Annotated in this window: 45 protein-coding genes; 16 read left to right on the forward strand and 29 right to left on the reverse strand. The window is 52.9% G+C overall.

All coding sequences use genetic code 11. From position 1 onward, the window contains the following. Positions 1-67: 67 nt before the first annotated feature. Positions 68-634 (reverse strand): D-glycero-beta-D-manno-heptose 1,7-bisphosphate 7-phosphatase, encoded by a 567-nt coding sequence (gmhB, locus tag ACS603_RS21550; protein WP_182059675.1) that lies wholly within the window; start codon positions 632-634, stop codon positions 68-70. Between the two features lie 188 nt (positions 635-822). Between gmhB and metN the strand changes: the two genes are divergently transcribed. The 6 genes from metN to proS all read left to right on the forward strand — a co-directional run bounded on the left by metN (position 823) and on the right by proS (position 6,402). Beyond that, positions 823-1,854 carry a methionine ABC transporter ATP-binding protein MetN gene (metN, locus tag ACS603_RS21555; RefSeq protein WP_315687948.1) on the forward strand — a complete coding sequence of 344 codons (1,032 nt, stop codon included), beginning with the start codon at positions 823-825 and terminating at the stop codon, positions 1,852-1,854. Next, a complete protein-coding gene (locus ACS603_RS21560; protein WP_003856130.1) occupies positions 1,847-2,500 on the forward strand; it encodes a methionine ABC transporter permease MetI in 654 nt (217 codons plus the stop codon). The genes metN and ACS603_RS21560 overlap by 8 nt, the downstream gene beginning before the upstream one ends. A gap of 40 nt (positions 2,501-2,540) precedes the next feature. Further along, positions 2,541-3,356, forward strand: a complete 816-nt coding sequence (gene metQ / locus ACS603_RS21565; protein WP_182059669.1) for a methionine ABC transporter substrate-binding lipoprotein MetQ — start codon at positions 2,541-2,543, stop codon at positions 3,354-3,356. 106 nt (positions 3,357-3,462) lie between these two features. Then, complete coding sequence (gene rcsF / locus ACS603_RS21570; RefSeq protein WP_014068991.1) at positions 3,463-3,867, forward strand: Rcs stress response system protein RcsF; 405 nt, start codon at positions 3,463-3,465, stop codon at positions 3,865-3,867. Continuing rightward, the gene (gene tsaA, locus ACS603_RS21575; protein WP_474944917.1) at positions 3,864-4,571 is read left to right on the forward strand and encodes a tRNA (N6-threonylcarbamoyladenosine(37)-N6)-methyltransferase TrmO; all 708 of its coding nucleotides are present in this window, start codon (positions 3,864-3,866) and stop codon (positions 4,569-4,571) included. The genes rcsF and tsaA overlap by 4 nt, the downstream gene beginning before the upstream one ends. A gap of 112 nt (positions 4,572-4,683) precedes the next feature. Continuing rightward, positions 4,684-6,402, forward strand: a complete 1,719-nt coding sequence (gene proS / locus ACS603_RS21580; protein ID WP_474944918.1) for a proline--tRNA ligase — start codon at positions 4,684-4,686, stop codon at positions 6,400-6,402. Positions 6,403-6,451: 49 nt separating this feature from the next. On the opposite strand, the gene nlpE is transcribed toward proS, so the two are convergent. From nlpE to ACS603_RS21595, 3 genes are read right to left on the reverse strand one after another with little or no spacing between them, the layout of a single operon-like run. Further along, positions 6,452-7,150 (reverse strand): envelope stress response activation lipoprotein NlpE, encoded by a 699-nt coding sequence (gene nlpE, locus ACS603_RS21585; protein WP_182059662.1) that lies wholly within the window; start codon positions 7,148-7,150, stop codon positions 6,452-6,454. Between the two features lie 35 nt (positions 7,151-7,185). Then, a complete protein-coding gene (gene arfB, locus ACS603_RS21590) occupies positions 7,186-7,608 on the reverse strand; it encodes an alternative ribosome rescue aminoacyl-tRNA hydrolase ArfB (RefSeq protein ID WP_182059659.1) in 423 nt (140 codons plus the stop codon). Further along, positions 7,605-8,150: a YaeQ family protein gene (locus ACS603_RS21595; RefSeq protein ID WP_182059657.1), complete on the reverse strand. Its 546-nt coding sequence runs from the start codon at positions 8,148-8,150 to the stop codon at positions 7,605-7,607. Before ACS603_RS21595 ends, arfB begins: the two co-directional genes overlap by 4 nt. Before the next feature lie 196 nt (positions 8,151-8,346). Here ACS603_RS21595 and ACS603_RS21600 point away from each other — a divergent pair, with 196 nt between their 5' ends. Together ACS603_RS21600 and rof are read left to right on the forward strand one after the other, a co-directional pair. Continuing rightward, on the forward strand, positions 8,347-8,547 hold the full coding sequence (locus tag ACS603_RS21600; protein ID WP_006173580.1) for a YaeP family protein: 201 nt from the start codon (positions 8,347-8,349) through the stop codon (positions 8,545-8,547). Beyond that, the gene (gene rof / locus ACS603_RS21605; protein WP_010426685.1) at positions 8,534-8,794 is read left to right on the forward strand and encodes a Rho-binding antiterminator; all 261 of its coding nucleotides are present in this window, start codon (positions 8,534-8,536) and stop codon (positions 8,792-8,794) included. The genes ACS603_RS21600 and rof overlap by 14 nt, the downstream gene beginning before the upstream one ends. Before the next feature lie 29 nt (positions 8,795-8,823). On the opposite strand, the gene tilS is transcribed toward rof, so the two are convergent. The 20 genes from tilS to rpsB all read right to left on the reverse strand — a co-directional run bounded on the left by tilS (position 8,824) and on the right by rpsB (position 32,304). After that, positions 8,824-10,110, reverse strand: coding sequence for a tRNA lysidine(34) synthetase TilS (tilS, locus tag ACS603_RS21610; protein ID WP_474944919.1), 1,287 nt, complete (start codon positions 10,108-10,110; stop codon positions 8,824-8,826). Between the two features lie 58 nt (positions 10,111-10,168). Next, on the reverse strand, positions 10,169-10,558 hold the full coding sequence (locus ACS603_RS21615) for a VOC family protein (RefSeq protein WP_474944920.1): 390 nt from the start codon (positions 10,556-10,558) through the stop codon (positions 10,169-10,171). Positions 10,559-10,623: 65 nt separating this feature from the next. Further along, positions 10,624-12,756 carry a lysine decarboxylase LdcC gene (locus ACS603_RS21620; RefSeq protein ID WP_182059651.1) on the reverse strand — a complete coding sequence of 711 codons (2,133 nt, stop codon included), beginning with the start codon at positions 12,754-12,756 and terminating at the stop codon, positions 10,624-10,626. Between the two features lie 100 nt (positions 12,757-12,856). Next, positions 12,857-13,816 carry an acetyl-CoA carboxylase carboxyl transferase subunit alpha gene (gene accA, locus ACS603_RS21625; RefSeq protein WP_182059649.1) on the reverse strand — a complete coding sequence of 320 codons (960 nt, stop codon included), beginning with the start codon at positions 13,814-13,816 and terminating at the stop codon, positions 12,857-12,859. A 12-nt stretch (positions 13,817-13,828) separates the two neighbouring features. Then, entirely contained in the window at positions 13,829-17,311 is a 3,483-nt protein-coding gene (gene dnaE / locus ACS603_RS21630; RefSeq protein ID WP_182059647.1) for a DNA polymerase III subunit alpha, read from the reverse strand. Between the two features lie 38 nt (positions 17,312-17,349). Then, on the reverse strand, positions 17,350-17,946 hold the full coding sequence (gene rnhB, locus ACS603_RS21635) for a ribonuclease HII (protein ID WP_014068980.1): 597 nt from the start codon (positions 17,944-17,946) through the stop codon (positions 17,350-17,352). Continuing rightward, the gene (gene lpxB / locus ACS603_RS21640; RefSeq protein ID WP_182059644.1) at positions 17,943-19,091 is read right to left on the reverse strand and encodes a lipid-A-disaccharide synthase; all 1,149 of its coding nucleotides are present in this window, start codon (positions 19,089-19,091) and stop codon (positions 17,943-17,945) included. The genes rnhB and lpxB overlap by 4 nt, the downstream gene beginning before the upstream one ends. Further along, entirely contained in the window at positions 19,091-19,879 is a 789-nt protein-coding gene (lpxA, locus tag ACS603_RS21645; RefSeq protein ID WP_182059642.1) for an acyl-ACP--UDP-N-acetylglucosamine O-acyltransferase, read from the reverse strand. The genes lpxB and lpxA overlap by 1 nt, the downstream gene beginning before the upstream one ends. A gap of 3 nt (positions 19,880-19,882) precedes the next feature. Beyond that, positions 19,883-20,338 (reverse strand): 3-hydroxyacyl-ACP dehydratase FabZ, encoded by a 456-nt coding sequence (gene fabZ / locus ACS603_RS21650; RefSeq protein WP_007373234.1) that lies wholly within the window; start codon positions 20,336-20,338, stop codon positions 19,883-19,885. A gap of 104 nt (positions 20,339-20,442) precedes the next feature. Then, complete coding sequence (lpxD, locus tag ACS603_RS21655) at positions 20,443-21,468, reverse strand: UDP-3-O-(3-hydroxymyristoyl)glucosamine N-acyltransferase (RefSeq protein ID WP_315687946.1); 1,026 nt, start codon at positions 21,466-21,468, stop codon at positions 20,443-20,445. A 3-nt stretch (positions 21,469-21,471) separates the two neighbouring features. Continuing rightward, on the reverse strand, positions 21,472-21,966 hold the full coding sequence (gene skp / locus ACS603_RS21660) for a molecular chaperone Skp (protein WP_182059638.1): 495 nt from the start codon (positions 21,964-21,966) through the stop codon (positions 21,472-21,474). 121 nt (positions 21,967-22,087) lie between these two features. Then, positions 22,088-24,505, reverse strand: a complete 2,418-nt coding sequence (gene bamA / locus ACS603_RS21665; RefSeq protein WP_182059637.1) for an outer membrane protein assembly factor BamA — start codon at positions 24,503-24,505, stop codon at positions 22,088-22,090. 29 nt (positions 24,506-24,534) lie between these two features. After that, complete coding sequence (gene rseP, locus ACS603_RS21670) at positions 24,535-25,887, reverse strand: sigma E protease regulator RseP (protein ID WP_182059636.1); 1,353 nt, start codon at positions 25,885-25,887, stop codon at positions 24,535-24,537. A gap of 11 nt (positions 25,888-25,898) precedes the next feature. After that, positions 25,899-26,756, reverse strand: coding sequence for a phosphatidate cytidylyltransferase (gene cdsA / locus ACS603_RS21675; protein WP_182059635.1), 858 nt, complete (start codon positions 26,754-26,756; stop codon positions 25,899-25,901). A 12-nt stretch (positions 26,757-26,768) separates the two neighbouring features. Beyond that, positions 26,769-27,527 (reverse strand): (2E,6E)-farnesyl-diphosphate-specific ditrans,polycis-undecaprenyl-diphosphate synthase, encoded by a 759-nt coding sequence (ispU, locus tag ACS603_RS21680; RefSeq protein WP_182059634.1) that lies wholly within the window; start codon positions 27,525-27,527, stop codon positions 26,769-26,771. 186 nt (positions 27,528-27,713) lie between these two features. Beyond that, positions 27,714-28,913 (reverse strand): 1-deoxy-D-xylulose-5-phosphate reductoisomerase, encoded by a 1,200-nt coding sequence (gene ispC, locus ACS603_RS21685; protein WP_315687945.1) that lies wholly within the window; start codon positions 28,911-28,913, stop codon positions 27,714-27,716. 95 nt (positions 28,914-29,008) lie between these two features. Beyond that, positions 29,009-29,566: a ribosome recycling factor gene (frr, locus tag ACS603_RS21690; protein ID WP_182059632.1), complete on the reverse strand. Its 558-nt coding sequence runs from the start codon at positions 29,564-29,566 to the stop codon at positions 29,009-29,011. A 168-nt stretch (positions 29,567-29,734) separates the two neighbouring features. Beyond that, positions 29,735-30,460 carry a UMP kinase gene (gene pyrH / locus ACS603_RS21695; protein ID WP_006173609.1) on the reverse strand — a complete coding sequence of 242 codons (726 nt, stop codon included), beginning with the start codon at positions 30,458-30,460 and terminating at the stop codon, positions 29,735-29,737. A 149-nt stretch (positions 30,461-30,609) separates the two neighbouring features. Next, positions 30,610-31,461: a translation elongation factor Ts gene (tsf, locus tag ACS603_RS21700; RefSeq protein ID WP_032616612.1), complete on the reverse strand. Its 852-nt coding sequence runs from the start codon at positions 31,459-31,461 to the stop codon at positions 30,610-30,612. A gap of 117 nt (positions 31,462-31,578) precedes the next feature. Continuing rightward, positions 31,579-32,304, reverse strand: a complete 726-nt coding sequence (gene rpsB, locus ACS603_RS21705; RefSeq protein WP_003856207.1) for a 30S ribosomal protein S2 — start codon at positions 32,302-32,304, stop codon at positions 31,579-31,581. Between the two features lie 321 nt (positions 32,305-32,625). On the opposite strand from rpsB, the gene map reads away from it, so the two are divergent. The 4 genes from map to ACS603_RS21725 all read left to right on the forward strand — a co-directional run bounded on the left by map (position 32,626) and on the right by ACS603_RS21725 (position 37,516). Further along, the gene (map, locus tag ACS603_RS21710) at positions 32,626-33,420 is read left to right on the forward strand and encodes a type I methionyl aminopeptidase (protein ID WP_182059631.1); all 795 of its coding nucleotides are present in this window, start codon (positions 32,626-32,628) and stop codon (positions 33,418-33,420) included. 62 nt (positions 33,421-33,482) lie between these two features. Beyond that, complete coding sequence (gene glnD, locus ACS603_RS21715; protein WP_182059630.1) at positions 33,483-36,158, forward strand: bifunctional uridylyltransferase/uridylyl-removing protein GlnD; 2,676 nt, start codon at positions 33,483-33,485, stop codon at positions 36,156-36,158. Positions 36,159-36,190: 32 nt separating this feature from the next. Further along, a complete protein-coding gene (gene dapD, locus ACS603_RS21720) occupies positions 36,191-37,015 on the forward strand; it encodes a 2,3,4,5-tetrahydropyridine-2,6-dicarboxylate N-succinyltransferase (protein ID WP_014068967.1) in 825 nt (274 codons plus the stop codon). 111 nt (positions 37,016-37,126) lie between these two features. Further along, positions 37,127-37,516: a DUF3461 family protein gene (locus tag ACS603_RS21725; protein ID WP_010426739.1), complete on the forward strand. Its 390-nt coding sequence runs from the start codon at positions 37,127-37,129 to the stop codon at positions 37,514-37,516. A 59-nt stretch (positions 37,517-37,575) separates the two neighbouring features. Here ACS603_RS21725 and cdaR read toward each other — a convergent pair whose 3' ends face one another. The 3 genes from cdaR to dgt all read right to left on the reverse strand — a co-directional run bounded on the left by cdaR (position 37,576) and on the right by dgt (position 41,979). Further along, on the reverse strand, positions 37,576-38,733 hold the full coding sequence (gene cdaR / locus ACS603_RS21730; protein WP_014068966.1) for a DNA-binding transcriptional regulator CdaR: 1,158 nt from the start codon (positions 38,731-38,733) through the stop codon (positions 37,576-37,578). A 154-nt stretch (positions 38,734-38,887) separates the two neighbouring features. Next, on the reverse strand, positions 38,888-40,333 hold the full coding sequence (degP, locus tag ACS603_RS21735; protein ID WP_182059629.1) for a serine endoprotease DegP: 1,446 nt from the start codon (positions 40,331-40,333) through the stop codon (positions 38,888-38,890). Positions 40,334-40,464: 131 nt separating this feature from the next. Then, positions 40,465-41,979: a dGTPase gene (dgt, locus tag ACS603_RS21740; RefSeq protein WP_315687944.1), complete on the reverse strand. Its 1,515-nt coding sequence runs from the start codon at positions 41,977-41,979 to the stop codon at positions 40,465-40,467. Between the two features lie 83 nt (positions 41,980-42,062). Here dgt and mtnN point away from each other — a divergent pair, with 83 nt between their 5' ends. From mtnN to ACS603_RS21755, 3 genes are read left to right on the forward strand one after another with little or no spacing between them, the layout of a single operon-like run. After that, positions 42,063-42,761 carry a 5'-methylthioadenosine/S-adenosylhomocysteine nucleosidase gene (gene mtnN, locus ACS603_RS21745; protein WP_166717914.1) on the forward strand — a complete coding sequence of 233 codons (699 nt, stop codon included), beginning with the start codon at positions 42,063-42,065 and terminating at the stop codon, positions 42,759-42,761. Then, on the forward strand, positions 42,754-43,554 hold the full coding sequence (btuF, locus tag ACS603_RS21750; protein ID WP_474944921.1) for a vitamin B12 ABC transporter substrate-binding protein BtuF: 801 nt from the start codon (positions 42,754-42,756) through the stop codon (positions 43,552-43,554). Before mtnN ends, btuF begins: the two co-directional genes overlap by 8 nt. 36 nt (positions 43,555-43,590) lie before the next feature. Continuing rightward, on the forward strand, positions 43,591-44,214 hold the full coding sequence (locus ACS603_RS21755) for a TRIC cation channel family protein (RefSeq protein ID WP_182059626.1): 624 nt from the start codon (positions 43,591-43,593) through the stop codon (positions 44,212-44,214). A 36-nt stretch (positions 44,215-44,250) separates the two neighbouring features. On the opposite strand, the gene erpA is transcribed toward ACS603_RS21755, so the two are convergent. After that, complete coding sequence (gene erpA, locus ACS603_RS21760; protein ID WP_014068960.1) at positions 44,251-44,598, reverse strand: iron-sulfur cluster insertion protein ErpA; 348 nt, start codon at positions 44,596-44,598, stop codon at positions 44,251-44,253. 86 nt (positions 44,599-44,684) lie between these two features. Beyond that, complete coding sequence (gene clcA / locus ACS603_RS21765; protein WP_315687942.1) at positions 44,685-46,085, reverse strand: H(+)/Cl(-) exchange transporter ClcA; 1,401 nt, start codon at positions 46,083-46,085, stop codon at positions 44,685-44,687. Between the two features lie 177 nt (positions 46,086-46,262). Here clcA and hemL point away from each other — a divergent pair, with 177 nt between their 5' ends. Beyond that, entirely contained in the window at positions 46,263-47,543 is a 1,281-nt protein-coding gene (hemL, locus tag ACS603_RS21770; RefSeq protein WP_182059624.1) for a glutamate-1-semialdehyde 2,1-aminomutase, read from the forward strand. The last annotated feature ends 29 nt before the right edge of the window (positions 47,544-47,572 follow it).

Here is a 47,572-nt window from a genome sequence, read left to right on the forward strand (position 1 = left end):
GCTTCCGAGGAATGACAAGCGGAAAAATACAATTTTATTTCAACCGCTCACCTTTTAGCCAAAACGCCTATTTTTGGTGCTTTTTAATCTCTTTTGGCAGCTCTGCCAGGCTATTAATCACCCAATCCGCTGCATTCTCTGCTTCTGGCGTCACTGGCTTGCCGGTGCGAACTAATATTTTGGTGCCTACGCCGGCTGCGGTTGCGGCCTGCATATCTTCCAGTTTATCGCCCACCATATAAGAAGCAGCCATATCAATGTGCAGAAATTCCTGCGCAGAGATAAACATACCCGGATGCGGCTTACGACAGTCGCAGGTCTGACGATACTCTTCTACTGTTCCCTGTGGGTGGTGCGGGCAATAATAGATACCGTCGAGATCGACACCACGATCGGCTAACGACCAGTCCATCCATTCCGTTAGCGTTTCAAACTGCGCCTCGGTGAATTTACCGCGAGCAATACCAGACTGGTTGGTGACAACCACCAGCGCATAGCCCATCTCTTTTAACTGGCGCATTGCATCTATTACGCCTTCGATAAACTCGAACGCGTCAATCTCATGGACATAACCGTGATCCACATTAATGGTGCCATCACGATCGAGAAAAATTGCGGGTACTGATTTTGCCACCGGTTTGCTCCTGAAAAAGGCGTGTCCGGTTAGTATCTCATGAATCACAGCGCAATAAAGTGCTCATCGCACAGAGTTGGATTGATTTAGACGTCTGGATGCCTTAACATCCATTTTGTTTACGGTCATCACCCGTATCCGGCAGAATAAAATGCCACGGCTAACTTACATACGATAAAAATAATCTAATGATTAAACTTTCCAATATCACCAAAGTGTTCCAGCAGGGGAACCGAACCATTCAGGCGCTGAACAACGTCAGCCTGCATGTTCCTGCTGGTCAAATTTATGGCGTCATTGGCGCATCGGGTGCGGGTAAAAGTACGCTGATCCGTTGTGTTAACCTGCTTGAGCGCCCAAGCCAGGGCAGCGTAGAAGTTGGCGGACAAGAACTTACCGCACTCTCAGAGAAAGAATTAACAAAAGCGCGTCGCCAGATTGGCATGATCTTCCAGCACTTCAACCTGCTGGCATCCCGCACCGTGTTCGGCAACGTCGCTTTGCCGCTGGAGCTGGACAACACGCCTAAAGAAGAAGTTAAGCGTCGCGTCACCGAACTGCTGGACCTGGTTGGTCTGGCAGATAAACACGACAGCTATCCGGCAAACCTGTCCGGTGGCCAAAAACAGCGTGTGGCAATCGCCCGTGCGCTGGCCAGTAATCCTAAAGTGCTGCTGTGCGATGAAGCCACCAGCGCATTAGACCCGGCAACCACACGTTCTATTCTGGAACTGCTGAAAGACATTAACCGTCGTCTGGGCCTGACCATCCTTCTTATTACTCATGAGATGGACGTGGTTAAACGCATCTGTGACTGCGTAGCCGTGATCAGCAATGGTGAACTGATTGAGCAAGACACCGTAAGTGAAGTGTTCTCGCATCCGAAAACGCCGCTCGCGCAACAGTTTATTCAATCCACGCTGCATCTGGATATTCCGGAAGATTATCTGGCGCGTTTAAAAGCAGAGCCAGCTGCCGACAGCGTGCCAATGTTGCGTATGGAATTCACCGGTCAGTCCGTGGATGCACCACTGCTTTCCGAAACCGCGCGTCGCTTTAACGTGAACAACAACATTATTAGCGCGCAGATGGATTACGCCGGCGGCGTGAAGTTCGGCATCATGCTGACGGAAATGCACGGCACACAAGAAGAAACGCAAGGCGCAATCGCCTGGCTGCAAGAACACCATGTAAAAGTAGAGGTATTGGGTTATGTCTGAACCGATGATGTGGCTGCTGGTTCGCGGCGTTTGGGAAACGCTGGCAATGACCTTTGTATCGGGCTTTTTTGGTTTCGTCATTGGTCTGCCGGTCGGCGTACTGCTGTATGTAACTCGCCCGGGGCAAATTATTGAAAACGCGAAGCTCTATCGTACCCTTTCTGCTCTGGTGAACATCTTCCGTTCCATTCCGTTCATTATTCTTCTGGTATGGATGATTCCTTTCACCCGTGTGATCGTGGGTACCTCCATCGGCTTGCAGGCCGCAATCGTCCCATTGACCGTCGGTGCTGCACCGTTTATCGCCCGTATGGTTGAGAACGCATTGCTGGAGATCCCGACAGGTTTGATTGAAGCATCACGTGCCATGGGTGCGACCCCGATGCAGATCGTTCGCAAAGTCTTGCTGCCTGAAGCGCTGCCGGGTCTGGTGAACGCCGCAACGATCACCCTCATTACGCTGGTCGGTTATTCCGCGATGGGCGGTGCTGTCGGCGCCGGTGGTTTAGGGCAGATTGGCTATCAGTACGGTTATATTGGCTATAACGCTACCGTAATGAATACTGTTCTGGTATTGCTGGTTGTTCTGGTTTACTTAATCCAATTCTCTGGCGATCGCATCGTCCGGGCTGTTACTCACAAATAACGTTACACACAACACAAACTCGACGAGTTAAGGATATAACATGGCGTTTAAATTAAAGACCTTTGCAGCGGTAGGCGCGCTGATTGGCTCTCTGGCACTGGTGGGTTGCGGTCAGGACGAAAAAGATCCAAACCATATTAAAGTGGGCGTGATTGTGGGTGCAGAGCAGCAGGTTGCTGAAGTCGCTCAGAAAGTGGCTAAAGAAAAATACGGTCTGGACGTAGAGCTGGTTACCTTCAATGACTACGTTCTGCCGAACGAAGCGCTGAGCAAAGGTGATATCGACGCTAACGCCTTCCAGCATAAACCATACCTGGATCAGCAGATCAAAGACCGTGGTTACAAGCTGGTTGCGGCAGGTAACACTTTCGTTTACCCAATTGCCGGTTACTCCAAGAAAATTAAAACCCTGGACGAACTGCAGCCAGGCTCCCAGGTCGCGGTGCCTAACGACCCGACTAACCTCGGTCGTTCCCTGCTGCTGTTGCAGAAAGTGGGCCTGATCAAACTGAAAGACGGTGTTGGCCTGCTGCCGACCGTTCTTGACGTGACTGAGAACCCGAAAAATCTGAAAATTGTTGAGCTGGAAGCGCCGCAACTGCCACGTTCTCTGGACGACGCACAGATTGCCCTGGCTGTCATCAACACCACCTACGCAAGCCAGATTGGCCTGACGCCGGCAAAAGACGGTATCTTCGTTGAAGATAAAGACTCTCCATACGTAAACCTGATCGTGACTCGCGAAGACAACAAAGACGCGGAAAACGTGAAGAAATTCGTTCAGGCTTATCAGTCTGACGAAGTTTACCAGGAAGCCAACAAGGTGTTTAACGGCGGCGCTGTTAAAGGCTGGTAATCTCACATCAGTGTAATATCATCAGGACGGGCGAAAGCCCGTCTTGTCATTTATGCAGGCAACTGATTCAATATCTGACGATTTGATTATCCATTGAGGAACTATTATGCGTGCTTTACCGATCTGTCTTTTAGCACTGATGCTGAGCGGCTGTTCTATGCTAAGCAGATCTCCTGTTGAGCCTGTTCAAAGCACTGCAACCCCGCCAAAGGCAGAGCCAGCAAAACCGAAAGCGCCACGTCCTGCGCCGGTGCGCATTATTACTAAAGCCGACGATCTCGTGGGCAAGCCTTTCCGTGAACTGGGCGATGTGAGCGGTGAATCCTGCCAGGCAACTAATCAGGACTCTCCACCAAACATCCCAACTGCTCGTAAACGCCTGCAGATTAACGCCGCAAAAATGAAAGCCAACGCGGTACTGCTGCACAGCTGTGAAGTGACCAGCGGTACACCAGGCTGCTACCGTCAGGCGGTTTGTCTTGGTACTGCGCTTACCATTTCGGCGAAATGAGTTCATTTCAGTTCGAGCAGATAGGCATTATCCGCTCACCTTATAAAGAGAAGTTCGCCGTGCCGCGCCAGCCTGGTCTGGTCAAAAGCCGCGGTGGCGAACTTCACTTCATCGCGCCTTATAATCAGGCCGATGCGGTACGCGGGCTCGAGGCATTCAGCCACTTATGGGTTGTATTTGTCTTTCACCAGACGATGGAAGGTGGCTGGCGTCCAACCGTTCGCCCTCCGCGTCTGGGTGGAAATGCCAGAATGGGCGTGTTCGCGACCCGCTCCACCTTCCGCCCGAACCCCATTGGCATGTCTCTGGTCGAGCTGAAAGGCATTCGGACGCAGAAAGATCAGGTCATACTGGAATTAGGAAGCCTTGATCTTGTGGATGGCACCCCAGTTATAGACATCAAGCCTTACCTGCCCTTTGCTGAAGCCCTGCCGGATGCGCGCGCAAGCTATGCCCAGGAAGCACCGCAGGCAGATATGCCCGTTCGCTTCACACCAGAGTTAACCGCCCAGATAACGCTGCTGGAAAAGCACTATCCTCGCCTGCGCGATTTTATCGTTGACGTTCTGGCTCAGGATCCACGTCCGGCTTACCGTAAGGGAGAGGAAACCGGGAAAACCTATGCCGTGTGGCTGCTGGATTTTAACGTTCGCTGGCGCGTGACTGAGGCGGGATTTGAAGTCTTTGCCCTGGAACCCAGGTAATTTTATTTTCCTCTCTTTTGGCATCTTTGCCACACTGGTAAACTAAACCACTTTTTTTGTGTCAGGTTGAGCATTCAGTCTGTCCTACTCGTCGAAACGGAACCGTAACAACATGCGTACTAGCCAATATCTGCTCTCCACTCTGAAGGAGACACCTGCCGACGCCGAGGTGATCAGCCACCAGCTGATGCTGCGCGCCGGGATGATCCGCAAGCTGGCCTCCGGGTTATACACCTGGCTGCCGACCGGCGTGCGCGTCCTGAAAAAAGTCGAAAACATCGTGCGTGAAGAGATGAACAACGCCGGTGCTATCGAGGTGTTAATGCCGGTAGTTCAGCCCTCTGAGCTATGGCAGGAGAGCGGTCGCTGGGAACAGTACGGTCCTGAACTGCTGCGTATTGCCGATCGCGGCGATCGTCCGTTTGTCCTAGGCCCAACGCATGAAGAAGTCATTACCGATCTTATCCGTAATGAGCTGAGCTCTTATAAACAGCTGCCGCTGAACTTCTTCCAGATCCAGACCAAATTCCGTGACGAAGTGCGCCCGCGCTTTGGCGTAATGCGCTCCCGCGAATTCCTGATGAAAGATGCGTACTCTTTCCACACGTCTCAGGAATCTCTGCAAGAGACTTACGACAAGATGTACGAAGCGTACAGCAAAATCTTCTCCCGCATGGATCTGGATTTCCGTGCGGTACAGGCTGACACCGGCTCTATCGGTGGTAGCGCATCGCATGAATTCCAGGTACTGGCTCAGAGCGGTGAAGACGATGTTATCTTCTCTGACTCCTCTGATTACGCCGCTAACATCGAGTTTGCTGAAGCCCTGGCACCAAAAGCACCACGCGCCGCAGCTACTGAAGAGATGAAATTGGTTGATACGCCAAACGCGAAAACCATTGCCGAACTGGTGGAACAATTCAATCTGCCGATCGAGAAAACGGTTAAAACCCTGCTGGTGAAAGCGGTTGAAGGCAGCAAGAGCCCGCTGGTCGCCCTGCTGGTTCGCGGCGATCACGAACTGAACGAAGTAAAAGCCGAGAAACTGTCGCAGGTTGCCAGCCCGCTGACTTTCGCAACAGAAGCGGAAATCCGCGCGGTTGTAAACGCAGGCCCAGGTTCCCTGGGTCCAGTGAATATGCCAATCCCGGTGGTTGTTGACCGTACAGTTGCGGCAATGAGCGACTTCTCCGCTGGCGCAAACATCGATGGTAAGCACTACTTCGGCATCAACTGGGATCGCGATGTTGCGACGCCAGAAGTGGCGGATATTCGTAATGTGGTTGCCGGTGACCCAAGCCCGGATGGCCAGGGTACTCTGATGATCAAACGTGGCATCGAAGTGGGCCACATCTTCCAGCTGGGTGATAAATACTCCCGCGCGATGAATGCAGCCGTTCAGGGTGAAGATGGTCGTAACCAGGTTCTGACCATGGGTTGCTACGGTATCGGGGTGACGCGTGTGGTCGCGGCGGCGATTGAGCAGAACTACGACGAGCGTGGCATCGTCTGGCCAGATAACATCGCACCATTCCAGGTAGCGATTCTGCCAATGAACATGCACAAGTCTTACCGTGTGCAGGAGCTGGCCGAAAAACTGTACGGCGAGCTGCGCGCGCAGGGTATTGAAGTGCTGATGGACGACCGTAAAGAGCGTCCTGGCGTGATGTTTGCTGACATGGAGCTGATCGGTATTCCACATACTGTGGTTATCGGCGACCGTAACCTCGACAGCGATGATATTGAATACAAATACCGTCGCAACGGCGAGAAGCAGATGATCAAGACCGGTGAAATCCTTGATTACCTGGTAAAAGCCATCAAAGGTTAAGAAACAAAAAACCCCGCACATGCGGGGTTTTTTAATGGATTAACTCAGCTTATTTGCTGCTGCAATTTTTGCCCGCCAGGAATTTCGCGTCTTTATCCGCCACCAGCGTTTTCACCATCTCTCCGCTATCCGGGTTTGGCTCCATCGTAAAATGACCATCAACCGTCAGTAATACCGGTTTACTGTCATTGCCACGCGCTACTGCAAAATCACGCTCCAGCTGGGCATTGTTCGCCACGCTGACTTTCTTACCTGTCGCACAGTCGGTAAATATCGCCGCATCAGCCATGTAGAAATACATCCCCCGCATCGCCATCGGCGTGGCCGGGAGTGCCGCTTTTACAGGGGCCAGCGTGTAGTTGAACTGCGACTCAATCGGATTGCCTTCACGATCGAGCATCTCCATCCCTTCACCTTTAGGGCGGAACCAGGTTTTCTCGCCTGTCGTATCCGTCAGGACCAGTTTCTCAGCGGTGCGTGCCCATGTGCCATAGGTGGCGAAGGAAGAAGGACCTTTCGCGCCCTGATAGTGCTGGTTCATGACCCAGGTACCGTCTTTTTCCAGGAATAGCGAGGTTTCGATACCTTCACAATCAGCGCACGGCAGTACACCGCGCCAGCTCTGCTGCATCGGTTTTAATTCTTCAGACTGCGTTGGCTGTAATGCCTGCGTTTCCGCACGGTTGTTACACCCGAAAAGTGCAAAGAGCGTACTCACTGCCAATGCTGACAATAGTGCTTTTTTCACAATGACATCCTTATGAAAAATAATGTTCCTTTTCGTCACTCTGTGGGGCGACGAACTTTACCGCGTAGTGCCTTCACTGTGGATTTTTGCGCCTTCGACGACAACCGGCGCTCTTTTGATGCGCGGGTTGGTCGCGTAGCCCGGCGGCTTTTCTGTACTGCGGTTAACTCTTTAATAACTGCTACCAGCCTGGAGATCGCCGCTTCCCGGTTTAACTCCTGGCTGCGGTACTCCTGCGCTTTAATCACAATCACGCCATCGCTGGTAATCAGATGATGGCTGGCGGCAAGCAGACTTTCTTTATAATACTCTGGCAGGCTGGAGGCCCGGATGTCAAAGCGCAAATGGATGGCCGTTGAAGCCTTATTGACATGTTGCCCACCGGCACCCTGAGCACGGATCGCAGTGATCTCCAGCTCGTTATCAGGAATACTGACATTCCGGGATAAGACAATCATGCGGAGGGTTGCCACGCCGCGAGATGAATTTCCAGATTATTCTGAGAATCAGAAAGCCAGATTGCGCCGTCCTGAATCGTCGCCTGCAATACCATCGTACGGCTGGCAAACTCGCTCAGTTGGGCCAGTTGCTCATCATCCAGGTACCAGACAGTGAGATTTTTAAACTGTCCGCACTTATTCTTGCTTTGCTGCCACCAGATCTCCGCAGCTCGCTGATTATACGCGAACAACGCCACTTCAGCGGACTGGGTACAGGCCTTTTTCACACGACGCTCATCCGGCAGGCCGAGTTCAATCCACAAATCGATACCCAGGTGATCGTTGCGCAGCCAGGCTTCTGGCTCGTCCTCCGCGCTCAAGCCACGCGTAAATTGCAGACGCTCATCGGCATACTTAATCCATGCCAGCAGGCGCAGCATCATGCGTTCCTGAGTTTCAGAAGGGTGGCGCGCCAGCGTCAATGACGCATCGAGAAACTGGTTGCGGTCAAGATCCGCCACATTGACCACAGCTTTATAAATTGTCGCTTTCAGCGCCATGAGAGAACTCCTTTCGAATCAGGCGCACATTGTAGCGAAAATAGCGCGAAAAGGCTGTTACCAGGTGATGAATGCATCACTATCAAGGCGCTGATATTGCTTGAATGAGTATGGTATAGTCACCTTGCTAAACCGAGTTTATCTTCGTAGGCTTAATGATATCTCACAGTAAGTCAGTGCGCTGGCGGGAGGGGATGTGAATAATTATTGTGAGTTAATTCGCAAAAGGTATGCGGAAATCGCCAGCGGGGATCTGGGATACATCCCGGACGCGTTGGGCTGTGTATTGAAAGTGCTTAATGAAGTGGCCTCTGATGAGAGCCTTTCAGAATCGGTCAGGGAAAAAGCAGCATATGCTGCGGCGAATTTACTGGTGAGCGATTATGTCGATGAATGATACTTATCAACCCATCAATTGTGATGACTATGACAACCTCGAACTCGCCTGCCAGCATCATTTAATACTGACGCTGGAGCTAAAAGATGGCGAAGTATTGAAGGCGAAAGCCAGCGACCTGGTTTCACGAAAGAATGTGGAATATCTGATAGTTGAAGATGCCGGAGCAACGCGTGAGCTTCGCCTGGACAAAATTGCCAGCTTCAGCCACCCGGAAATCGGCACTGTCGTGGTGAGCGAGTCCTGATTACCCTTAACGGGCAGCCTGGCTGCCCGTTACGCGTGCCATTCAAAACGCACCCCCTCTTCTGCCCAGCCCTCTTCGGTAATAAAGACACCCGCAGCCGCAATCAGCGTTTCACCGTAGAAAAGCAAAGGCGTGGCATCACGGTGCCAGGGTGGAACATTGCACTCCTGCCATATCTTTTTCAGCTTACGCCCGCCGTTTCTTCCAACAATATGCAGCATCCCACGGGCTTTAAAGCGTACGGTAACAGGTTCATCGTTTTTCGGTAGACGCACATGGCCCGCATTCGCCAGGGAAACTTTTCCCGCGCCATAGGGCAACACCAGCACTTCGCCAGAACGTGGCCAGTCGAGCACCACATCAGACAGTGAAGGGGTTGATTTAATCCACCAGAGCTGCCCTTTATAGCGTCTTACCTCAAACCCATTCAGATGCAGACAAGGTGTGGCATCGTCACGCGCCTGAGCAACCTCGTCCCAGAGACGGTTCAGCATTGCCCGCGATGGCATTGGGGCGTTATGCGATGCCAGCCAGCGTCTCAGCAGGGCTGCACGGCGTACTGCACTCAGTGTTTCCATTGGTACGATAGACAGCGCGCCATCAGCAGAGATCAGCTCAGCCAACTCTTCACTCAGCAACTCGTCCAGCAGACTTTCCTGTTCAGCGCACAGCATCGCGCTTCGCGCCGTGGCTTCGGCAAAATGCCCCCAACGCTCAGTCAGCTGCGGCAAAACACGAAGACGCAGGAAGTTACGGTCATAGCTGTCGTCCTGATTGCTTTCATCTTCAATCCAGCGCAGGTCATTCTTTCGGGCCCAGGATTCCAGCGAGGCACGCGTCTCACCCAGTAATGGGCGAATTAACACGGTGCCAGCAAAATCCGCCCGCTCAGGCATGGCGGACAATCCCGCCGGGCCGCTTCCACGCTTAAGCGCGAGCAAAAAGGTTTCGCATTGATCGTCCAGATGCTGCGCCGTTACCAGCGCTTCACCCGGTTGAATTGCACCGGCAAAAGCAGCGTAACGGGCTTTACGCGCTTGCGCCTCGATGCCCAGCCCTTCATCCTTGAGTATCACCCGCTCAACACTCAGCGGAATCGCCCATGCTGCGCACAGCGCCTCGCAATGCGCCACCCAGGCATCCGCATGGGGGCTCAACCCATGATGAATATGTATCGCCCTGATCTGGACGTCAGGCTCTTGATCGCGCCAGCATTTAAGGCGATGAAGCAGAACGGTTGAATCCAGCCCACCGCTAAACCCCACCAGCAGCTGGCGGTACGGTGAAACAGCATGAGCGATCGCAGGTAAGGTCATAAAAGGTTTGCGCAAAAAAATGCCCGAACAAGACGGGCATTATCACACATGACGGATATTACTGCTGGTAAAGCTCCAGCGGCAGACCATCCGGGTCGTTGAAGAAGGTAAATCGCTTATCCGTAAAAGGATCGATGCGAATCGCCTCGCATTTCACACCGTGGGTTTCAAGGTGCTTCACCGCATTATCGATATCACCTACGCTAAAGGCGAGATGCCGAAGACCACAGGCCTCTGGGCGCGAGGGGCGTGCTGGCGGGAAAGGAAAAGAAAACAGCTCAATCACATACTGCCCGTTTAACGCGAGATCGCCTTTCCAGGAGTCACGCTCCTCGCGATAGGCTTCGCTCAACAGCGTAAAGCCCAGAATATCGCAGTAAAAAGACTTACTTTTCTCGTAATCGGTCGCAATGATCGCTATATGATGAACCTGTTTTAAACCCAGCATAGCTTCTCCTTTTTATGAAGCCAGAACGTTACAACCTAAAACCCGGACCACGCAAGTAGTCCCACTTATTTTAGGACTCTGACCCAGTAAACGCCCTGTTCATCACGTTTCGCACCGTGGATGTCCGTTTCAAAGCCCGGATAGTGCCGGCCTACAGAACACAGCATCAGCAGAAAATCGAGTACCGCCCGGCTCTCTTCGGTGATCATCTCACCCGGCATCAGAAGTGGAACACCCGGCGGATAAGGCAGGATCATATTGGCCGACACTCGCCCGACCAGGTTTTCCAGTTCGACGGTTTGCACCTCGCCTTTGACCTGACGCTGCCAGGCATTATGCGGCGTCAGCTTCATTTCCGGCAGAACGTCAAAAGCCTGCAACATCAGACGCGGCAGATCGTGCTGGCGGATCAGTTTGTGGATCCCCTGGGCCAGATCCTGAATACGCATATTGCGGTAGAAATCAGGATCTTCCGCGTAGAGATCCGGCAGCATGTTTTTGACCCGCAGGTTCAGATCGTAAGCGCGTTTAAACTCCATCAGCCCCCGCAGCAGCCCCATCGCGCGGGTTTTATCGATCCCTATACTGAACAGGAATAGCAGGTTATACGGCCCGGTTTTCTCTACCACCACTCCGCGCTCATCAAGGAATTTCGCCACCAGCGCAGCGGGGATCCCTTCATCGCTCATATTGCCTTGTTCATCCATACCCGGAGTCAGGATCGTCACTTTTACCGGGTCGAGGAACATGTGGTCAGCATCCGCATCGCGGAATCCGTGCCAGTTTTCGCCAGGGGAAACCGGCCAGCACTCTGCCTCCTCAATCTCCTCCGGCTGCCAGATGTCAAAGAACCAGCCATCGGCCTCCTCTTTCAGACGCTGAACTTCTTTGCGGAAATGCAGCGCCCGTTCCACCGAACGATTGATCAAACGCTTGCCCGGATTGCCACGCAGCATTGCCGCCGCCGTTTCAATAGAGGCCACCAGTGGATAGCTTGGCGACGTGGTGGTGTGCATCATAAAGGCTTCGTTGAATGTCTCTTCGTCATACTCGCCCTTGATGTGGATAAGCGAAGCCTGAGAAAACGCAGCCAACATTTTGTGGGTCGACTGCGTTTCGAAGAACACTTTCCCTGGCACACGCTCACCGCTCATTCCGCTTTTTCCCGCATAGATCGGGTGGAAGTTGGTGTAAGGCACCCAGGCGGAATCAAAGTGTATCGAGGGAACATCCAGCGTTTGCTTGATCCAGTTGGTGTTGTACAGCAGGCCGTCGTAAGTCGAGTTGGTTATCACTGCGTGAACGGGCCAGCTTGCACCGGAAACTGAGGCCACCTTGTTTTCAATGGCCGTATGACTAAATTCACGGCGCGGGATCCCCCCCAAAATACCGAGCGCATTACGCGTGGGCGATAGCCAGAGCGGGACGACATCGCTCATCATCAATAAATGGGCCAGCGATTTATGGCAGTTACGGTCAATCAGCAGCGTACTTCCGGCGGGTGCGGCATACATACCGACGATTTTATTCGACGTCGAGGTGCCGTTGGTCACCATGTAGCTCTGTTCAGCCCCAAAAGTGCGCGCAATATACTCTTCGGCCTCAAGATGCGGGCCAGTGTGATCAAGCAGAGATCCCAGTTCAGTGACCGAAATCGACACATCCGCCTTAAGGGTATTTCCACCAAAGAAATCATAGAACAGACAGCCTACCGGGCTTTTCTGATACGCCGTTCCCGCCATGTGGCCTGGCGTACAGAATGTGTATTTACCTTCTTTCACATATGTGAACAGCGCCCGGGTGAACGGCGGCGTAATGTTGTCGAGGTACTCACGGGTGTATTGCTGAATGCGGGTCGCAATATCTTCCGCAACGCCGAGTGAATACTCAAAGAACCACAAAGCCATACGCATATCATGTGCGCTGACGTCCATCGTGGAATGGGTATTGATAAAGGCATACAGCGGAAGATATTCGTTAAGCTTGTTAATTTCGCTGCACAACTCCAGGTCGTACTCATCCCAGTCAAAGATAACACCGCAGATACGCGGGTTGTGCTCAATGAACTTCAGCAGATCGGCGCTGTTATGCGGCCAGATAAGCTGGTATCCGCGAGACTGTAGTGTCTGCTCCAGCTCCTTGATGGGCTCGTCTTTATAAAAGACGCCATGTGGCCCCATGATGGCAATAATGTTCATGGTTTACCTCCTTGAAAAACATTAGCTAAGCATAGCCAGGGTAAACCGCAGGTATAAAAAAAGCCGCAACATTGTGCGGCTTTTCAGATAATTGTGAAGATTATGCGTAACCGTAGGTCATCAGACGCTGATAACGGCGGTTCAGCAGGTCTTCTTTGCTGAGCACATCGAGGTCTGCCAGGTCTGCCAGCAGCTGTGCTTTCAGGGAAGCAGCCATCACTTCCGGCTTACGGTGCGCGCCACCCAGAGGCTCTGGGATAACGGAGTCGATAAGCTTCAGCTCTTTCAGACGCGGAGCAATGATGCCCATCGCTTCGGCAGCCAGAGGCGCTTTGTCCGCACTCTTCCACAGAATAGATGCACAGCCTTCCGGGGAGATAACAGAATAGGTGCTGTATTGCAGCATATTCACTTTATCGCCCACGCCAATTGCCAGCGCGCCGCCGGAACCACCTTCACCGATAACGGTACAGATGACCGGAACGCTCAGACGAGACATTTCACGCAGGTTGCGTGCAATGGCTTCAGACTGACCGCGCTCTTCAGCGCCCACGCCAGGGTAAGCACCCGGGGTGTCGATGAAGGTGATGATTGGCATGTTAAAACGCTCAGCCATCTCCATCAGACGCAGGGCTTTACGGTAGCCTTCTGGTGCAGGCATCCCGAAGTTACGGCGAATTTTTTCTTTGGTTTCACGACCTTTCTGATGACCAATGATCATCACCGGGCGTCCGTCCAGACGGGCGATTCCACCAACGATAGCTTTGTCGTCGGCATAAGCGCGATCGCCTGCCAGTTCGTCAAACTCATCAAACGCCAGGCGGACATAATCCAGGGTGTACGGACGCTGTGGGTGACGCGCCAGCTGGGCAATCTGCCATGCGCCGAGATCGGCAAAGATTTTGCGCGTCAGTTCTACGCTTTTTTCGCGCAGACGATGCACTTCTTCGTCGATGTTAATATCCAGTTTTTCATCCTGACGGCTAACCGCGGTCAGAGAATCGATTTTCGCTTCCAGCTCTGCAATCGGCTGTTCGAAATCAAGGAAATTCAGACTCATAGTATTCCTGTATTAGTCAAACTCCAGTTCCACCTGCTCCGAACCAATGAGGCCACGGAGATCGTTAAGTAAACGATCGCTCGGAGAGACACGCCACGTTGCACCAAAGCGCAACCGCGCACGTGCATCCGCCCTCTGATAGTAGAGATGTACTGGAATGGTCCCCGAGCGGTGGGGTTCCAGAGACTGACGGAGTCGGTTTAAAAGCTGGTCATCAATTTGCCTGTCCGTCAGCGAGATAGCAAGCCCGCGAGCATATTTTTCCCGGGCTTCGTCAATGTCCATCACTTCGCGGGCGGTCATTTTAAGCCCCCCGCTGAAGTCATCAAAGCTGACCTGTCCGCTGACGATAAGTATGCGGTCTTTTTCCAGCAAATGCTGGTATTTATCCAGCGCGTCGGTGAACAACATCACCTCCAGACGCCCGGAACGGTCATCCAGCGTACAGATGCCGATTCGATTGCCGCGCTTGGTGACCATAACCCTTGCAGCAATCACGAGCCCCGCAGCCGTGGTGATTTTACCACGATCTGTCGGATGCATGTCTTTTAGCCTGTTGCCTCCGACATAGCGCTCAATTTCTTTGATGTACTGGTTGATTGGGTGACCCGTCAGGTACAAACCTAAGGTTTCACGCTCCCCATCCAGTACGACCTGTTCTGGCCACGGCTGGCAGTTGGAATACGACTGCTCAACCTGCTCTGGCTCTTCTGCCAGTACGCCAAACATATCTGCCTGGCCAATGGCTTCCGCTTTTGCGTGCTGATCGGCTGCTTTCAGCGCATCGCCGAGCGAGTTCATCAGCGCCGCACGGTGCGGCCCGAGTCTGTCGAACGCGCCAGACATGATCAGTTTTTCAAGCACGCGGCGGTTCAGTTTTTTGGTGTCGGTACGGGCGCAAAGATCGAACAACTCACGGAAATAACCGCCGTTGTTACGCGCTTCGATGATCGCCTCGATCGGGCCTTCACCCACACCTTTGATCGCGCCGATCCCGTATACAATTTCCCCGTGTTCGTTAACGTGGAAATGGTACAGACCAGAGTTGATATCCGGCGGCAGGATCTTAAGCCCCATGCGCCAGCATTCGTCTACCAGGCCAACCACCTTCTCGGTGTTGTCCATATCGGCAGTCATTACCGCCGCCATAAATTCAGCCGGATAGTGCGCTTTCAGCCACAGCGTCTGGTACGAAACCAAAGCATAGGCGGCAGAGTGAGATTTGTTAAATCCGTACCCGGCGAATTTTTCCACCAGGTCGAAGATTTTCATCGCCAGTTCGCCGTCAACACCGCGGCTTTTTGCCCCTTCTTCAAAGGTGCCGCGCTGCTTGGCCATCTCCTCCGGCTTTTTCTTACCCATCGCACGACGCAGCATATCTGCGCCGCCAAGGGTGTAGCCGGAAAGCTCCTGGGCAATCTGCATAACCTGTTCCTGATACAGGATAATGCCATACGTCGGCTCCAGTACCGGCTTCAGACACTCGTGCTGCCACTGCACGTCAGGATAGGAAATCTCTTCGCGCCCGTGCTTACGGTCGATAAAGTTATCTACCATCCCTGATTGCAGTGGGCCCGGACGGAACAGGGCCACCAGTGCGATCATATCTTCGAAGCAGTCAGGTTGCAGACGCTTGATCAGGTCTTTCATACCGCGGGATTCAAGCTGGAAAACCGCCGTGGTTTCCGAGCGCTGCAGCATATCGAAACTTTTCTTGTCATCCAGTGGGATGGCGGCAATGTCTATTGGCTCAAGACCTTGCTTTTCGCGGCGCGGGTTGATCATCTTCAGCGCCCAGTCGATGATCGTCAACGTACGCAGGCCGAGGAAGTCGAACTTCACCAGCCCCGCGTATTCCACGTCGTTTTTGTCAAACTGGGTAACCGGGTGCTGGCCAGCTTCGTCACAATAGAGCGGTGCAAAGTCGGTAATTTTGGTGGGCGCGATAACCACACCACCTGCATGTTTACCGGCGTTACGCGTGACGCCCTCCAGCTTGCGCGCCATATCGATCAGCGCTTTGACCTCTTCGTCAGCTTCGTAGATTTCCGGCAGCTGCGGTTCGGCTTCAAACGCTTTCGCCAGCGTCATGCCCGGATCGGGCGGGACCAGTTTCGAGATACGATCAACGAAGCCATACGGATGGCCCAGTACACGGCCCACGTCGCGGATAACCGCTTTCGCCGCCATGGTACCGAAGGTAATAATCTGCGATACCGCATCACGGCCATACATGTCCGCCACGTGTTCGATAACCTGGTCGCGTTTCTCCATACAGAAGTCAACGTCGAAGTCAGGCATGGAGACACGTTCCGGGTTAAGGAAACGTTCGAACAGCAGGTCAAATTCCAGCGGATCGAGGTCGGTAATTTTGAGCGCGTAAGCAACCAGTGAGCCCGCACCGGAACCACGTCCCGGACCTACCGGCACGCCGTTATCTTTCGACCACTGGATAAACTCCATAACGATCAGGAAGTAACCCGGGAAGCCCATCTGGTTGATCACCTGGAGTTCAATATCCAGACGCTCATCATAAGGCGGACGTTTCTCTTTGCGGACGGCTTCATCCGGGAACAGGAATTCCAGACGCTCTTCCAGGCCTTCTTTCGATTTCACAACCAGGAAATCTTCCGTGGTCATGTCGCCTGTCGGGAACTGCGGCAGGAAATATTCACCCAGACGCACGGTAACATTACAGCGTTTGGCAATCTCCACGCTGTTTTCCAGCGCTTCCGGGATATCAGAGAAGAGCTCGCACATCTCGTCTTCGTCGCGCATGTACTGCTGCGACGAGTAGTTACGCGGACGTTTTGGGTCGTCGAGGGTAAAACCATCGTGGATAGCGACGCGAATTTCGTGGGCATCAAAGTCACCCGGTTCAAGAAAACGCACATCGTTAGTGGCCACAACGGGCAAACCACGCTCTTCGGCAAGTGCAACCGCCGCATGAAGATAGTTCTCTTCGTCCGCACGCCCGGTACGGATCAGCTCCAGATAGTAGCGATCCGGGAAATACTCTTCATAGAATGCAACGCACTGATCAACCAGTGCAGTATTGCCACGCAGAAGGCTCTGTCCGACATCACCCATGCGGCCGCCTGAAATCAGCAGCAAACCTTCGTTCAGCTCAGCCAGCCAGTCGCGGTCAATCCATGGCCCCAACGCGCCATAACCGCGCTGATACGCTTTTGAGATAAGCAAAGTGAGGTTCTGATAACCCGTGTTGTTCATAGCCAGCACGGTTATCTGCGTCATTTCATCGCCAAGCAGTTCGCTCTGCACATGAAAATCCGCCCCGACGATAGGTTTTAGCCCTGCGCCATGCGCCGTTCCGTAGAACTTCACCAGGCCACACAGGTTGGTAAAATCGGTGATCGCCAGCGCAGGCATACCCAGAGCGGCCGCCTTTTTCACCAGCGGCCCGGTCTTTGCCAGCCCATCGATCATGGAGTAGTCGCTATGCACCCGCAGGTGTACGAAACGTGGTTCAGCCATCTTCAGATTCCGCGTTACTTAATTGCTTGCGTCTTGATTCAGGACACCAGTCCCAGCGCACGTTTCACCGGGCCAAAACTGCGCCGATGATGTTCAGTTGCGCCATGTTCAGCCAGCTTTTCCAGATGGAAAGCGGTTGGATATCCCTTGTGCTGGGCAAAACCATACTGGGGATAAGTGAGGTCCAGCGCGGCCATTTCGGCATCGCGTGTCACTTTGGCAATGATAGATGCCGCACTGATTTCTGCTACCCGGCTATCACCTTTGACGACCGCCATGGATGGCACAGGCAATGCTGGGCAGCGGTTACCGTCGATCAAAACGTATTCGGGAGCAATTTTCAGGCCTGCCACCGCACGCTGCATCGCCAGCATGGTGGCGTGCAGGATGTTCAGTTCATCGATCTCATGCGGCTCTGCGCGCCCCAGACTCCAGGCCAGCGCATGTTCTTTAATCTCGTCAAACAACGCCAACCGGCGCTTTTCAGACAGTTTTTTTGAGTCGTTCAGGCCAATAATCGGACGCGCAGGATCGAGGATCACCGCTGCGGTGACCACCGCGCCAACCAACGGACCGCGTCCGACTTCATCCACACCGGCAACGAGATGCGTGTGCGGGTAAATAAATTCCATCATTTTGCTAGCTCCAGCACCGCGTCAGCCGCTTGCTCATCGGCATTACAGCGGATCTTCTGATGCAATTCCCGGAATGTATCATGCATCTGGTGGCTGGTTTTACCGTCTGCAAGAAGCGGCAATAGCGCATCGGCCAACGCCTGTGGCTGGCACTCATCCTGCAATAGCTCTTTCACCAGCTCGCGCCCGGCAAGCAGGTTTGGTAATGAAACGTAGTCGGTTTTCACCAGACGTTTTGCCAGCCAGAAGGTGAATGGCTTCATGCGATAGCCCACCACCATCGGGCATTTCGCCAGCATACACTCCAGCGCAGCCGTGCCAGATGCCAGCAGTGCGGCATCGCTGGCGACCATCGCTTCACGCCCCTTCCCGTCCAGCATGTGAACACGGAGATCGGGCGCAACGTCGGCTTTAATGCGCTCAAACTGTTCACGGCGCTTAGCATTAACCAGTGGCACAACCACTTCAAGGTCGGGGTATGTCTGGCGAAGAATCTGCGCCGTTTTCAGGAAATCGGCACTAAGCATTTCCACTTCAGCGCCCCGGCTTCCTGGCAATAACGCCAGACAGTGCACATCATGCGCAATGCCCAGAACGTCGCGCGCCGCATTTTTATCTGGCTCAAGCGGCATAGCATCCGCCATGGTATGACCGATAAAACGACACGGGACATTAAATTTGTCATAAAACGCTTTTTCGAAAGGCAGAAAAGCCAGCACCAGATTGGTGGATCTACCAATTTTGAAAACACGTTTCTGTCGCCACGCCCAGACGGACGGACTGACATAGTGAATGGTTTTGATGCCCTGTTTTTTCAGGTTCCCTTCAAGGGTAATGTTGAAATCAGGCGCATCGATACCGACAAACACATCAGGTTTGAGGTCGGTAAAACGGCGGGTGAGATCGGCACGAATATGCAGAAGACGGCGTAAACGACCGAGCACTTCAACAATGCCCATCACCGCCAGTTCTTCCATTTCATACCAGGCTTCACAGCCTTCAGCCTGCATCAGCGGGCCAGCTACTCCAACAAAGCGAGCATTGGGTACACGCGCCTTGAGTGCGCGGATAAGACCTGCACCAAGAATATCGCCGGAGGTTTCTCCGGCGACCAGGGCTATCGTAAGCGGACGACTGTCGACCATTAACGAATCAGACCACGCGTTGAACGCTCAAAGAATTCCATGAACTCGTTCACTTCAGGGTACTTATTCGCCAGCTCGGCAATTTCCGGCTTCGCCTCTTCCAGCGTTTTACCGCTACGGTACAGCAGTTTGTACGCGTTACGGATGGCTGTAATGGCTTCGCGGCTGAAACCACGACGCTTGAGGCCTTCGATGTTAACGCCAAACGGCGTTGCATGGTTGCCCTGCGCAATTACATACGGCGGGACGTCTTGCGCCACGCCGGAGCAACCGCCGACCATCACGTGTGCACCAATGATGCAGAACTGATGAACTGCGGTCATGCCGCCAATAATTGCGAAATCATCAACCGATACGTGTCCTGCCAGCGTTGCGTTGTTGGCAAGAATACAGCGGTCACCCACAGTACAGTCATGCGCGATGTGTGCATTAACCATAAACAGGTTGTCGCTGCCCACCTTCGTCAATCCACCACCCTGTACTGTTCCACGATGAATGGTGACGCTTTCACGAATACGGTTACGATCGCCGATTTCCAGACGGGTCGATTCACCAGCATATTTCAGATCCTGGTTAACTTCGCCGATGGAGGCGAACTGATAGATCTCGTTATTGCAGCCAATAGTCGTATGACCATTCACCACAACATGAGATTTCAGTACTGTACCCTCACCAATTTCGACATGGGGTCCAACAATACAAAACGGGCCAATGTGAGCGTTAGCACCAATAATGGCGCCGACTTCCACAATAGCGGTAGGATGAATAAAGGCGGATTTATCAATCACGTATCAGGCCTCCCGGCTACGCGCGCACATCATTGTCGCTTCGCAAACAACTTTACCGTCAACCAGAGCTACACCTTTGAAGCGAGTCAGGCCGCGGCGTGTTTTTTCAAAAGTGACTTCCATGATCATCTGATCACCAGGCACGACTGGACGCTTAAAGCGTGCTTCATCGATACCCGCGAAGTAATACAGCTCACCAGGCTCCAGCTTACCAACGCTTTTAAACGCCAGAATACCAGTAGCCTGTGCCATCGCTTCCAGGATCAACACACCCGGGAAGATAGGTTTACCAGGGAAGTGCCCCTGGAAGAATGGCTCATTAACGGAGACATTTTTCACTGCGCGCAGAAAACGACCTTCTTCAAAATCCAGCACACGGTCTACCAGCAAGAATGGGTAGCGGTGCGGCAGAAGTTCTAAAATCTCTTCAATATGCAGAGTATGAGTGTCAGTAGTCAAAATACTCTTCCTGTCAAAATGTACTGAATAGCAATAATAACACGGCCTGCCGGTTTATAAGAAAGCCGACAGGCCGGGAAATTTAGCGTTTATTGGATGAACGCTTAGTCTTGTTGATCGATCTTGCGCTCAAGAGCCTTGAGTCGCTTGCTCATATCATCAATATTCATCACCAGAGCTGCGGTTTTGCGCCACACCTTATTAGGCTGTAGCGGGATACCAGAGGAATAGACGCCTGGCTCAGTGATAGGACGCATCACCATGCCCATTCCGGTCACCGTGACTTTGTCGCATATTTCCATATGCCCGTTAATCACGCTGGCACCACCAATCATACAGTAGCGACCAATTTTAAGGCTGCCCGCCATAATGACGCCACCAGCAACGGCAGTATTGTCGCCAATCACAACGTTATGTGCAATCTGACACTGGTTATCGATGATAACACCGTTACCAATAATGGTGTCGTCAAGCGCGCCACGGTCAATGGTGGTACAGGCACCGATCTCAACACGATCGCCGATAATCACGCGACCAAGCTGCGGGATCTTAACCCAGTTACCACGATCGTTGGCATAACCGAATCCGTCAGAACCGATCACGGTACTGGACTGAACGAGGCAATTTTCGCCGATCTCGACTTCGTGGTAAACGGACACATTGGCCCATAAACGGGAACCCGCACCAATTTTCGTATTTTTCCCAACGAAACAACCCGGGCCAATCACCACGTTATCACCGAGCACAACCCCGGATTCGATAACGGCGTTTGCGCCAATTGAAACGTTGTTACCCAGCTGCGCCGTTGAATCAATTGCTGCACTGGCAGCAATGTTCTGTGCCGGCTGCGGCGTGGTATCAAGAATTTGAGCCATGCGTGCATACGTCAGGTAGGGATTTTTCACTACCAGCGCAGCGCCTGTGGCAAACGGAAGATCGTCCTGCGTCAGAACAACGGCAGACGCCTGGCATTGAGCCAGATGTTCACGGTACTTAGGGCTTACCATGAAGGTAATGTTGCCAGTTTTAGCAGATTGCATGGACGCAACAGCGGTGATGACGAGATCGCCATCACCGTGTAATTCTGCATCCAACTGCTGAGCTAAATCAGCCAGTCGAATAGAAGGCATTACTTATTTAACCTGTTTCAGAACATCAGCGGTGATGTCTTTAACATCGTTGCTGTTGTAAGCAACGGCATTCGCATCCACAACCAGATCGATACCCTGATCGGCGGCAACGGCTTTAACAGCGGTCTGAATGCGAGTCACCAGTTTGCCGCGTTCTTCGTTAGAACGACGCTGACGATCCTGCTCGAAAGCTTGTGCTTTCTGGGAGAAAGTCTGGCGCTGAGCCATTACGTCTTTTTCCATTTTGCTGCGATCGGCTGCTTTCATGGTAGAACCATCACGCTGCAAACGCTGCATCTTGGACTGAAGATCGTTTTCCATACCTTGCAGTTCGCTTGCACGGCCTTTGAACTCGTTTTCCAGAGTTGCGGAAACGCCTGTTTTCTGCGCAACCTGCTGGAACAAGCTACCCATATTGACGATTGCAACTTTGTCTGCTGCCTGAGCAGAAGTTACCATCGCTAAACCGAGACCTGCAGCTAATAACCACTTTTTCACAATAAACTCCTTACCATCCCATTGGTACCTCAAGGTACCGTTCTTTGCGTGGCAAGGCGACCGTTTACCGATCGCCGGTTGTCAGCGCTACACTGCCAGTGCATTCCATTGCTGCGGATTATTACCAGGTTTTACCAATGTTAAACTGGAACTGTTCCGACTTATCTCCATCATATTTCTTAAACGGCTGGGCGTATGAGAAGACCAACGGCCCCAGCGGTGACATCCATTGTAATGCGATACCCGCAGACATGCGAATATTGCTCGGATCGCTGTAGTCCGGAATGCCTTCTGCACGCATCTGAGCGGTATTTTCCCAGTTAGTATCCCAAACTGTACCCGCATCCCAGAATACGGATGTACGTACGGAGTTTGCATACTTGTCACTGATAAACGGCGTTGGAGTAATGAACTCCAGGCTGGCAACCGCCATAGCGTTACCGCCCACCGCATCATTGGAGCTACAGACTTCCGTTGACGAGGATTTATTACAGTTATCCGATTTGTTCCCACCGTAATAGACCGCTTTCGGACCAATGTTGTTGGACTGGAAGCCACGTACGGTGCTGGAACCACCCGCATAGAAGTTTTCATAGAATGGCAGTTCTTTGCCACCTAAACCATCGCCATAACCCCAACGGGTACGACCCAGAATAACCCATTTGTGGTCGTCATCGATTGGGAAGTAAGACGCGGTATCCAGCGTTACTTTGTAGAACTCGTTATCGGAACCCGGCACGGTAACTTTACCGTTCAGGTTGACGCGAGAACCTTCCGTCGGGAAGTAACCACGGTCAAGACGGTTATATGTCCAGCCATAGTTAAAGGTGAAGTCATCTGCCGCAAAACCGTTGTTGTCACCGGTCTTGCTGGTTGACTGCCCGATGGAGTCCAGATAACGCCACATTGCCACCTGCGGTTGCATGTTAGACAGGTCGTTATGCACGTAGCCTAAACCTGTACGCAGGGTGTTGTATTCGTTGATCGGGAAGCCGAGCGTACCATCTACACCATAACTCTTGTTGGTATAGGAGGACAGGTCTGCGTTATCTGCTTTAAAGTCGTTATAGAAGATACGACCACCCAGGCTTACACCGTCAACGGTGAAGTATGGGTTAGTAACAGAGAATTCAGAATAGGTCTGGTAGTCGTTTTTGGTGCCGTTGATACCAACGGAGTAACCTGTACCCAGCCAGTTATCCTGCTGGACACCTACCTGGAAGCTCACGCCGCTTTCAGTACCGTAACCCACACCGAAGTTAAAGCTACCGGTGTTACGTTCTTTGACTTTATAGACAACATCAACCTGATCAGGGCTGCCCGGTACGCGTTGAGTATCGGTATCAACCGTTTCAAAGTAACCCAGACGGTTCAGACGCTCTTTACCCTGGTCTACCAGGTCGCTACCCAGCCATGCACCTTCCATCTGACGCATTTCGCGGCGCAGTACGGAATCTTTGGAGGTATCGTTGCCTTCGAAACGGATCTTACGCACGTAGAAACGGTTACCCGCATCCACATTTACGCGCAGTTTAACGGTCTTATCCGTGTCGTTGATTTCAGGCTGAGTTTGTACACGCGGGTACGCATAACCATAACGGCCGAGCAGCTTCTTAATGCTGTCTTCCATTTTGGTCACTTTAGCACCGCTATACAGCTCGCCCGGCTGAATTTTAGTCAGAGACTCAATCTCAGCAGAGTGCCCCGCCAGGTTCCCACTCACTTCAACACCAGAAAGCTTGTACTGCTCGCCTTCAGTGATGTTAATCGTAATGTAGATACCTTTCTTGTCCGGAGTCAGACTGACCTGAGTAGAGTCAATGTTGAAACGGGCATAACCGCGATCCAGGTAGTAGCTGCGCAGGGTTTCAAGGTCACCCGCCAGTTTCTGTTTCTGGTATTTACGATCGCCAACAACGTTCCACCATGGCACTTCGTCGCGCAGCTGGAAGGTTGAGATCAGTTCGTCGGTACTGAAAGCATGGTTCCCTACGATGTTGATCTGTTGGATCTTCGCAGAAACACCTTCCTGGAATACCAGCTTCAGGTCTACACGGTTACGTGGCAGCGGAGTCACGACCGCTTTCACGCTGGCACTGTATTTACCGACGCTGTAGTAGAAATCTTCCAGGCCTTTCTCAATATCGGAAAGGGTGGTGCGGTCCAGAGATTCACCAACACGGACACCAGATGCTTCAAGGTTTTGCTTGAGCATGTCATCTTTAACCGATTTGTTACCGGAGAAAGTGATACTGGCGATCGTTGGGCGTTCTTTTACCTGAACCAGCAGCGTATCACCATCGCGCAGAACGCGAACGTCCTCAAAGTTGCCAGTGGCAAACAGAGCACGGATGGTGTTACTGATATCATCATCATTAACCGTATCGCCGGGGCGTACAGGCATACTGAGGAGGGCCGCACCAACGGCGACACGCTGGAGGCCTTCGAAATGAATATCTTTCACTACGAACCCGTCAGCACCGTATACGGTGGCGCTGCTAAACAGCAGCGACGCTATGAGCAACTTTTTCATCGCCATCGTTATTATGCGTTCTTCCTAACACTCTCTTACAACCGAGAGAAATCATTGAAAAGTGCAAGCCCCATTAACAGCACCAGCAAAATCGAGCCAATGCGATAACTAAAGTCTTGAACTCGCTCGGATACCGGTCCGCCTTTTAGCTTTTCAATCGCTAAAAACAGCAGATGACCCCCGTCTAATACGGGAAGCGGGAACAGGTTGATTATCCCAAGGTTCACGCTAATGAGCGCGAGGAACATGAGATAGTAAATCACCCCGAATTCCGCTGACATCCCAGCCCCCTGAGCAATAGATATTGGCCCACTGAGGTTGTTCAGTTTCACATCACCGGTTATCAATTTCCCCAACATGTTGACCGTTAGCTTCATCAGTTGCCATGTTTTATCCGTGGCTTCAAGGATGGCGCTGAACGGCCCATACTGGCGTATTGTCTTGTACTCATCTGGCAGTGGGATGACTTTCGGCACAACGCCTGCAAACCCTTCTGCCTTTTTGCCGCCCGATTTGGTATCCGGGATAAGCGTCAGTGAAAGCGGACTCCCCTGCCTTTCTACTTCCAGTGCGAGTGAAGTGCCTGGATTATCGCGCACCAGATTAACAAAGGTCATCCACTGTGTTAATGGCTGACCATCGACTTTAACGATCCTGTCGCCCGCTTGCAAACCCGCTTTGCTCGCAGCCGAATTCGCCTGTACTTCGGCTAATACCGGTTCGATCTGCGCGCCGCGCGGTCGAATCCCCAGTGCAGAGACCGGGTCCTCTTTGTCAGGCTCAAAACTCCAGTGACGTAAATCCAGCACTTTGTCCTGCCGCTGGTCAGAACCAAATGGCGACACGCTGACAGTGGTCTGCGCATCACCGATTTTGGCTACCAGTTGCAGTCGCACGGCATCCCAATCAGGGGTTTCGATGCCATCAATCGCTTTAAGTTCCATCCCTGGTGTAATTTGCGCACTCGCCGCGATGGAGTCGGCAGCAATTTCACCCACAACCGGACGAACGCCAGGGACGCCGATGATAAACACCAGCCAGTAGGCGAAAATAGCAAAGATGAAATTAGCTACCGGCCCGGCAGCAATGATGGCGGCGCGTTGTCCAACCGTTTTGTTGTTAAACGCGCTGTGTCGAAGTTCAGGGGCGACAGGCTCGACACGTTCGTCGAGCATTTTGACATAACCGCCCAGGGGAATAAGTGCGAGGACAAACTCGGTGCCTTGCTTGTCGGTGCGCTTCCAGAGCGATTTACCGAAACCAATGGAAAATCGCTCGACCCGCACACCGCAACGACGAGCAACCCAGAAATGGCCAAATTCATGCACGGTAATCAGTACACCCAGTGCAACAATGAACGCCGCCAGATTCCAGAGAATGCTCAGCATAAAACCTTCCGTTAAATCGTCCCAAATACCAGTAAAAGCAGGCAAGCAAACACTGGAACAGCCGCTGTCAGGCTGTCAATGCGATCCAGTATACCGCCATGTCCTGGGATAAGGTGACCACTATCTTTGATCCCTGCTTCGCGCTTAAACATGCTTTCGGTTAAATCACCCAAAACAGAGGCCAGCGCAGCGAAAATAGAGCATACCAGCAAGGTTGACGGTGCAACCTCAAGATTCGCCCAGACGCCGTAGCCCCAGGAGATAATCGCTGCCGTAAACAAGCCGCCGATGAATCCTTGCCAGGTTTTCCCCGGAGAGACTTTCGGTGCGAGTTTATGTTTGCCAAACAGTTTACCAAACATATAAGCACCTGAGTCAGCCCCCCAGACGAGAATCATCACGTAGAGCAGCCATAGCGCGCCGCTGTAGTGGTTGTCGTCATAGTGCCATGCGCGCAGCGCGAGCATACCCCAGAAAAAAGGAACAATTGTGAGCAGGCCAAAAATAAGGCGTAAAACTTTAGAATTACGCCATAGCGCCGCGGATTCTGGATAAAAAAGCACCAGTAACAGCGCAGCGACCCACCAGCCCAGCGACACCCAAAGCGCGCCAGCAACAAGCGGTTGATGAATATCATGATGATATTCAGGCAACGTAAACAGCATCAGGGCCAGAATAAAGCCACAGATCACCGCCAGCCATACCCGCTGAGTACGCGAAGTAAAGCCGCTAAACTGTCCCCATTCCCACGCGGCGAGCATACACACCACCAGCGTAACAATCGCGAATCCCACTGGGGGCAGTAAAAACAGCGCCGCAATGACAATGGGTATTAATACAAAAGCGGAAATCAGGCGATACTTCAGCAAAAGCTACCCCCATCAGGCGTTGTCGCCACCAGGCTCGGTGCCACCGAAACGACGCTCTCGATTGGCAAAGGCATGCAGCGCACCTTCAAAGTCTTGTTCATCAAAATCGGGCCAGAGAACATCCGTAAAGTAAAGTTCGGCATAGGCTATTTGCCAAAGCAAAAAGTTACTTATGCGATGCTCCCCCCCTGTCCTAATTACCAAATCCACGGGAGCCAGTTCATTCATGCAGATTTGCTGACCCAGCGCCTCTTCATCAATTTGGTCGGGTCTCAACAGCCCTTCCTGAACCTGTTCGGCCAAATGCCGAACACCCTGGATAATATCCCAGCGTCCGCCGTAATTCGCCGCGATATTGAGCGTCAGACCGGTATTATTTTCAGTCAACGCTTCTGCTTTACGAATTCGTTCCTGCAAACGTGAGTTAAAACGACTGGTTTCGCCAATAATACGCAGGCGGACGTTGTGGCGATGCAGGCTTTTTACTTCGCTGTCGAGCGCCCACACAAACAATTCCATCAACGCACTAACTTCCTGCGCAGGTCGATTCCAGTTTTCACTGCTAAAAGCATAGAGCGTTAACGCATCAATGCCGTTATTGGCGGCAAAAGAAACGGCGCGGCGAACAGATTTCGCCCCGGCTTTATGCCCAAAGGCTCTTATCTTCCCTTGTCTTTTCGCCCAGCGGCCATTGCCATCCATGATGATTGCTACATGACGGCAGCCATGAGCTGGCAAGTTTTCGCTTATTGGTTGATTCGCAGACAACATAACGCGTTTTTAGTCCCTGAAAAGGATTTAACGGTACTCAGGAATACTGAAGCCTATACATAAAAAAGCCGTGTCAAACCACGGCTTACCTGACCACATAAAGTCAAATTCCTGCGATCAGGTGGCGCAGACTATATCACTGAAGCCCTACGCTAACAAATAGCACGACCACTAGTGGTTGCTTTATCACCAGCTTGCGAGATGTGTCACCTGTTTACGCGCAATAATACGAGCCTGTTCATCCACTGCCAGTACCTCTTCCACACTCTGTGGTTCACGCAAATCCATCATCTCAAGCACCGACAAATTCAGTGCCGCGATATCGGTAAAGCGGATTTGCTGATTCAGAAATGCCTCAACGGTAATTTCATTGGCTGCATTGAGTGCTGTCGTCGCCGCTTGCCCCTGGTCAAACGCATTCATGGCAAGTTTCAGACACGGGTAGCGGTCATAGTCGGGCTCGCTGAAGGTCAGTGAGCCTAACTTGCAAAAATCGAGGGGTTTTACGCCCGATTTCACACGATTTGGCCACGCCATTGAGTGCGCGATAGGTGTACGCATATCCGGCTCGCCCAATTGTGCCAGTACGCTCCCATCCTGATAACGCACCATCGAGTGAATCACCGATTGCGGGTGGATCAGCACTTCCATCTGTTTCGCCGATGCGTTAAACAGCCAGCGAGCTTCAATGTATTCCAGACCTTTGTTCATCATGGTGGCAGAATCAACGGAGATCTTACGCCCCATCGACCAGTTCGGATGACGACACGCCTGATCCGGCGTCATTGCGCGCAGTTCAGACAGTGGAGTTTCCCGGAACGGGCCACCAGACCCGGTAAGCAGAATCGACACAACGCCATTTTGCTCCAGGTCAGCGTACCCCAGGTTCTGTTGAAAAGGTTGAGGTAAACTCTGAAAAATCGCGTTGTGCTCGCTGTCTACCGGCAAAAGACGCGCCCCGCGCTGTTTTACAGCATCCATAAACAGACGCCCGCAGGTCACCAATGACTCTTTATTTGCCAGCAATACCGTTTTACCGGCATCAATAGCGGCAAGCGTCGGCAGAAGCCCTGCCGCGCCGACGATTGCCGCCATCACCTGATCAACTTCATCCAGCGCAGCCATTTCGCAAGCCGCCTGCTGCCCGCTCAACACTTCGGTACGACTGCCCTTCTCTTCCAGCAAGGCTTTCACCTGGCGAGCACTGCCCTCGTCATCCATTACCGCATAGCGAGGCGCAAACTCCAGACACTGCTCAACCATACGCTGCACGTTCTTTCCGGCCACGAGGGCAGTCACGGTGTAGATGTCAGGATTATGGCGAACAACGTCGAGAGTGCTGCAACCAATAGAGCCGGTTGAGCCGAGGAGAGTTAAATGCTTCATGAGATGCCCGGAAAATGTTAGACCAGATAAAAGCAAAACGCCGCCAGCAAGCCACTTAGGCTCTCTGAACGGCGTTTGTCAGTGTACGACAGAAATCAGAACTGCATCAGTTCCGCTTCTTTATCTGCCAGCGCCGCATCAATTTTCTTGATGGCTGCGTCAGTCAGTTTCTGTACGTCGTCCTGGGAACGACGATCGTCATCTTCACTGATTTCTTTGTCTTTCAGCAATGCTTTAACTTTATCGTTCGCGTCGCGACGCACGTTACGCACGGAAACACGACCCTGCTCAGCTTCGCCACGAACAACTTTGATCAGGTCTTTACGACGCTCTTCCGTCAGTGGAGGCAGTGGAACACGGATATCAGTGCCCGCAGAGCTTGGGTTCAGACCCAGATCGGAAGCCATAATCGCTTTTTCTACTGCCGGGCCCATAGAACGGTCGAATACGTTGATTTTCAGCGTACGGGTGTCTTCAACAGTGACGTTAGCCAGCTGACGCAGTGGGGTTGGCGTGCCGTAGTATTCCACCACGATGCCATCCAGCAGGCTTGGGGAAGCACGGCCAGTACGAATTTTGCTGATTTGGTTTTTGAACGCTTCTACGCATTTGTCCATGCGTACTTCAGCATCTTTTCTGATGTCGTTAATCACGTTACGAATCCTTGAAAACTTGTCTCAGGCAGACTATCCGCCAGCACAGCTGCTACAGGTGTGCTAAGTATAGTCGCGTTTAATTCATGACAACGCCAAAGGCGCGCCCAGGTAAGATACCACTACAAATTAAAGCGGAATCTTACCTGTATTTATCGCCAACGGAAATTATTCCGTGATCAAAGTGCCTTCTTTTTCGCCCATTACCACGCGACGCAGCGCGCCAGGCTTGTTCATATTGAAGACACGAATTGGCAGTTTATGGTCGCGAGCCAGCGTGAAGGCGGCAAGATCCATTACTTTCAGCTCTTTATCCAGTACTTCGCTGTAGCTCAGCTGATCGTACATGGTAGCAGACGGATCTTTTGCCGGATCGGCAGTAAACACGCCATCGACTTTGGTCGCTTTCAGCACCACGTCGGCTTCGATTTCGATACCGCGCAGGCAGGCTGCGGAATCGGTAGTAAAGAACGGGTTACCCGTACCGGCGGAGAGGATCACCACGCGGTTGTTACGCAGCAGGCTAATCGCTTCCGCCCAGCTGTAGTTATCGCACACGCCATTCAGGGGAATAGCGGACATCAGGCGGGCATTCACGTAGGCACGATGCAGCGCATCACGCATTGCCAGGCCATTCATCACGGTTGCCAGCATCCCCATGTGGTCGCCCACAACGCGGTTCATACCTGCTTTCGCCAGACCAGCGCCACGGAAAAGATTACCACCACCAATGACCACACCGACCTGGATGCCCAGTTCAACCAGCTCTTTGATTTCCTGCGCCATGCGGTCAAGGATGCTTGCGTCAATACCGAAGCCTTCCGTTCCCTGCAGCGCTTCGCCACTCAGCTTAAGCAGAATGCGTTTGTACACGGGTTTTGCATTGGTAGCCATGTTTCTTTCCTGAGACTGTCAACGATTAAGATGGGGTTAATTCTGGCGACATGTTATGTCGCAAACCAGCGCAGGGATACAGTAACCTGTCTGATTTTGTATGACGGGTGACAAAAAGAAGCCGCCCTCAGGCGGCTCCTTTTCAATCATTAAGACTGCTTGGACATTGCAGCAACTTCTGCTGCGAAGTCAGTCTCAACTTTCTCGATGCCTTCGCCCACTTCGAAGCGGATGAAGCCAGTTACGTCAGCGTTGTGCTCTTTCAGCAGCTGAGCAACAGACTTGCTTGGATCCATTACGAAAGGCTGGCCAGTCAGAGAAACTTCGCCGGTGAATTTCTTCATGCGGCCTTCAACCATTTTCTCTGCGATTTCTTTTGGCTTACCAGACTGCATCGCGATATCCAGCTGAACCTGGTATTCTTTTTCTACCACTTCAGCAGACACGTCTTCTGGTTTAACGAATTCTGGCTTGCTTGCAGCGATGTGCATTGCCAGCTGTTTAACCAGCTCTTCGTCAGCGCCTTTAGCAGCAACCAGAACACCGATGCGAGCACCGTGCTGGTATGAACCCAGAACGTCACCTTCCAGAGAAGAAACGCGACGAATGTTGATGTTCTCACCGATCTTAGCAACCAGAGCAACACGTTCTTCTTCGAACTGTGCTTTCAGAACTTCAACGTCAGTGATTTTACCAGCAATAGCTGCGTCCAGTACTTTGTTCGCAAATGCCTGGAAACCGCCATCTTTAGCAACGAAGTCAGTCTGGCAGTTAACTTCCAGAATGATGCCGTAGGTGCCGTCGATCTTAGTGATGATCACGCCGTCAGCAGCAACGTTGCCTGCTTTTTTAGCTGCTTTGATCGCACCGGATTTACGCATGTTTTCGATTGCCAGCTCGATGTCGCCGTTCGCTTCAGTCAGCGCTTTTTTGCAATCCATCATGCCTGCGCCAGTACGCTCGCGCAGCTCTTTTACCAGGGATGCGGTAATTTCAGCCATTCTTAAATCCTCGGGAGATGTGAACTGCCCGGCCAGAAGCCAAACAGTATAAATTGAAAAAAGGGGCCGATAATTGGCCCCTATTCATACACGGTACTAATAAGGGGTGAAACCTTATTATTCAGCTTCTACGAAGCTTTCTTCCGCCTGAGAAGCCAGATCCTGGGAACGGCCTTCACGAACGGTAGCAGCTACAGCGCTCAGGTACAGGCTAACAGCACGGATTGCATCGTCGTTACCCGGGATAACGAAGTCAACACCGTCCGGATCGGAGTTGGTATCAACGATAGCGAATACTGGGATACCCAGGTTGTTAGCTTCTTTGATTGCGATGTGCTCGTGGTCTGCATCGATTACGAACAGCGCGTCTGGCAGGCCGCCCATATCTTTGATACCGCCCAGGCTGTTTTCCAGCTTGTCCAGTTCACGAGTACGCATCAGCGCTTCTTTCTTAGTCAGCTTGTCGAAAGTACCGTCCTGAGACTGGGTTTCCAGATCTTTCAGGCGTTTGATTGACTGACGAACGGTTTTCCAGTTGGTCAGCATGCCGCCCAACCAGCGATGGTTCACGAAGAACTGATCGCAGCTGTTAGCAGCATCTTTCACAGCTTCGCTTGCAGCGCGCTTAGTACCAACGAACAGAATCTTACCTTTACGGGAAGAGATCTTGTTCAGCTCAGCCAGGGCTTCGTTGAACATTGGTACAGTTTTCTCAAGGTTGATGATGTGAACTTTGTTACGTGCGCCGAAGATGAAAGGCTTCATTTTCGGGTTCCAGTAACGGGTCTGGTGACCAAAGTGAACACCAGCCTTGAGCATGTCGCGCATGGAAACAGTTGCCATGTTTAAAACCTCTATATTAAAAGTTGGGGTTATGCCTCCACGTATCCCATGTTACCGACCCCAAAGGGCACCCCGGAACATGTGCCGATACGTGTGTGTTATTACACAAAGTGAGATTTGTCGCTTCCGTCCAGCCTGTGTATCTGAAATGGATCGGAAGTCCGGCGCGCTTTATACCACAAAACACGGCCAGACACCAACAGTTGTTGGCTGAGTGTGCTGTTAATGATTCTCAATTTGGCACGGGGTGCGCCTGACTGATACCATTGACGACACTTGAACTAGTATTGTCGAAAAAATCGACACCGATGGACAGATTACATGGCTATCTCTATTAAGACACCTGAAGAAATTGAAAAGATGCGCGTCGCCGGTCGTCTGGCCGCTGAAGTGCTTGAAATGATCGAGCCGTTCGTGAAACCGGGCGTCAGCACCGGCGAGCTGGATCGTATTTGTAATGACTATATCGTGAACGAGCAGCAGGCAGTCTCCGCCTGCCTCGGCTATCACGGTTTCCCGAAATCCGTCTGCATCTCTATTAATGAAGTGGTTTGCCACGGTATTCCGGATGACGAAAAGCTGCTGAAAGATGGCGACATCGTCAACATCGACGTCACCGTTATTAAAGACGAGTATCACGGTGACACCTCAAAGATGTTCATCGTCGGCAAACCAACTATTCTGGGTGAGCGCCTGTGCAAAGTAACGCAGGAAAGTCTCTACCTGGCGCTGAAAATGGTTAAGCCGGGCATCCGTCTGCGCACCATTGGCGCGGCTATTCAGAAATTCGTTGAAGCCGAAGGCTTCTCTGTGGTTCGCGAATATTGCGGTCACGGCATTGGCCGCGTCTTCCACGAAGAACCACAGGTTCTGCACTATGATGCCGATGACGGTGGCGTGGTGCTGCAAAAAGGGATGACCTTCACCATTGAACCGATGGTCAACTCTGGCGACTACCGCATCCGTACCATGAAAGATGGCTGGACGGTGAAAACCAAAGACAGAAGCTTGTCTGCGCAGTACGAGCATACTATTGTGGTGACAGACAACGGCTGCGAAATTATGACGTTGCGCAAGGATGACACCATCCCGGCGATACTGACGCACAACGAATGATAAAAAGCCGGCAAATGCCGGCTTTTTTAATGGTGATAGCTTTTTCTTATGGGTGGCACGCGATGAGTAATCTTTTACCCGAACAGTATGCTAACACAGCACTTCCCACCCTCCCCGATCAGCCCGATAACCCCGGCGTCTGGCCGCAGCGTGAGCTGACCTGTGCCGACATCAAAGCGCATATGGATGTCTTCCAGCGCTGGCTGGGCAGTGCTTTCGACGCGGGTATCTCTGCCGAACAGTTGATAGAAGCGCGAACTGAATTTATCGACCAGCTGCTGCAACGTTTATGGATCGATTACGGTTTCGGGCAGATTAGCGATGTCGCACTGGTGGCCGTCGGGGGCTATGGTCGGGGTGAACTTCATCCGCTTTCCGATATCGACCTGCTGATCTTAAGCCGCAAGAAGCTGCCGGACGACCAGGCGCAAAAAATTGGCGAGCTGTTGACGCTGCTCTGGGATGTAAAGCTGGAAGTCGGTCATAGCGTGCGCACACTTGAAGAGTGCCTGCTCGAAGGGTTATCTGACCTTACCGTTGCCACTAATCTGATTGAAACCCGCCTGTTGATTGGCGATGTTGCGCTATTCCTGGAACTACAGAAACACATTTTCAGCGACGGCTTCTGGCCATCTGAAAAGTTCTTTGCCGCGAAGGTCGAAGAGCAAAACCAGCGCCATCAGCGCTACCACGGCACCAGCTATAACCTCGAGCCCGATATCAAAAGTAGCCCTGGCGGCCTGCGCGACATCCACACGTTGCAGTGGGTGGCCCGGCGCCATTTCGGCGCGACCTCACTGGATGAAATGGTAGGGTTCGGCTTTTTGACCGAAGCCGAACGTAATGAACTGAATGAATGTCTGCACCTGCTCTGGCGTATCCGCTTTGCCCTGCATCTGGAACTGAATCGCTATGACAACCGCCTGCTGTTTGATCGCCAGCTCAGCGTTGCCCAGCGCCTGAACTACAGCGGCGAAGGCAACGAGCCGGTCGAGCATATGATGAAGGATTTCTTCCGTGTGACTCGCCGCGTCACCGAGCTGAACCAGATGCTGTTGCAACTGTTCGATGAGGCGATCCTGGCGCTGACGGCAGACGAAAAACCGCGCCCGATTGATGACGAATTCCAGCTGCGCGGCACACTTATCGATCTGCGCGACGAAACGCTGTTCATTCGTGAGCCAGAAGCGATCCTGCGCATGTTCTACACCATGGTTCGTAACAGCGCGATCACCGGGATCTACTCCACAACCCTGCGTCATCTGCGCCATGCCCGTCGTCATCTGACACAGCCCCTGTGCTATATCCCGGAAGCGCGTTCACTGTTCCTCAGTATGCTCCGTCATCCGGGTGCAGTGAGCCGTGGCCTGCTGCCAATGCACCGTCACAGTGTATTGTGGGCCTACATGCCCCAGTGGTCACATATCGTCGGCCAGATGCAGTTCGATCTTTTCCATGCCTACACGGTGGATGAACACACGATACGCGTCATGCTCAAGCTGGAAAGCTTTGCTCAGGAAGAGACCCGTTCTCGTCATCCACTGTGCGTTGAGCTGTGGCCACGCCTGTCGCACCCGGAACTTATCCTGATTGCCGCCCTGTTCCACGACATTGCTAAAGGCCGTGGTGGCGACCACTCGGTACTCGGGGCGCAGGATGTCCTGAAATTTGCCGAACTGCATGGACTCAATTCACGAGAAACGCAGCTTGTGGCCTGGCTGGTACGCCACCACCTGCTGATGTCGGTCACCGCCCAGCGCCGTGATATCCAGGATCCTGAAGTGATTAAGCAGTTCGCCGAAGAGGTGCAGACGGAAAACCGCCTGCGCTATCTGGTCTGCCTGACGGTGGCAGATATCTGTGCCACCAACGAAACGCTGTGGAACAGCTGGAAGCAAAGCCTGCTGCGCGAACTCTACTTCGCCACCGAGAAACAGCTGCGCCGCGGAATGCAAAATACCCCGGATATGCGCGAGCGGGTGCGCCATCACCAGCTACAGGCGCTGGCGTTGCTGCGGATGGATAACATTGATGAAGAGGCGTTGCATCAGATATGGGCGCGCTGTCGTGCCAACTACTTTGTCCGCCACAGCCCAAACCAGTTGGCGTGGCATGCACGGCATCTGCTAAAGCACGACTTGTCGAAGCCGATGATCCTGCTGAGCCCGCAGGCCACGCGCGGCGGTACGGAGATCTTTATCTGGAGCCCGGACCGAGCCTATCTGTTTGCCGCCGTCTGCGCCGAGCTAGACAGGCGAAACCTGAGCGTTCACGACGCGCAGATTTTTACCACCCGCGACGGCATGGCGATGGACACCTTTATTGTGCTGGAGCCGGATGGCAGCCCGTTGTCGCCGGACAGGCACGAAGGGATACGCTTTGGCCTGGAGCAGGCGATTACCCAGCACAGCTGGCAGCCGCCGCAGCCGCGCCGTCAGCCTGCGAAATTACGGCACTTTACCGTCGATACCGAGGTCAATTTCCTGCCGACCCATACCGATCGTAAATCGTTCCTGGAGCTGATCGCGCTCGACCAGCCAGGGCTACTCGCCCGCGTGGGCCAGGTTTTTGCCGATCTGGGAATTTCGCTTCACGGGGCCAGAATTACAACCATTGGCGAGCGAGTAGAAGATTTATTTATAATCGCGACCGCCGACCGGCGTGCCCTTAATAATGACCTGCAACTTGAAGTGCAACAACGGTTGACAGCAGCCCTCAATCCAAACGATAAAGGGTGACGTGTTTTTTAGTGAAATGGAAAGAGTAAACAATGCAGCAGTTACAGAACGTTATTGAGTCCGCTTTTGAGCGTCGCGCCGAGATTACCCCGGCAAATGTGGATACCGTTACCCGTGAAGCCGTTAACCAGGTGATTTCCCTGCTGGATTCCGGTGCACTGCGTGTAGCAGAAAAGATCAACGGTCAGTGGGTAACTCATCAGTGGCTGAAAAAAGCCGTGCTGCTCTCTTTCCGTATCAACGATAACCAGGTTATCGACGGAGCAGAAAGCCGCTACTTCGATAAAGTCCCGATGAAATTCGCTGACTACGACGAAGCGCGCTTCCAGAAAGAAGGTTTCCGCGTGGTTCCACCAGCGGCAGTTCGTCAGGGCGCATTCATCGCACGCAACACCGTGCTGATGCCATCCTACGTGAACATCGGTGCTTACGTTGACGAAGGCACCATGGTGGATACCTGGGCAACAGTGGGTTCTTGCGCGCAGATCGGTAAAAACGTCCACCTGTCCGGCGGCGTGGGCATCGGTGGCGTTCTGGAGCCTCTCCAGGCGAACCCAACCATCATCGAAGACAACTGCTTCATCGGCGCACGCTCTGAAGTGGTTGAAGGCGTGATCGTGGAAGAAGGCTCTGTTATCTCCATGGGCGTTTACATCGGCCAGAGCACCCGCATTTATGACCGTGAAACCGGCGAAGTGCATTACGGTCGCGTCCCAGCGGGCTCCGTAGTTGTTTCCGGTAACCTGCCGTCAAAAGATGGCAAATACAGCCTTTACTGCGCGGTTATCGTGAAGAAAGTCGATGCGAAAACGCGCGGCAAAGTGGGTATCAACGAACTGCTGCGCACCATCGATTAATCGGGTATAACAAAAAGCGGGGGCAACCCCGCTTTTTTTGTATCTGAGGGTGGCGAAAATAGATTTTTTCGTTAATTATTCAAAGGTTATGTTGAGATCAAGGGTACCGCTATGTACGATAATCTGAAAAGTCTGGGCATTACCAATCCTGATGAAATTGATCGTTACAGCCTCCGTCAGGAAGCCAATAACGATATTTTGAAAATCTATTTTCACAAAGATAAAGGAGAGTTTTTCGCCAAGAGCGTGAAGTTCAAATACCCACGCCAGCGTAAGACCGTCGTGGCCGATGGCATCGGTCAGGGATACAAAGAGGTTCAGGAAATTAGCCCGAACCTGCGCTATGTGATCGATGAACTCGATCAGATCTGCCAGCGCGATCGCACCGAAGTCGATCTCAAACGTAAGATCCTTGATGACCTGCGTCATCTGGAAAGCGTCGTCACTAACAAGATCAGCGAAATTGAAGCCGATCTTGAGAAGTTAACTCGCAATAAATAAGTTGGGTGCGGCCTGATGCCCTCACCCCGGCCCTCTCCCACAGGGAGAGGGTAAAACCCTCATCTCTGCTCATCTAACTGTAATGCCACATACAGCAGCAGCCTGTCGTCAAAATTCCCCAGATCCAGCCCCGTCAGTTCCGAGATCCGGTTAAGCCGGTATTCCAGCGTATTACGATGGATAAACAGCGCTTTCGATGTTGCCAGTGGCTGCACGTTATGGCGAAACCATGCCTGCAATGTACGGCGCAGCAAGCCGTTGTTATCCATTGCTTTCAGTCGCACTAACGGGCGCGCCAGTTCATTGGCCTGCCAGCCACCGCGCAGGCTGTCGAGCAAGACTGGCAGCATCAGATCCTGATAGAAGTAGCTACGGCTCTCGGGCATTCGTTGCTTGCCCACCATCATAGTAGTGCGTGCGGTTCGCCACGAACGGGCAATGCTGCCCGGTCCGGTAAAGTAGTTCCCCAGCGCCACGCGAAAACGAAGCTGGCCGTTCTCTTTCATCCGGGCGATAAGTTGATCAACCCGGCGACGGTGATCTTCTGCATCCCAGCGGCCAAACTGATTGAGCGCGGGTTTGAGCACGACCATCTCGGTCAGGGAAACAATCGCCACCAGGTTGTTGCGCTCTGGTGTTGCCAGCGCATTTTGCAACTGCTGTAGCTCCGCCATGGCGCTGTCCACGCCAAGCTGGCCGCTGTCCACCTCAATCACCGCCACTACGCGCGGCTGATTAAGATCAATGCCCAGACGCTGCGCCCACTCGCTGAGTGCAGGGGTGTGCTCCTCCGCCTGAATAAGATTCATGACCAGCTCTTCGCGCAACCGGCTGTCCTGCGCCAGCAGGTGCATGAGGCGCGACTGCTCAAGCATCATTTCTGCCGTCATGCAGACCAGTTCGCCATATTTACGCAGCGATTCTGGTTCCCCGGTCAGGCCAATCACCCCGACAATTTCGCCTTCAAGTCGCAGCGGTAAGTTAATGCCCTGGCGAACGCCATGGAGGTGTTTCGCCACCGCATCGTCGATATCCACCACGCGCCCCTGAGAGAGCACCAGCAGCGCACCTTCGTGCAATTCCCCAATGCGTTCACGATCGCCACTGCCGATAATGCGCCCACGGGCATCCATTACGTTGATATTGGTATCAATGATGCGCATGGTGCGCGCCACGATATCCTGCGCCATTTTGGTATCAAGATGCCAGCCAGCCATGTAACCCTCCTGTGAGCAGAGCTCAAGCATAGGGGAGTTCAATCACTGCCGCATTGTGCGAATGCACAAAGTCAGGGGAATAAGTATGGACTTGTGGAAAGGGTCACAGAAACGAGAAAACCCCTGCTCAGCAACGAGCAGGGGCTTAGGGGGATTACTGCATCAGCAGATAGAGTGAGGAGTCGCCACGCTGAATATTCAACGCCAGCACTGAAGGTTTGCTGTCGAGAATTTTGCGCAATTCAGCGATGTTTTTCACGGGTTGCTGGTTCGCACCCATGATCACATCGCCTTTTTTCAGACCGATACGGGCAGCCGGTGAATTCGCTTTCACGTTGTTCACCACCACACCTTTATCCTCGCCCTTGTTGCTCATTTCAGCGCCTTCAATGCCGCTGAAAATGGTGCTGGAGTCAACCTGGTTCTGGCTGCTCTGCTGCAACTCAAGGCTTACGTTTACAGGTTTGCCATCACGCAGCAGGCCGAGGGTAATTTTGCTGCCCACCGGCATTGAACCCACTTCTGCACGCAGTGCGGCGAAGCTACTGATAGGTTTTCCGTTCAGGGAGGTAATGACATCACCCGCCTTGATACCCGCTTTCGCAGCGGACGAGTTCGGCATCACCTGGCTTACGAATGCGCCGCGCTGGGCATCAACTTTCATCGCTTTTGCCAGCTCAGAGTTCAGCTCAGTCCCGAGGATACCCAGCTCACCGCGTTTCACCTGACCATACTGCACCATCTGCGCGGTCAGGTTTTTCACCATGTTACTCGGGATAGCAAAACCGATACCGATGTTACCGCCGTCTGGTGCCAGAATCGCGGTGTTGATACCAATCAGTTCACCGTTGAGGTTAACCAGCGCGCCACCGGAGTTACCGCGGTTAATCGCCGCATCCGTCTGGATAAAGTTCTCGTAGTTTTCCGCATTCAGGCCGCTACGACCGAGCGCTGAGACAATACCCGAGGTCACGGTTTCACCCAGACCGAATGGGTTACCGATAGCCACGGTGTAATCACCAACGCGCAGTGCATCGGAGTCGGCAATTTTAATCGCCGTCAGGTTTTTCGGATCCTGAATCTGGATCAGCGCGATATCAGAACGCGGATCTTTACCCACGACTTTCGCATCAAACTTACGCCCATCGCTCAACTGAACTTTGATGCTACTGGCGTTATCAACAACGTGGTTGTTGGTGACGACATAGCCTTTTGCTGCGTCAATGATGACACCCGATCCAAGCGCCATAAATTTCTGTTGCTGGGCGCCACCGTTACCGCCCTGGCTGTCATCGCCCGCGCCACCGCCCTGACAGAACGGGGAGCTCTGGAATGGCGAACCGTCCTGGCAGAACGGCGAGTTATCGCCAAAGAACTGCTGGAAGTTACGCGGCATCCGCGGCGTGTTGACGGTCGTGCTGCCCTCAACGTTAATACTTACCACCGATGGCATCACTTTTTCGAGCATCGGTGCCAGGCTTGGCATCTGCTGCGCGGTTGCTGCCGAAGACGCGGTCTCGGCTGCAAAAGCAGACAGAGGAGACAGCGCTAAACCTAAACTCAGAGCCAGTGCACTCATTGCTAATGTGGTTTTTTTCATGTTTCTCAATCTCGATTTACAGATAACGCAAAATTGCTGTGTAACTCAGATTCGTTTTATACCGCTTAGTTCCGGGATGAAGTTTATGGAAAAAGTAAAAATTTATTGGCCGTCTTTACAAAACTCCGCATTTATTCGACCGCCATCAGCTTGCGGTATTCATCCCAGGCATACAAATCCGTCATCCCGCTGATATAGTCCTGAATAAGGCGGCTGCGATAATAATATTCCAGCACTGGCCACTGAGCAGAATGGCGGTCTATCTTGCTAATCGCCTCAACATAAGCAAGACGATGCCGGGTCGAAAGTTTATGGAACAACCGGGATTCAATCGGTAAACGACGCACGCGTTCTTTTTCCACCAGCTCGCTAAATTCGTCGACCGATAATTGTAGCAACGGCCGATAAATTTCCAGCAGACCACTGATCACCCGATAACCCTGTAACTCGAGTTGTTCAACATCGGGATGGCTGAACACATGGCGCATGGCCACATTCTTATACAGTTCAAGAAGTTGGCTAAAATCGCTATCGTCCTCCAGCAGCGCATGATTGAATTCCCCGCTAAAAATCAACGGCAGATTATCAATAAAACGTGAGGCCGCGTAGGGAACCAACTTATTTAGCGTGTTGACCCGCAAATACATAAAGAACTGGTCTTCTGTGCTGCGGCTCAGTGAATTTGAGCGTGATTTTTCCCATGCATTTTCGACAACCTGAGCAAACAAAGAACCTTTTTCATGTTTTCCCCAGGCTTCATGAAGATGCTGATAAAGTTCCTCAACGCTGAATATTCTTTTCTCAACGGCATCTTCAAGGTCGGCCACGCAATAGGAAATATCGTCTGCGGCTTCCATAATCCAGGTTAAGGGAAAGCGGCCATTTGGCGTCAGTAAAAGTTCTTTACGCAGCCGTTCAATATAAACTTCTTCGGATAAATAATAGCCCGGTTTTTTCATCAAATAACTGTGTGATACCGGGGGTTCACCCATCCACCACGCCGGGCGCGTATATTTAAGGATGCACCCCACCTGCGCCCAGGTCAGGTTCATGCGCATCAGGGTATGCACCAGCCGGATGCCCTGCGCATTCCCTTCAAAGTGGCACAGATCCTGGCGAACCTTACGTCGCAGTTCGTTAAGCGCTTCTTCGCCCTCTCGTAAACGCAGGTCCCGGACAATACAACGGTCATCGCTTAGCGGCTGGCTTATTGCATCAGAGGGGAAAAGACGCTGTTTGAACCAGTCATTAATGGCGGCTTCACCGAAATGGCCGAAGGGCGGGTTCCCGATATCGTGCATCAGGCAGGCCATCTCGACGATGCTTTCAAACGGGCCAGTCAACTCATCAAGGCCATACGTTTCCAGCAATCGCTGCTCTTTGAGACGGCTTAAAATCTCTTTGGCAATGTAGCGCCCCACCTGCTGCACTTCCATCGAGTGCGTCAGCCGGGTGCGCACTGCCGCGTTACGTTCGAGCGGGAACACCTGGGTTTTTTGTTGTAGGCGACGTATCGCGGGCGAGTTAATGATACGCCCACGATCGCTTTCAAAAATGCGCAGGATCTCGTGTTCACTCTTGTCTCCTTGCGGAGAACGGAAACGGCGATGCCAGTTAATTTTGGTGCGAAAATCGATCTGCGCCATGTGCTCCCCCGCGTGAGAAATGCGCTTCCACTAAAGCCCATGATAGACTATGCATCTTAACAAGGCACATCGCGAGTAAATCTATGAAAATCGGCATTATTGGTGCAATGGAAGAAGAAGTTACGCTGCTGCGTGACAAAATTGAGAACCGTCAGACCCTCTCTCTTGGTGGTTGTGAGATCTATACCGGCCAGCTGAATGGTGTTGAGGTTGCTCTGCTGAAATCAGGCATCGGTAAAGTTGCTGCTGCGCTTGGCGCGACACTGTTGCTGGAACGCTGCAAGCCAGATGTCATCATTAACACCGGTTCTGCGGGTGGCCTGGCGCCAACGCTGAAAGTGGGTGATATTGTGGTCTCCGATGAAGCGCGTTACCACGATGCCGATGTCACCGCCTTTGGTTACGAATATGGTCAGCTTCCGGGTTGCCCGGCAGGTTTTAAAGCGGATGACAAACTGGTTGCTGCAGCAGAAAGCTGCATTGCCGAACTGAACCTCAACGCCGTGCGCGGTCTGATTGTCAGCGGTGATGCGTTCATCAACGGTTCCGTGGGTCTGGCGAAAATTCGTCACAACTTCCCTCAGGCGGTTGCCGTTGAGATGGAAGCCACTGCCATTGCGCACGTTTGCCATAACTTCAGCGTACCGTTCGTGGTGGTTCGTGCCATCTCCGACGTTGCCGATCAGCAGTCTCACCTGAGCTTTGATGAGTTCCTGGCCGTTGCGGCAAAACAATCTACCGTGATGGTAGAAACCCTGGTGCAGAAACTGGCACGTGGGTAAGAACACCCTTAGGGCGCTGGGCGCCCTGCTTCTGCTCGCACCGGCATGGCTTTACGCTGCGCCGCGTGTGATTACGCTCTCCCCCGCCAATACTGAACTGGCCTTTGCGGCCGGGATCACGCCCGTTGGCGTAAGCAGTTTTTCGGATTATCCCCCACAGGCCGCAGGCATTGAGCAAGTCTCGACATGGCAAGGTATGAACCTTGAACGCATTGTGGCGCTTAAACCAGACGTGGTATTAGCCTGGCGCGGGGGTAATGCAGAGCGGCAAGTCAACCAGCTGAGCTCGCTGGGAATTAAGGTGATGTGGATTGATGCGGTCAGCATTGAGCAAGTTGCTCAGGCGCTGCGCGACCTGGCACCTTTTAGCCCTGCGCCGCAAAAAGCTGAGCTTGCCGCTCAAAATATGCTTCGCGACTATGCTGCATTAAAAGCGAAATACGATACGACCACGAAAAAACGCGTCTTCCTGCAATTTGGTAGCCAGCCGCTGTTTACCACCGGGCAAGGCTCTATCCAGAATCAGGTGCTGGAGGTCTGTGGCGGTGAAAATATCTTTGCTGCGAGCCGGGTGCCATGGCCTCAGGTCAGCCGGGAACAAGTTCTGGCGCGACAACCGCAGGCCATTGTGGTGGTCGGGAGTGCAAGCGAAATTCCTAAAGTTGAACAATTCTGGCAGGGCCAGTTAAAAATACCGGTGATACCACTAAACAGTGACTGGTTTGAACGCGCCAGCCCGCGTATTATCCTCGCCGCAAAACAGCTCTGCGCCGCACTGGCACAGAGTCATTAACGTAGATATAGACCTGAACAGTTCGAGGATTTAACGATGCTCGTGTATTGGCTGGATATACTTGGCACAGCCGTTTTTGCTATCTCCGGCGTTCTGCTGGCCGGGAAATTACGCATGGATCCGTTTGGCGTGCTGGTATTGGGCGTGGTGACGGCTGTCGGCGGAGGAACGATCCGCGATATGGCACTGGCTAATGGCCCGGTGTTTTGGGTAAAAGACCCTACCGATCTGGTGGTGGCGATGGTCACTTGCCTGCTCACGATTGCGCTGGTGCGCCAGCCGCGCAGGCTGCCTAAATGGATACTGCCGGTACTGGATGCCGTGGGTCTTGCGGTGTTTGTCGGGATTGGCGTCAATAAAGCCTTCAATGCGGGCACGGGGCCAATGGTCGCTATCTGCATGGGCGTTTTAACGGGTGTGGGCGGCGGGATCATCCGCGATATTCTGGCACGTGAAATCCCGATGATCCTGCGAACAGAAATCTACGCAACAGCCTGCATTGCTGGCGGAATTGTTCACGCTACGGCCTACTATACCTTTGCTTTACCGCTGGAAATCTCAGCCATGCTGGGGATGGTGGTGACGCTGGGTATACGTTTAGCGGCAATACGCTGGCACCTTAAATTGCCAACATTTGCGCTGGATGAGAATGGCAGGTAAAAGCAAAACGGTAACCATCAGGTTACCGTTTTTGTCTTAGATACTGAAAGAAGAACCACACCCACAGGTGCTTGTCGCGTTCGGGTTCGTTACCACAAAGCGCGAACCTTCCAGACCTTCGCTGTAATCAACCGCACCGCCCACCAGATATTGCAGGCTCATCGGGTCAACCACCAGCGCAACGCCCTGTTTCTCGATAGTCATATCACCATCGTTAACCTGGTCGTCAAAGGTAAAACCATACTGGAAGCCGCTACAGCCGCCACCGGTAATATATACACGCAGTTTCAGATCCGGATTGTCTTCGTCGGCAATCAGGGTTTTCACTTTGTTGGCTGCGGCTTCGGTAAATTCCAGCGGCACAGCGACTACGTCATCACTCATCTTATGCTCCCATGAATACTGCTTACTGCGATTGGGCAAAAATCACCCAATTCTTTTTTTCATTATCTAATACCCTGGTAATTCATTCAAGTATTCTGCGTCGAGGCCTGTTCTGCCTCTTGTTTTGCCAGGGTACGAGCAAGAATGGTGGAGTATAGCGGTTTTCCACCCAGGAATTGGGCTAATAGTGTCGCCCCGAGACAGGTAATGATCATTGGCAAAATGAGCTGGTAATTGTCTGTCATTTCCAGAACCAGCACGATCCCGGTCAACGGCGCGCGCAGGGAAGCAGCCAGCAGCGCCCCCATTCCGGCAACCGCGAATGTTCCCGCATCAAGGTGATACGCCGGGAATCCCGCGGCGGCGGCTGTGCCAAAAGCCGTCCCAAGCAGGGTGCCGAGCGCCAGCATTGGCGCAAAAATGCCTCCCGGCGCACCGGAGGAGAAGCAAAGAATCGTAGTGATCACGCGTGAGATAAACATAAACAGCAGCAGTCCAACGCTGAAATTACCCGCCGCCGCGATGGGGATCAGGCCAAAACCACCGCCAGCGGCGTTCGGTTCAATCACGCCGAGGATGCCGCACATCCCGCCGAGCAGGCCACCCACCAGAACCCATTTGGTAGTATTTCCGCCGTGAATACGCTGGAACATATCCTGTGCGCGTAAGATAAGGGTGTTAAACAACGGGCCGACAACACCAAAAACCATGCCGAGCACCAGATAGAGCCACAGGGTATTCACCGGTGCATTGGTGAGTTTACCCACCTCAATCACCGCACCTTCGCCGTTAAAAATGCGAAAGACAATGCTCGACATAATAACGCCAGTAAACACCGCTTTAATTGAGATCAGGTTGTAGCGAAACTGGGCGCGCATCTCTTCAATAATGAACAGGATCCCGGCCAGCGGCGCATTGAACGCTGCGGATAGCCCGGCTGCGGCCCCGGTTGCCAGCAATGTATGGCGTGCTTCGGCGCTGCGCATCCGGAACATGTCGCCCACCATGCGCCCTACGTTCCCACCGAGCTGTACCGTTGGCCCCTCTCGTCCGAGCACCATTCCTGCCCCCAGAGTGCCCATGCCACCGATAAATTTAACCGGGATCACCCGCCACCAGCGCACCGGACGCAGCTCTTCAAGCGCCCCTTCAATCTCAGGAATACCCGAACCACCGGCCTCTGGTGCAAATTTGCGTACCAGAAAATAGCCTGCCATGGCAAAAAGGGCAGACAAACCAAACGCCGACACCCAGACCAGCCATCCGTTATCCGCATACCCTGCCACTGTGCCAATGCGCCAGTTGAGCACGGCATTCACTGCTTTCTCAAAGGCCACGCCAGCCAGCCCGGCAAGCGTACCCACCACGGCGGCGGCCAGCAAAATAGCCAGCGGTGTTTTGTCGCGATTGAGCAGCCGCCTGATGCTGATACGGTGCCGTGCGCGCGCAAATTGTTGTTCTTCAAATGAGGGGATGTCTGCTTTCATTGCCTGTTCTTTTTAATCATACAAATCGCCGCAAGGATTTTACCAGACACAGCTTCCGCGTCCCCTGAAAAATCCTTAACAATTGTTTATGCATTAATGGGGCAAAAATTTCATAACCTTCCGGGAATCACTTAGAATAGCCACCTTACCTTATTTCTACGAACCAGGAATGACGCAATGAGCAAGTCTGAAAACCTCTACAGTGCAGCCCGCGAGCTTATCCCGGGGGGTGTGAACTCGCCTGTGCGCGCTTTTACCGGTGTAGGCGGCACGCCGCTGTTTATCGAACGTGCTGACGGCGCGTATCTGTATGATGTCGATGGCAAAGCCTATATTGATTACGTTGGCTCCTGGGGCCCGATGGTGCTGGGACACAACCATCCGTCTATCCGCAATGCGGTCATTGAAGCGGCTCAGCGCGGCCTGAGCTTCGGCGCGCCAACCGAGATGGAAGTCAAAATGGCGGAGCTGGTGACCGAACTGGTGCCGACAATGGATATGGTGCGTATGGTGAACTCCGGTACGGAAGCCACCATGAGCGCTATCCGCCTGGCGCGTGGTTTTACCGGCCGCGACAAAATTATCAAATTTGAAGGCTGCTACCACGGTCATGCAGACTGTCTGCTGGTGAAAGCCGGTTCTGGCGCCCTGACGCTGGGCCAGCCGAACTCCCCGGGCGTACCTGCCGACTTCGCCAAACACACTCTGACCTGCACCTATAACGATCTTAGCTCCGTTCGCGCAGCTTTCGAGCAATATCCGCAAGAGATTGCCTGCATCATCGTTGAACCGGTTGCTGGCAACATGAACTGCATCCCACCTCAGCCTGATTTCCTGCCGGGCCTGCGCGCACTGTGCGACGAATTCGGCGCACTGCTGATCATCGATGAAGTGATGACTGGTTTCCGCGTGGCGCTGGCGGGCGCGCAGTCTTACTACGACGTTGAACCAGACCTGACCTGCCTTGGCAAAATCATCGGCGGCGGGATGCCGGTCGGCGCGTTTGGTGGTCGTAAGGACGTGATGGAAGCGCTGGCGCCAACCGGGCCGGTTTACCAGGCGGGTACGCTCTCTGGTAACCCTATCGCGATGGCCGCGGGCTTCGCCTGTCTGAACGAAGTGGCGCAACCGGGTATCCACAAAACCTTGACCGACCTGACCACGCAGCTGGCAAACGGCCTGCTGAACGCCGCAGAAGAGACAGGTATTCCATTGGTAGTGAACCACGTGGGCGGGATGTTTGGGATCTTCTTCACCGATGCAAAAACCGTGACCTCTTATCAGGACGTGGTGAAGTGCGATGTTGAACGCTTTAAGCGTTTCTTCCACCTGATGCTGGAAGAAGGCGTGTATCTGGCGCCGTCTGCCTTTGAAGCGGGCTTTATGTCTGTGGCGCACAGCAAAGAAGATATCAACAACACCATCGACGCAGCACGTAAGGTGTTTGCGAAGTTGTAATTATATGCGGCCTGATGCCCTCTCCCACA

The organism is Enterobacter sp. Li2LvB3, assembly GCF_056156645.1.

Bases quoted from the DNA above. Each gene is read 5' to 3' on its own strand.
- ACS603_RS21560 (WP_003856130.1), top strand. From the start codon at position 1,847: ATGTCTGAACCGATGATGTGGCTGCTGGTTCGCGGCGTTTGGGAAACG.
- rpsB (WP_003856207.1), bottom strand. From the start codon at position 32,304: ATGGCAACTGTTTCCATGCGCGACATGCTCAAGGCTGGTGTTCACTTT.
- dnaE (WP_182059647.1), bottom strand. From the start codon at position 17,311: ATGGCTGAACCACGTTTCGTACACCTGCGGGTGCATAGCGACTACTCC.
- degP (WP_182059629.1), bottom strand. From the start codon at position 40,333: ATGAAAAAAACCACATTAGCAATGAGTGCACTGGCTCTGAGTTTAGGT.
- ACS603_RS21755 (WP_182059626.1), top strand. From the start codon at position 43,591: ATGCTCGTGTATTGGCTGGATATACTTGGCACAGCCGTTTTTGCTATC.
- ACS603_RS21615 (WP_474944920.1), bottom strand. From the start codon at position 10,558: ATGCTGGGTTTAAAACAGGTTCATCATATAGCGATCATTGCGACCGAT.
- accA (WP_182059649.1), bottom strand. From the start codon at position 13,816: ATGAGTCTGAATTTCCTTGATTTCGAACAGCCGATTGCAGAGCTGGAA.
- mtnN (WP_166717914.1), top strand. From the start codon at position 42,063: ATGAAAATCGGCATTATTGGTGCAATGGAAGAAGAAGTTACGCTGCTG.
- tsaA (WP_474944917.1), top strand. From the start codon at position 3,864: ATGAGTTCATTTCAGTTCGAGCAGATAGGCATTATCCGCTCACCTTAT.
- hemL (WP_182059624.1), top strand. From the start codon at position 46,263: ATGAGCAAGTCTGAAAACCTCTACAGTGCAGCCCGCGAGCTTATCCCG.
- metQ (WP_182059669.1), top strand. From the start codon at position 2,541: ATGGCGTTTAAATTAAAGACCTTTGCAGCGGTAGGCGCGCTGATTGGC.
- ispC (WP_315687945.1), bottom strand. From the start codon at position 28,913: ATGAAGCATTTAACTCTCCTCGGCTCAACCGGCTCTATTGGTTGCAGC.
- lpxD (WP_315687946.1), bottom strand. From the start codon at position 21,468: ATGCCTTCTATTCGACTGGCTGATTTAGCTCAGCAGTTGGATGCAGAA.
- map (WP_182059631.1), top strand. From the start codon at position 32,626: ATGGCTATCTCTATTAAGACACCTGAAGAAATTGAAAAGATGCGCGTC.
- dapD (WP_014068967.1), top strand. From the start codon at position 36,191: ATGCAGCAGTTACAGAACGTTATTGAGTCCGCTTTTGAGCGTCGCGCC.
- pyrH (WP_006173609.1), bottom strand. From the start codon at position 30,460: ATGGCTACCAATGCAAAACCCGTGTACAAACGCATTCTGCTTAAGCTG.
- dgt (WP_315687944.1), bottom strand. From the start codon at position 41,979: ATGGCGCAGATCGATTTTCGCACCAAAATTAACTGGCATCGCCGTTTC.
- rseP (WP_182059636.1), bottom strand. From the start codon at position 25,887: ATGCTGAGCATTCTCTGGAATCTGGCGGCGTTCATTGTTGCACTGGGT.
- glnD (WP_182059630.1), top strand. From the start codon at position 33,483: ATGAGTAATCTTTTACCCGAACAGTATGCTAACACAGCACTTCCCACC.
- metN (WP_315687948.1), top strand. From the start codon at position 823: ATGATTAAACTTTCCAATATCACCAAAGTGTTCCAGCAGGGGAACCGA.
- rcsF (WP_014068991.1), top strand. From the start codon at position 3,463: ATGCGTGCTTTACCGATCTGTCTTTTAGCACTGATGCTGAGCGGCTGT.
- ACS603_RS21620 (WP_182059651.1), bottom strand. From the start codon at position 12,756: ATGAACATTATTGCCATCATGGGGCCACATGGCGTCTTTTATAAAGAC.
- clcA (WP_315687942.1), bottom strand. From the start codon at position 46,085: ATGAAAGCAGACATCCCCTCATTTGAAGAACAACAATTTGCGCGCGCA.
- lpxB (WP_182059644.1), bottom strand. From the start codon at position 19,091: ATGGTCGACAGTCGTCCGCTTACGATAGCCCTGGTCGCCGGAGAAACC.
- tsf (WP_032616612.1), bottom strand. From the start codon at position 31,461: ATGGCTGAAATTACCGCATCCCTGGTAAAAGAGCTGCGCGAGCGTACT.
- tilS (WP_474944919.1), bottom strand. From the start codon at position 10,110: ATGACCTTACCTGCGATCGCTCATGCTGTTTCACCGTACCGCCAGCTG.
- cdaR (WP_014068966.1), bottom strand. From the start codon at position 38,733: ATGGCTGGCTGGCATCTTGATACCAAAATGGCGCAGGATATCGTGGCG.
- rof (WP_010426685.1), top strand. From the start codon at position 8,534: ATGTCGATGAATGATACTTATCAACCCATCAATTGTGATGACTATGAC.
- rnhB (WP_014068980.1), bottom strand. From the start codon at position 17,946: ATGATGGAATTTATTTACCCGCACACGCATCTCGTTGCCGGTGTGGAT.
- ispU (WP_182059634.1), bottom strand. From the start codon at position 27,527: ATGTTGTCTGCGAATCAACCAATAAGCGAAAACTTGCCAGCTCATGGC.
- proS (WP_474944918.1), top strand. From the start codon at position 4,684: ATGCGTACTAGCCAATATCTGCTCTCCACTCTGAAGGAGACACCTGCC.
- arfB (WP_182059659.1), bottom strand. From the start codon at position 7,608: ATGATTGTCTTATCCCGGAATGTCAGTATTCCTGATAACGAGCTGGAG.
- ACS603_RS21595 (WP_182059657.1), bottom strand. From the start codon at position 8,150: ATGGCGCTGAAAGCGACAATTTATAAAGCTGTGGTCAATGTGGCGGAT.
- erpA (WP_014068960.1), bottom strand. From the start codon at position 44,598: ATGAGTGATGACGTAGTCGCTGTGCCGCTGGAATTTACCGAAGCCGCA.
- bamA (WP_182059637.1), bottom strand. From the start codon at position 24,505: ATGGCGATGAAAAAGTTGCTCATAGCGTCGCTGCTGTTTAGCAGCGCC.
- ACS603_RS21725 (WP_010426739.1), top strand. From the start codon at position 37,127: ATGTACGATAATCTGAAAAGTCTGGGCATTACCAATCCTGATGAAATT.